The 57,671-nt window shown below is 42.0% G+C and carries 56 protein-coding genes, 2 riboswitches and 1 other annotated feature (2 of these 59 cut by a window edge); of the genes, 49 read left to right on the forward strand and 7 right to left on the reverse strand.

Going from position 1 to position 57,671, the window contains the following annotated elements:
* Nucleotides 1-422 carry the 5' portion of a biotin transporter BioY gene (locus Ga0466249_RS14230; protein ID WP_215830132.1) on the reverse strand. Its footprint begins 130 nt before the window's first position, so 422 of the gene's 552 nt are visible here — the first part of the coding sequence; its start codon is at nt 420-422; the stop codon falls past the left edge of the window.
* A gap of 234 nt (nt 423-656) precedes the next feature.
* Between Ga0466249_RS14230 and Ga0466249_RS14235 the strand changes: the two genes are divergently transcribed.
* Nucleotides 657-2,378, forward strand: a complete 1,722-nt coding sequence (locus Ga0466249_RS14235) for an ABC transporter ATP-binding protein/permease (RefSeq protein ID WP_215830133.1) — start codon at nt 657-659, stop codon at nt 2,376-2,378.
* Between the two features lie 187 nt (nt 2,379-2,565).
* Nucleotides 2,566-2,649, forward strand: a riboswitch (cyclic di-GMP riboswitch).
* Between the two features lie 126 nt (nt 2,650-2,775).
* On the forward strand, nt 2,776-4,323 hold the full coding sequence (locus tag Ga0466249_RS14240) for a diguanylate cyclase (RefSeq protein ID WP_215830134.1): 1,548 nt from the start codon (nt 2,776-2,778) through the stop codon (nt 4,321-4,323).
* Nucleotides 4,324-4,396: 73 nt separating this feature from the next.
* On the opposite strand, the gene Ga0466249_RS14245 is transcribed toward Ga0466249_RS14240, so the two are convergent.
* Nucleotides 4,397-4,603 carry a hypothetical protein gene (locus Ga0466249_RS14245; RefSeq protein ID WP_215830135.1) on the reverse strand — a complete coding sequence of 69 codons (207 nt, stop codon included), beginning with the start codon at nt 4,601-4,603 and terminating at the stop codon, nt 4,397-4,399.
* 159 nt (nt 4,604-4,762) lie between these two features.
* Between Ga0466249_RS14245 and Ga0466249_RS14250 the strand changes: the two genes are divergently transcribed.
* From Ga0466249_RS14250 to Ga0466249_RS14425, 36 genes are all read left to right on the forward strand, one after another.
* On the forward strand, nt 4,763-6,643 hold the full coding sequence (locus Ga0466249_RS14250; RefSeq protein ID WP_246588737.1) for an ATP-binding protein: 1,881 nt from the start codon (nt 4,763-4,765) through the stop codon (nt 6,641-6,643).
* Between the two features lie 20 nt (nt 6,644-6,663).
* Nucleotides 6,664-7,353: a response regulator gene (locus Ga0466249_RS14255; RefSeq protein ID WP_215830136.1), complete on the forward strand. Its 690-nt coding sequence runs from the start codon at nt 6,664-6,666 to the stop codon at nt 7,351-7,353.
* A 174-nt stretch (nt 7,354-7,527) separates the two neighbouring features.
* Nucleotides 7,528-9,639, forward strand: a complete 2,112-nt coding sequence (locus Ga0466249_RS14260; protein ID WP_215830137.1) for a CDC48 family AAA ATPase — start codon at nt 7,528-7,530, stop codon at nt 9,637-9,639.
* A 104-nt stretch (nt 9,640-9,743) separates the two neighbouring features.
* Complete coding sequence (locus Ga0466249_RS14265; protein ID WP_215830138.1) at nt 9,744-10,379, forward strand: oxalate oxidoreductase subunit delta; 636 nt, start codon at nt 9,744-9,746, stop codon at nt 10,377-10,379.
* A 90-nt stretch (nt 10,380-10,469) separates the two neighbouring features.
* Nucleotides 10,470-10,760 carry a 4Fe-4S binding protein gene (locus Ga0466249_RS14270; protein ID WP_215830139.1) on the forward strand — a complete coding sequence of 97 codons (291 nt, stop codon included), beginning with the start codon at nt 10,470-10,472 and terminating at the stop codon, nt 10,758-10,760.
* 11 nt (nt 10,761-10,771) lie between these two features.
* Nucleotides 10,772-12,019 (forward strand): oxalate oxidoreductase subunit alpha, encoded by a 1,248-nt coding sequence (locus tag Ga0466249_RS14275; RefSeq protein ID WP_215830140.1) that lies wholly within the window; start codon nt 10,772-10,774, stop codon nt 12,017-12,019.
* Nucleotides 12,020-12,032: 13 nt separating this feature from the next.
* Nucleotides 12,033-12,983: an oxalate oxidoreductase subunit beta gene (locus Ga0466249_RS14280; protein ID WP_215830141.1), complete on the forward strand. Its 951-nt coding sequence runs from the start codon at nt 12,033-12,035 to the stop codon at nt 12,981-12,983.
* Nucleotides 12,984-13,093: 110 nt separating this feature from the next.
* Nucleotides 13,094-14,662 carry an L-lactate permease gene (locus tag Ga0466249_RS14285; RefSeq protein WP_215830142.1) on the forward strand — a complete coding sequence of 523 codons (1,569 nt, stop codon included), beginning with the start codon at nt 13,094-13,096 and terminating at the stop codon, nt 14,660-14,662.
* A gap of 29 nt (nt 14,663-14,691) precedes the next feature.
* The gene (locus Ga0466249_RS14290; protein WP_215830143.1) at nt 14,692-14,919 is read left to right on the forward strand and encodes a hypothetical protein; all 228 of its coding nucleotides are present in this window, start codon (nt 14,692-14,694) and stop codon (nt 14,917-14,919) included.
* A gap of 774 nt (nt 14,920-15,693) precedes the next feature.
* A complete protein-coding gene (locus tag Ga0466249_RS14295; protein WP_215830144.1) occupies nt 15,694-16,995 on the forward strand; it encodes an MFS transporter in 1,302 nt (433 codons plus the stop codon).
* Between the two features lie 137 nt (nt 16,996-17,132).
* Nucleotides 17,133-17,339 (forward strand) — a binding site (T-box leader).
* 73 nt (nt 17,340-17,412) lie between these two features.
* Complete coding sequence (gene serA, locus Ga0466249_RS14300) at nt 17,413-18,993, forward strand: phosphoglycerate dehydrogenase (RefSeq protein WP_215830145.1); 1,581 nt, start codon at nt 17,413-17,415, stop codon at nt 18,991-18,993.
* Between the two features lie 292 nt (nt 18,994-19,285).
* Entirely contained in the window at nt 19,286-20,041 is a 756-nt protein-coding gene (cobS, locus tag Ga0466249_RS14305) for an adenosylcobinamide-GDP ribazoletransferase (protein ID WP_246588738.1), read from the forward strand.
* 110 nt (nt 20,042-20,151) lie between these two features.
* Nucleotides 20,152-20,348, forward strand: a riboswitch (cobalamin riboswitch).
* 107 nt (nt 20,349-20,455) lie between these two features.
* Nucleotides 20,456-21,490: a nicotinate-nucleotide--dimethylbenzimidazole phosphoribosyltransferase gene (locus Ga0466249_RS14310; protein WP_215830147.1), complete on the forward strand. Its 1,035-nt coding sequence runs from the start codon at nt 20,456-20,458 to the stop codon at nt 21,488-21,490.
* 120 nt (nt 21,491-21,610) lie between these two features.
* Nucleotides 21,611-22,822 (forward strand): sensor histidine kinase, encoded by a 1,212-nt coding sequence (locus Ga0466249_RS14315; RefSeq protein ID WP_215830148.1) that lies wholly within the window; start codon nt 21,611-21,613, stop codon nt 22,820-22,822.
* Between the two features lie 23 nt (nt 22,823-22,845).
* Nucleotides 22,846-24,462 (forward strand): response regulator transcription factor, encoded by a 1,617-nt coding sequence (locus Ga0466249_RS14320; RefSeq protein WP_215830149.1) that lies wholly within the window; start codon nt 22,846-22,848, stop codon nt 24,460-24,462.
* Between the two features lie 281 nt (nt 24,463-24,743).
* Nucleotides 24,744-25,085 carry an ethanolamine utilization microcompartment protein EutS gene (gene eutS / locus Ga0466249_RS14325; RefSeq protein ID WP_215830150.1) on the forward strand — a complete coding sequence of 114 codons (342 nt, stop codon included), beginning with the start codon at nt 24,744-24,746 and terminating at the stop codon, nt 25,083-25,085.
* Between the two features lie 13 nt (nt 25,086-25,098).
* Nucleotides 25,099-25,533, forward strand: coding sequence for a EutP/PduV family microcompartment system protein (locus tag Ga0466249_RS14330; protein WP_246588739.1), 435 nt, complete (start codon nt 25,099-25,101; stop codon nt 25,531-25,533).
* The gene (gene eutM / locus Ga0466249_RS14335; RefSeq protein ID WP_312889778.1) at nt 25,523-25,801 is read left to right on the forward strand and encodes an ethanolamine utilization microcompartment protein EutM; all 279 of its coding nucleotides are present in this window, start codon (nt 25,523-25,525) and stop codon (nt 25,799-25,801) included. Before Ga0466249_RS14330 ends, eutM begins: the two co-directional genes overlap by 11 nt.
* A 26-nt stretch (nt 25,802-25,827) precedes the next feature.
* On the forward strand, nt 25,828-26,631 hold the full coding sequence (pduB, locus tag Ga0466249_RS14340) for a propanediol utilization microcompartment protein PduB (RefSeq protein WP_215830153.1): 804 nt from the start codon (nt 25,828-25,830) through the stop codon (nt 26,629-26,631).
* 21 nt (nt 26,632-26,652) lie between these two features.
* The gene (locus Ga0466249_RS14345; RefSeq protein ID WP_215830154.1) at nt 26,653-28,323 is read left to right on the forward strand and encodes a propanediol/glycerol family dehydratase large subunit; all 1,671 of its coding nucleotides are present in this window, start codon (nt 26,653-26,655) and stop codon (nt 28,321-28,323) included.
* Nucleotides 28,324-28,347: 24 nt separating this feature from the next.
* Nucleotides 28,348-28,992, forward strand: coding sequence for a propanediol/glycerol family dehydratase medium subunit (locus Ga0466249_RS14350; protein ID WP_215830155.1), 645 nt, complete (start codon nt 28,348-28,350; stop codon nt 28,990-28,992).
* A 20-nt stretch (nt 28,993-29,012) separates the two neighbouring features.
* Nucleotides 29,013-29,540, forward strand: a complete 528-nt coding sequence (locus tag Ga0466249_RS14355; RefSeq protein WP_215830156.1) for a diol dehydratase small subunit — start codon at nt 29,013-29,015, stop codon at nt 29,538-29,540.
* A gap of 12 nt (nt 29,541-29,552) precedes the next feature.
* Nucleotides 29,553-31,376 carry a diol dehydratase reactivase subunit alpha gene (locus tag Ga0466249_RS14360; RefSeq protein WP_215830157.1) on the forward strand — a complete coding sequence of 608 codons (1,824 nt, stop codon included), beginning with the start codon at nt 29,553-29,555 and terminating at the stop codon, nt 31,374-31,376.
* 5 nt (nt 31,377-31,381) lie between these two features.
* On the forward strand, nt 31,382-31,849 hold the full coding sequence (locus Ga0466249_RS14365) for a glycerol dehydratase reactivase beta/small subunit family protein (RefSeq protein ID WP_246588740.1): 468 nt from the start codon (nt 31,382-31,384) through the stop codon (nt 31,847-31,849).
* 4 nt (nt 31,850-31,853) lie between these two features.
* Nucleotides 31,854-32,372, forward strand: a complete 519-nt coding sequence (locus tag Ga0466249_RS27225; protein WP_215830158.1) for a BMC domain-containing protein — start codon at nt 31,854-31,856, stop codon at nt 32,370-32,372.
* Nucleotides 32,372-32,662 carry a propanediol utilization microcompartment protein PduA gene (gene pduA, locus Ga0466249_RS14375; RefSeq protein ID WP_215830159.1) on the forward strand — a complete coding sequence of 97 codons (291 nt, stop codon included), beginning with the start codon at nt 32,372-32,374 and terminating at the stop codon, nt 32,660-32,662. The genes Ga0466249_RS27225 and pduA overlap by 1 nt, the downstream gene beginning before the upstream one ends.
* A 26-nt stretch (nt 32,663-32,688) precedes the next feature.
* On the forward strand, nt 32,689-33,351 hold the full coding sequence (locus tag Ga0466249_RS14380; RefSeq protein WP_281422650.1) for a phosphate propanoyltransferase: 663 nt from the start codon (nt 32,689-32,691) through the stop codon (nt 33,349-33,351).
* Nucleotide 33,352: 1 nt separating this feature from the next.
* Nucleotides 33,353-34,144, forward strand: coding sequence for a flavoprotein (locus Ga0466249_RS14385; protein WP_215830160.1), 792 nt, complete (start codon nt 33,353-33,355; stop codon nt 34,142-34,144).
* A 24-nt stretch (nt 34,145-34,168) separates the two neighbouring features.
* Nucleotides 34,169-34,456, forward strand: a complete 288-nt coding sequence (locus Ga0466249_RS14390; protein ID WP_215830161.1) for a EutN/CcmL family microcompartment protein — start codon at nt 34,169-34,171, stop codon at nt 34,454-34,456.
* A gap of 3 nt (nt 34,457-34,459) precedes the next feature.
* Nucleotides 34,460-35,446 carry a cob(I)yrinic acid a,c-diamide adenosyltransferase gene (locus tag Ga0466249_RS14395; RefSeq protein ID WP_215830162.1) on the forward strand — a complete coding sequence of 329 codons (987 nt, stop codon included), beginning with the start codon at nt 34,460-34,462 and terminating at the stop codon, nt 35,444-35,446.
* 32 nt (nt 35,447-35,478) lie between these two features.
* The gene (locus Ga0466249_RS14400; protein WP_215830163.1) at nt 35,479-36,915 is read left to right on the forward strand and encodes an aldehyde dehydrogenase family protein; all 1,437 of its coding nucleotides are present in this window, start codon (nt 35,479-35,481) and stop codon (nt 36,913-36,915) included.
* 33 nt (nt 36,916-36,948) lie between these two features.
* Nucleotides 36,949-38,280 carry an SLBB domain-containing protein gene (locus Ga0466249_RS14405; protein WP_215830164.1) on the forward strand — a complete coding sequence of 444 codons (1,332 nt, stop codon included), beginning with the start codon at nt 36,949-36,951 and terminating at the stop codon, nt 38,278-38,280.
* 41 nt (nt 38,281-38,321) lie between these two features.
* On the forward strand, nt 38,322-39,047 hold the full coding sequence (locus Ga0466249_RS14410) for an MIP/aquaporin family protein (protein WP_215830165.1): 726 nt from the start codon (nt 38,322-38,324) through the stop codon (nt 39,045-39,047).
* A gap of 117 nt (nt 39,048-39,164) precedes the next feature.
* A complete protein-coding gene (locus Ga0466249_RS14415; protein WP_215830166.1) occupies nt 39,165-39,716 on the forward strand; it encodes a BMC domain-containing protein in 552 nt (183 codons plus the stop codon).
* 105 nt (nt 39,717-39,821) lie between these two features.
* The gene (locus tag Ga0466249_RS14420; protein WP_215830167.1) at nt 39,822-40,379 is read left to right on the forward strand and encodes a manganese efflux pump; all 558 of its coding nucleotides are present in this window, start codon (nt 39,822-39,824) and stop codon (nt 40,377-40,379) included.
* A gap of 177 nt (nt 40,380-40,556) precedes the next feature.
* On the forward strand, nt 40,557-42,527 hold the full coding sequence (locus Ga0466249_RS14425; RefSeq protein ID WP_215830168.1) for an LTA synthase family protein: 1,971 nt from the start codon (nt 40,557-40,559) through the stop codon (nt 42,525-42,527).
* A 123-nt stretch (nt 42,528-42,650) separates the two neighbouring features.
* Here Ga0466249_RS14425 and Ga0466249_RS14430 read toward each other — a convergent pair whose 3' ends face one another.
* From Ga0466249_RS14430 to Ga0466249_RS14450, 5 genes are all read right to left on the reverse strand, one after another.
* A complete protein-coding gene (locus tag Ga0466249_RS14430) occupies nt 42,651-43,595 on the reverse strand; it encodes a tripartite tricarboxylate transporter substrate binding protein (RefSeq protein WP_215830169.1) in 945 nt (314 codons plus the stop codon).
* Between the two features lie 103 nt (nt 43,596-43,698).
* Complete coding sequence (locus tag Ga0466249_RS14435; RefSeq protein ID WP_215830170.1) at nt 43,699-45,210, reverse strand: tripartite tricarboxylate transporter permease; 1,512 nt, start codon at nt 45,208-45,210, stop codon at nt 43,699-43,701.
* A gap of 18 nt (nt 45,211-45,228) precedes the next feature.
* Nucleotides 45,229-45,648 (reverse strand): tripartite tricarboxylate transporter TctB family protein, encoded by a 420-nt coding sequence (locus Ga0466249_RS14440; RefSeq protein WP_215830171.1) that lies wholly within the window; start codon nt 45,646-45,648, stop codon nt 45,229-45,231.
* A 49-nt stretch (nt 45,649-45,697) separates the two neighbouring features.
* Nucleotides 45,698-47,128, reverse strand: a complete 1,431-nt coding sequence (locus tag Ga0466249_RS14445; protein ID WP_215830172.1) for an ATP-binding protein — start codon at nt 47,126-47,128, stop codon at nt 45,698-45,700.
* A gap of 179 nt (nt 47,129-47,307) precedes the next feature.
* Nucleotides 47,308-48,402 (reverse strand): HD-GYP domain-containing protein, encoded by a 1,095-nt coding sequence (locus tag Ga0466249_RS14450; RefSeq protein ID WP_215830173.1) that lies wholly within the window; start codon nt 48,400-48,402, stop codon nt 47,308-47,310.
* Between the two features lie 398 nt (nt 48,403-48,800).
* Here Ga0466249_RS14450 and Ga0466249_RS14455 point away from each other — a divergent pair, with 398 nt between their 5' ends.
* The 11 genes from Ga0466249_RS14455 to recQ form a co-directional block, all read left to right on the forward strand.
* Complete coding sequence (locus Ga0466249_RS14455) at nt 48,801-49,229, forward strand: SoxR reducing system RseC family protein (protein WP_215830174.1); 429 nt, start codon at nt 48,801-48,803, stop codon at nt 49,227-49,229.
* 35 nt (nt 49,230-49,264) lie between these two features.
* Nucleotides 49,265-50,581, forward strand: a complete 1,317-nt coding sequence (gene rsxC, locus Ga0466249_RS14460) for an electron transport complex subunit RsxC (protein ID WP_215830175.1) — start codon at nt 49,265-49,267, stop codon at nt 50,579-50,581.
* Nucleotides 50,582-50,591: 10 nt separating this feature from the next.
* Nucleotides 50,592-51,566, forward strand: a complete 975-nt coding sequence (locus Ga0466249_RS14465; RefSeq protein ID WP_215830176.1) for an RnfABCDGE type electron transport complex subunit D — start codon at nt 50,592-50,594, stop codon at nt 51,564-51,566.
* Between the two features lie 5 nt (nt 51,567-51,571).
* Complete coding sequence (locus Ga0466249_RS14470) at nt 51,572-52,120, forward strand: RnfABCDGE type electron transport complex subunit G (protein WP_215830177.1); 549 nt, start codon at nt 51,572-51,574, stop codon at nt 52,118-52,120.
* A gap of 13 nt (nt 52,121-52,133) precedes the next feature.
* Nucleotides 52,134-52,796 (forward strand): electron transport complex subunit RsxE, encoded by a 663-nt coding sequence (gene rsxE / locus Ga0466249_RS14475; RefSeq protein ID WP_215830178.1) that lies wholly within the window; start codon nt 52,134-52,136, stop codon nt 52,794-52,796.
* Complete coding sequence (locus Ga0466249_RS14480) at nt 52,793-53,383, forward strand: electron transport complex protein RnfA (protein ID WP_215830179.1); 591 nt, start codon at nt 52,793-52,795, stop codon at nt 53,381-53,383. Before rsxE ends, Ga0466249_RS14480 begins: the two co-directional genes overlap by 4 nt.
* Before the next feature lie 21 nt (nt 53,384-53,404).
* Nucleotides 53,405-54,262, forward strand: a complete 858-nt coding sequence (rnfB, locus tag Ga0466249_RS14485; protein ID WP_215830180.1) for an RnfABCDGE type electron transport complex subunit B — start codon at nt 53,405-53,407, stop codon at nt 54,260-54,262.
* A 110-nt stretch (nt 54,263-54,372) separates the two neighbouring features.
* Nucleotides 54,373-55,374, forward strand: coding sequence for an FAD:protein FMN transferase (locus Ga0466249_RS14490; protein WP_215830181.1), 1,002 nt, complete (start codon nt 54,373-54,375; stop codon nt 55,372-55,374).
* 6 nt (nt 55,375-55,380) lie between these two features.
* A complete protein-coding gene (locus Ga0466249_RS14495; protein WP_215830182.1) occupies nt 55,381-55,755 on the forward strand; it encodes a NusG domain II-containing protein in 375 nt (124 codons plus the stop codon).
* 13 nt (nt 55,756-55,768) lie between these two features.
* Complete coding sequence (locus tag Ga0466249_RS14500; protein WP_215830183.1) at nt 55,769-56,296, forward strand: Gx transporter family protein; 528 nt, start codon at nt 55,769-55,771, stop codon at nt 56,294-56,296.
* 23 nt (nt 56,297-56,319) lie between these two features.
* A protein-coding gene (recQ, locus tag Ga0466249_RS14505) for a DNA helicase RecQ (RefSeq protein WP_215830184.1) crosses the window boundary here: on the forward strand, nt 56,320-57,671 show its 5' portion. Its footprint extends 793 nt past the window's final position; only the first 1,352 of its 2,145 coding nucleotides appear in the window; its start codon is at nt 56,320-56,322; its stop codon lies beyond the right edge, outside the window.

The following is a 57,671-nucleotide window of genomic DNA, read 5'->3' on the forward strand; positions in this document are numbered from 1 at the left end:
ATGGCTGTTACGAAATTTAACCAGGCTACACCGAGTATATAAACAACGAAAATTCCACCGATTAAATTGGCCATAGCGAGACGACCTGTATTATTATTTGTTCCTTTTAATTTGGCAGTCACAATAGCGCCGATTAAAAAACCGATGAGATATCCGCCGCGGGGTCCGAACAGGACGCCAATCCCGCCTGTTCCACCTGTAAAGACCGGTAAGCCAATGGCTCCCAACAGTAGAAAGGTCATAACACTGAGCGCAGCTTGTCGCATCGTTAAAATACTTGCTGCTAGCATAATGGCTAAATTTTGACCTGTAATGGGGACAGGACTGAAAGGCAGCGGAATGATAATAAATCCCATTGCTGCTGTTGCGGCAGCAAAAATAGCAGCATAAATGAAATCAATTAATTTGTTTTTTGTTGGCATAATGCTCCTCCAAACATCCTGTAAAACTTTGAATAGTTTTGTCTACAATGAATAAGGTTTAACTGAAAAAAGTATAAATCAATGCAAAACGATTGTCAACTTATTTGTATTTTATAGTTAACTAAAGTTGCAATAAAATTATCATCAAAGTCCTACAAGCTTTATCTGGTTTGTAGGACTTTGTTTTGTCATGGATATTGGAGGGGCAAAATATAGAATAAGGAGGTGAATCGGATGAGACGTGGTGTGGTGCTGCGAAAGGGTTGGAAAATGGCCAGTACATATTGGTTCTCTAATGAAAGAGGATCAGCATGGTTACTATTATTAAGTGCTATCGGGCTTAACATGGTATTGGTTTATATAACGGTTGAACTTAATTTATGGCAGGGAAATTTTTATCTTGTTATACAGAATGTTAATCAGGGGGGGTTTAGTGATGCCATCGTCAGGTATGGATTATGGGTATTGTTGCTCATTGTCGTGAAAGGATACCAGATTTATTTTCGCATGCTTCTTCATATTCATTGGCGTCGTTGGCTGACTGATCGTTACTTATCTCAATGGTTGCAGAATAAGACTTATTATCAGCTTCAGTTAACAAGTTCGAATTTTGCGGATAATCCTGATCAGCGCATTAGCGAAGATGTTGATTTATTTGTATCGATTACTCTCAGGCTCACCTTGGATTTATTCAACGATATGATTACGATTTGTTCTTTTCTGGTTATATTATGGAATCTATCCAGTGTTGTTTCATTATCATTCGGTACCTTCAACTTTACTATTTATGGTTATCTCGTATGGACAGCATTGGCTTATGCCATTATAGGTACTTATTGTACCTTTAGATTGGGTCGTCCCCTTGTCAGATTGGATTATGATCAGCAACGTTATGAGGCGGATTTTCGATTTAGTTTGATGCGGATTCGAGAGAACGCAGAAAGTATTGCTTTGTACGATGGTGAATATCAAGAAAAAGAAAATTGTTTGCAACGTTTTAAATATATTTTTGATAATTTTACAAAAATCATCGCAATACGAAAACAATTGATGTGGCTGACGACGGGTTATTCACATATTTCGGTAATTTTCGCTATTGCTATGGCATCGCCTCGATATTTTCGCGGACAGATTCATTTAGGGCAAATGTTTCAGATTATTGATGCCTATAATCATGTTCAAACGGGCTTTTCATTTATTATCGATAGTTTTACCCGGTTGGCACAGTGGCGGGCTGTTATTAATCGGTTGAATAGCTTTCTACTATATATCGACACTGCGCAAATGGAAAAGATGGCTCAAGAAAGGCAGATGTATAACAAGCATAAAGGAAAATTTTCTATTAGGGATGTCAGTATTTCTCAACCTGACGGTCACAACTTAGTTAGCGGGTTAAACTTTCACATAACCTCAGGTGAAAGAATGATCATTACGGGACCATCAGGGTGTGGCAAAAGTACATTATTACGGACTTTTGCTGGTCTGTGGCCTTTTGCAACAGGACGTATCGACATACCTTATGAAGGAAGAATCATGTTTGTTCCCCAAAAACCTTATATGCCTATTGATAAATTGCGCAAAATCTTACTTTATTCTGGCAGCAATCGGCAATTCGAGGATCGAGAGCTTATAGATGCTTTAAAAGACTGTAGGTTAGCACATTTTGCTGATAAATTAGATGAAATCTGTGATTGGGGACAGATTCTTTCACTGGGTGAACAGCAACGAATTGCATTTGCTCGCATACTATTATTAAAACCAGAGTGGCTTTTTTTAGATGAAGCTACGTCGGCATTAGATGAAGCTACTGAAAAGACTGTATATGAAAGAATATCTGAATTTTTGCCTCATACTTCAATTGTGAGTGTAGGACATCGGAAAACAATTTTTCATTATCATAAAAATTGTTTAGTCTTAGATGGGAGAGGGGGGTGGTGTATAAGAATGCTGGAATAAGAGTAGTCTTTAGAAGAGTTTCTATAGGCTGGTAATTGTTGCTATGACCTTGAGTGTTATTTTTGCTATGTGCTTATTAGTGAAAGGTGAGTCGAATTTTCTATATAGGGTATTGTCGATAACGGAAAAAACTTGACTAAATTTGGCATAAGTAATATTATGTAAAAGGAATGTTACAATTTCTAAAATTTTATATTGGCAAACTTACTGAAAAGTAGGGACGCAAAACTATGGGTCTAAAGACGGAGTCTATGATTGCCAAGTTGCTTATTTCGTAATAAATACATTTAGCACCCGCCTATTAGGGGCTATTTTTTTTACATCCCATTTTACTGTATGGATTATGACGATAATTGTACTCCCTTGGCGACCCAGTTGAGGAAGGTATCTATAATGTATGTTTAGAAACGGCACGAGAATTTATTGTGTTTATGTCATTGTTCTTGGTATTTTTATTGGGGCGTTGTTTGCTGTAGTGTCACCTGGTATTTATAAACTGAGTGCAATATTATTGTTTGTGCTATTATTCTTTGGTTATAAGAATAGAAAGAATTCAATTTCTTACGCCTTTGTGGCTGCTGCACTGTTTCTTCATCATTGTTTGTTGGCTAAAATTGTTTTTGATAAAAGTGTTGACGCTGATAGCCTGACTCCTTTTATTATTAATGCTGGATTTTTTTACGCACCGGTGCTTCCTGATCCCATTACACCCGTGCTGGCTGTGCTCACACTTGCATATTATTTCATCAGTTATAATGGTGGCACGATTTCATTGCTTGTAGGGGGGAAAATATTTACGACTTTTCTTATTACCTCACTTGTGAGCGGCGGTGTGTATTTTTTTCGTCAATTGTCTATAGAACGGGAACGATTTTATCAGGCCAATCTTACTGATCCACTTACGGGGTTATATACCTTTACTTATGCTGTCAAAATCGGCCAAGACTTACTTGATCATGGCAATAAGCTGATTGTCATGATTATGAATATCGATAATTTTAAAAATATCAATGATACATATGGCTATTTTATTGGGAATAAAGTATTGATTCAATTTGCCGGATATTTGCGAGACGCAGTGTGTCACGAGGCGGTTGTTGCACGTCTGGGTGGCGATGATTTCATTGTCATGATCAAGCAAGATGATGCTACTACTTTATCTGTTGATGGATTGATTGATAAGTTAAATAAACGAGAATACATTACAGATTCTGATCTGGATTCAGTGCATTTGGCCTTTTCCTATGGCGTAGCCATACAAGATAAAGGGACAGTTGTTGATATTCAAGAACTGATTAATGTGGCGGAAAAAGACATTTATTGCAATAAAACGTCTCAGGGGATTGGGGTAGCTATTTATAATGGAAATGAAATTCTTGATGCGTCTTTTTATGATCTCGTTCATGTACTTGCCCAAAAGGATATGTATACTTATGTCCATTCGTTACATGTTGCTTGCTATGGTGCATCACTTGCTAAATGTTGGGGCCTTAATAAGAAACAAGTGGCGGAAGTCTTTTTGGCAGGATGGCTGCATGATGTGGGAAAAATCGCTATTCCCAATGAAATATTGCGCAAACCAGGTAAATTAACGGAAAAAGAGTACGATTTAATTAAGCGGCATGTTGAATATGGGATGAATATTCTTTTGTCATTTGATGTCAGTGAAGTGGTTCGTCAAGCCGTTATTACTCATCATGAGCGCTATGACGGTTTGGGCTATCCCTACGGGCGGTCTCAACAGGATATTCCATTGGCCGGACGTATTTTGGCTATTGCTGATACCTATTCAGCCATGACAGTGAAGCGGGTTTATCGCAGGAAGCTTTCACAGGCTGAGGGATTAACGGAGTTGAAGCGTCAGGAAGGGCGGCAGTTTGATCCGGAATTAGTGGAAACGTTTATTGATATGTTGACTGAAAAACATTTTCAAGTTCAGACTTAAAAAATCAGCTCATTCGTTTATTAACATTTTTCGTAACCAAGGCTCATCAATATTGGTGAGCCTTGGTTATTTTTTATTCGTACATTAAATAGAGTTGGTAGGCACTGGATAAGAGGGTATAAACAATGGCTAATACAACGCCGATGGTGCCGATGATCGTTCCTTTATGATAAAAACGAGCGTCTTTTTTTGATTTCCCAATTAAGTCAAGGATGATGATGGTGAAAATTAACAGCGCCGATATGATTGTGATGGGTAATCCATAGACCATTTCTATCACGATCCCTTCTTATTCATCACTAATAAACAAAAAAGTATTGAAATGAAACGATGATTCTGAATATTTCATGGAAAAAAAATCTTTCTAGTTCTATAATAATAAATAGATAAAATAAGGTCAACCATATTTTACCATTGAATAGATGGCGAGGTCGGATTTATGTCATATTTGGTGGATATTCTTGAAGCAATTCAAGACGTTGTAAAATCAGGTATTATTCGTGAATTAGATCAACAAGATAGCCAAGAAGGCAATCCGTTAATTTTAAGACAGCTCGTGGAAGAAACAGTAAGCATTACGGAAGCTGTTGTAGAAACAGTAAAATTGAATACTTTTACTTCTTTAAAGGTTTATTTAAGCTCTCTTTGTAAGGTCTATATTGAACGAGGCGTTGTCTTGTCGGAAATCATGAATTTTTTCGATCTTTATGAAAAGTCCATTAAAGATGCCATGTCTATTTATTTACAGCATGATTTGGTTAGTTTAAATCGATATCGTCGCGAACTGGACACATTACTTGATAAGGCGCGGGTATTTTTATCTGATGCGTTTTTTATTCTGTATGAAGAGACAGTGTTAAAACAATTTGAACAATTGCGGATCATTAATGAAATTACGGCACAGCTTACTTCGTCGCTCAAGCTCAATGATGTGCTGAGCTTTATCGTGACTCATGCGCTGGCTTTGTTTAAGGCTGATTGTGGCAGTATTTTATTGAATGATCTGCAGGATGTTTATTCTGTTCAAATTGCCCAAGGCTGGCAAGCAGTAAATTCACCGCTTGCTATTGTTATGAGTATAAGTTCCAGTTCCGGCGTTATTATTATTCATCAAGACGATGTGGATGATTCGTTACGGAAAACGTTGCGGAAAGAAAATTTACAGACCATCATTGCTATAAAATTGTCCATACAAGAGCGTACTATTGGCGTACTTGTCGTTGGCTTTCAATCGGTGCACAGGATGACCATTATGGATAAAAGAGTACTGGAAACTTTCGCTAATCAGGCTGCCATTGCTGTCAATAATGCCCAACTTTATGGCGATACAGATCATAAACTGCAGGAACGGATTCATGAAGTGACAGTACTCCTTGAACAGGATCGTGCGCTTTTACATTCGATTAGGGAAGGTGTGATTGCCATTAATGCATCAGGGGCGATTACTTTGTTGAATAATGAAGCGAAGCGTTTGTTGAATTTGTATGAAGATCCTATTCATTCCGATATTTTAGATGTTCTTCCAAATTCTCGTTTGCCTATTGTGATTCAGACACAACAAGCCGAATATGATCAGGAGCAAAAAATGGGTGTAAGTACGGTGATTACGAATCGTGTCCCTGTGATTGTTAATGGCGAAGTCATTGGTGCCATTGCCACATTTCGGGATCGACAAGATGTGAAACAACTGGCAGAAGAGCTAGTTGGCGTGAGATCGCTACTTGATTCTATGCGTGCTCAATCGCATGAATTTACCAATAAACTGCATGCTTTGTCCGGACTTATTCAAATGGGACAATATGATAAAGTAGTTGAACTGATTACGGATATTTATCATAACCGCCAGGAATGTGTTAGCTTTGTTGTCAAAAGAATTAAAGAACAATCTACAGCCGGTTTATTGCTTGGGAAGATTAGTCAGTCCAAAGAGCGGGCCATCTTATTGCGTTTAAGTCCACGAAGTAAGTTGCTGTTCCTTCCGCCCCGGCTCACAAACATATCGATGGTCACTATCTTGGGCAATTTGATTAGCAATGCCATGGAGGCCGTGGCGCATCTCGCGAAAGAGCGGAGAGTTATTGATGTACATATTTTTCAGGGACAGAAATTTCTAACCATTTCAGTAAAGGATCAGGGGTGCGGTATTCCTGAAAAGTCGATAAAAACTATTTTTATGCGGGGGTTTTCTACCAAGCCCGGGAGTCGGGGCATCGGACTTGCACTAGTAAAGCAGGAAGTTAATATGTGTGATGGGAAGGTCCGGGTTCGTTCAGTCATGGATCAAGGCAGTCAGTTTATTGTAAAAATTCCGGTCGAATAAATATTGGCGGGGGTAATGAAATGAAGACACGAATATCTGTGGTGATTGTGGAGGATGATCCTATGGTCCTTGAACTTCATCGTCAGTTTGTTAGCAAAATCAAAGAATTTCAATTGATTGGCGCTGCCAAAGATGGCAAAGAAGGCATTGAGACTATTTCACTGTTAAAACCGCAATTAGTAATTTTAGATGTTTATATGCCTGAAGTCGATGGCATTGAAGTGCTGAAAGAGGTTCGAAGGTTGGGTGTCAATACGGATATTATGCTTGTTACAGCTGCTCATAACTCTGAAATGATTCAGCTTGGTATGCAGTATGGGGCGGTAGATTATATTATCAAACCATTTACATTTCAGCGATTTAAAAAAGCTTTGTTAGACTATCGGAAATATATCAATAAAATTAAAGACAGTAACAATTTGACGCAAGAGGAGATTGATCATCTCAGAGGAGGTCCTGTTAGCAGTGGCGTTGAACGCAATTTACCCAAGGGATTGGATCATCTTACATTGAGTCAAGTGGTGGATACCATCAAAAAGCAACAGGGGCAGTTTACCGTTCAAGACATCGCTCATATGATGGGCATATCTTGTGTAACGGCCCGACGTTATTTAAACTTTCTGCAACAAGATGGTTGGCTGCAGTCTATGCTGTCTTACGGCCCAGTGGGCCGACCATTACATAAATATCATGTTACAAATGGACGATAGTGAGACTAGCAACAGAAATAAACGGGGTAAATCCAAGTAGTTACAGACTATTTTGGGCTTACCCCGTTTATTTTATTTACTTTATTCTCTTTATTTGCGAAATGGATCAATTTTCCACTTCCTATTGTATAATGACTTTGTAAGCAAGAAATAACCGAAAGGAGGAACTTGGCGATGGCCAATACCCTATCACTGCGGGTGACAAATGCAATGCCGGAAGATGTGGGTCAAGGCCATATCCGGCTTGATAACGAGGATATGGATAAAATAAGGGTTGCATTTGGCGATGTCATTGAAATTCAAGGTCGTAAGACAACTGTTGCCAAGGTAATTCCTTGTTTCGCACAATTTAAAAAGCAAGATAGAATTTTAATGGATTCCATTACAAGAGAAAATGCGGGTGTAGGAATTGATGAGCGCGTTATCGTGCGAAAAGTTGTGTCACAGCCGGCCCGGACAATCATTCTCAGTCCTCTTGATGTGACGATGAATTTTAAGGAAGCCGATGATTTAAAGCATCTCGAACGCCTACTGTGTGGGATGGTTAAGGTTATAGGCGATTGTATTCAGTTGAATTTTGCTGCAGCCAGAGGCCAGTATTTTACAGTGATTGGTACAGTGCCAGAGGGACCGGTCGTGATTAATACAGCCACGCAAATTAAAATAACGGAGCCAGATGTATCTGAAGATCGCAGTTTTGAGGCTTGTTATGAAGATGTGGGCGGATTAGATAAAGAATTGCAGCGTGTTCGGGAAATGGTCGAACTTCCGCTCAAGTATCCTGAATTATTTCGAAGATTAGGCACGGATGCACCCAAAGGGGTGCTATTATATGGTCCACCAGGCACAGGCAAAACCTTAATGGCCAGGGCCGTTGCAAGTGAGACGGCGGCGACTTTTCTTCATATTAATGGCCCGGAAATTATCAATAAATTTTATGGGGAAAGTGAAGCGAGGTTGCGTGAAATATTTGAAACGGCGCAGCGTCAAGCCCCGGCAATCATTTTTATTGATGAAATTGATGCGATTGCACCCAAACGGGCCGAGGTGATTGGCGATGTGGAAAAGCGCATTGTTGCCCAGTTACTGGCTTTAATGGATGGACTGAAAAATCGGGGACAAGTCATTGTGATTGGAGCAACGAATATGCCGGATCAAGTGGATTTGGCATTGCGCAGGGCAGGAAGGTTTGACCGTGAGTTATCGATTGGTCCTCCTGATCAAAACGGTAGACTGACTATCTTAAAGATTCACACGAGAAACATGAGCATCGATAACTCTGTTGATTTAGCGGGACTAGCTCAGTTGACTGCTGGATTTGTGGGAGCGGATCTCGCTGTTCTTTGCAAAGAAGCTGGAATGAATGCTGTGCGACGGCTGCTGCCTGAAATTGATTTAAACTGTCTTGAAAAACCGGAAAATTCGTATAAATTAAAAATTACAATGGACGATTTTTATCAAGCTTTGCGGGAAGTAGAACCCTCAGCGACACGTGAATGTTTTTCCGAACGACCCGATACGACGTGGGAGCAAGTGGGGGGATTAACAAGCATCAAAGAAAGACTGCGTTGCATTTTGGAACTTCCTTTAAGACATGCCGATTTATTAAAACAAATCGGGTTCTGTATGCCTAAGGGCATTTTACTCACCGGTCCACCAGGCACAGGAAAAACATTACTTGTGCGGGCTTTGGCAGGATCAAGTGGAGTACATTTTATATCGATAGATTCGGCTACACTCAACTCTCGATGGTTGGGTGAGGCTGAAAAGGGACTCAGACAAATATTTAAGCGGGCCAAACAAATTGCTCCTTGTATTTTATTTTTTGATGAAATTGATGCCATGGCTCCTATTCGTATGAATCGGGATGTATTAGGTAGTGATCGACTTGTGAGCCAATTGTTGCTTGAGATCGATCATATTAGTCATGCTGCTGGCGTGATTGTTATTGCTGCCACCAATCGTCCTGATAAAGTAGACCCCGCTTTTATGAGAGCAGGCAGATTTGATTTTATATTGGAATTGCCCTTACCGGATGTCAAGGAACGGTTGGAGATATTTAAACTATATACAGCCAAAGTTCCATTAGCGACAGAAGTGGACCTTGGTGATTTAGCTGAAAAGACAACTGGAAAAACAGGATCTGATATTGAAGCAATCTGCAAGCAGGCTACTTTTGTTGCTTTAAAACGACTTACAAGTCAATCAAATAGTACGGGGTATGATGATCAACATTTATCTGTATTAGAACAAGATTTTGTTGAGAGTTTACATGGATTGCAATGAATTAAAACATAAATGAAAAATATTGCAATAAGGAGGTGACGATCAAAACAAGTTCATTTGCGAAGGTTCTTCAATTTTAATCCAAATTAAAAGGAGGAGAAAAAATGACACTGTCTGTTGCTGTCGATGCCAAAATGCAGGAAATCACTGTCTGGACGAGAGGCGTTACCTTGGCAAAAGAAGCTCGTGACACGGCAACCTTGCTTGCGAAGGCAGGTGGATTGGAAGGAAAATATGTGCAGTCCTTTGATAATTATGTAGATCTTCCTGACCGTATTAATGTTGCTTGTAAGAGTTATGCTCGCATTAGTTCGGAACCGATTGAGACTTATTATGAGTATGAGAATTACAAACCTGATATTGTTGTGTTAGCTGAAGAAACACTTGTGAAGGGACATGACATTCTAGGGGGGGCTAAGGAAGGTTGTGTAGTAGTTATTAATACGGCACGTGATCCTCAGTCTCTTTTAAAGTGGATATCGCCGAAAGAAAACTTGAAAAAGGTAAAAGCAGTGGCTACGGTTGATGCCAATGCCCTTGGCCACAGTGTGATGCTTACTTTTGATGGTACTGAAGGTTGTTTTGATGATACGAAGATTGGCGCAGGCGTTGGTGCTGCTATCGCCGGTGCAACTGCTAAGGCGAGTGGTTGCGTTAAACTTGATTCTTTGAAGAGTTTAGCCGAAAATCCACAAGCAGTTCAGCAAGGTTTTGACGCAGTCAAAGTATTGACTTTATAGAGCATTTGTTCAGGCTGTTTAGCCCAGACAGCGAACAAGAGAAATGCTAAACAAGGAATAAAGTGGGTAATTTTTGAGGGAGGTGCACCTATGTCTAAAGCTTATAAACAAGTGCCTTTCGCGGCGATTGTTCCTTCACCTAAGACGGAAAACGAAGGAATGGTCACAGGTAACTGGCGTTATCTCCGTCCGGTGGTCGATAAGAGTCTGTGCACAAAGTGTAAGACCTGCTGGATATTCTGCCCAGATGCCTGTGTAAACTACTCGAAAGATGATGGAATTAGTTTTAATTTGAAATATTGTAAAGGCTGCGGTCTATGCAGCAACGTTTGCCCAGTAGGGGCCATTAGTCGTCAACCTGAATTAGACTTTGAGGAATAGGAGTGAAGAAGATGCCAATTAAAAAGAAGGGTACAGGTTTAACTGCAGTTGCAGATGCTTGGCAACTGGCTGATATTGATGTCTCCGCTTCCTATCCAATCAGGCCGTATACAGCAATTATGGCCGAATTAGCCAAGCGGATTGCCAATGGTCAGATGAAATGCGAAATGGTCCATGGCGAAGGCGAACATGCGCAGTTTAGTATTGCTCATGGCGCATCCATGGCGGGGGCCAGAGCTACTACAGGTACTTCTGGTGTAGGTGTTACATATGCGTTTGAACTCTATTCACCTATAGCAGGTGCGCGGTGTCCAATCCAGGCACTTGTCGGAGATCGTACACTCGATCCTCCGGGAGATTTTGGTTCGGAGCATACAGATTGTTTGACGCTGCGTGATAATGGCTGGATCTATGGCTGGGCACAAGATGCCCAAGAATCACTGGATAACAGCCTTATGATGTTTCGGATTGGCGAAGATCCTGAAATTATGCTGCCGCAAATCGTGGCCATGGATGGTTACTTTGTCACGCATATTAACCAGGAATATGAAATGCCTGATCAAGAGCAGGTAGATAAATTCTTGCCACCCTTTAAACCGCAGTTTCGACTTGATGTGAATCATCCAGTCATTATGGGACCGCAAATTGAGCCTGAAATGGGACCACCTCTGGAATGGGATCGCAATGTTGTTATGCAGCGCGTTTCAGAGAAAATTGTTACAGTAACGAAAGAGTTTAATGAAATTTTCGGACGCAATTATGCGCCGTTTGTTGAAGAATATGAGACAGAAGATGCTGATATGGTATTTTTACTGCAAGGCGCTCATGCCGTGACTTGTCGTAGTGCCATTGATTATCTTCGTAAGGCAGGCTATAAAGTGGGCATGTGCCGCTTGCGCTGGGTACGTCCATTTCCTGATCAGGCCCTTAAGGAAATTCTTCCTAAATTTAAGGTTGTTGGCGTAATTGACACGAACACTTCCTACGGCGCAGCAGGGGGTGGCGGTGTTCTGTTAGTCGAGACGAGAGCCTCTGTTTCGGAAGTTGCCAATAAGCCTATGATTCAAGGCTTTACTTCTGGATTAGGCGGCGAAACTATTACACATGAACAATTCTTCAAGATGGCTGAAATGATGAAGATGACACTTGAAGCTGGAAAAATTATTCAAGATTCTACGTGGGTAAACTTTAATGATTATCATGAAGGTGCGACAGAAGTGAAATATGCTAATCAACAAGTGGCTTACGCAAAAGAATAAGGAGGAATAAACGATGGCTGTTGCTGAAAAGATTAAGTCTATTGCACAGGCTCCGGAGAAAGAGTATTACCTTCCGGGACATCGTACTTGTGCTGGCTGTGGACCGGCTCTCGCTTATAAGTTGATAGCGAAGGCAGCTGGTAAAAATACGATTTTTATCGGTCCAACAGGTTGTATGTATGTTGCAAATACGAGTTATGCTTGTGGTCCGTGGGCCGTGCCGTGGACTCATGCGCAAATTACCAATGGCGGTGCCGTTGCGTCAGGGATTGCTGAAGCATTTAAGATGATGATTAAAAAGGGTAAAATTCAAGACGAATACCCCAATATTATTGTGATGGCTGGTGATGGTGCTGCCGTTGATATTGGTCTCCAGGCTGCTTCGGCTATGATGTATCGCGGTCATGACGTGCTGTTTGTCATGTATGATAATGAATCTTATGCCAATACTGGTGTTCAAGTTTCCCCTATGACACCGTATGGCGGAGCGACCATGTTTACGCCTCCTGGACCGGTTATTCCGGAAGGAAAAAAATTCTTTCCGAAAGATCCGATGGCATTGTTCTGTGGCGGCGGTCATCCAGCGGTGAAATATGGTGCTACTGCCTCTGTGGCTTATCCCATTGATTTGATGAATAAAGTGCGCAAGGCATTGGCATATGAAGGGCCCGCATTCCTGCATGTTCAATGTCCTTGCCCGAAAGGCTGGATGTTCCCGTCGGATCGGACTGTTGAACTGGGGAAACTTGCGGTAGAAACAGGCATGTGGCATATGTATGAAATCGAAAATGGCGTAAAAACCTTTAACATTACACCGAAAAAGCTCAAACCCGTTGATGAATTTGTTCAAACGCAGGGCAGATTCAGTCACTTAAAACCGGAACATGTTGCCAGACTCCAGGCGTGGGTCAATGAGCGCGCCCAACACTTGGGAGTGGAAGCGGTTTTACCATCCGTTAAATAATTGTCCGTTCGTTCGGAAAGTCCTTGGTTTCTGTGATAAAAAGGGACCAAGGACTTTCTCATCTCCTTGAACTTTGATTAAGCAGGTTTATGGAAGGAGTCTTGTTTTGTATGGATAAGGGAGTTGCCTTAGTCGCTACGAACTGGATATTAGCTTTCCTACCTATCCTAGTATTACTTTGTACTATTCTTTTCTTCAAATGGGGAGCACCAAAATCAGGTGCTATTTCTTGGTTCACGGCGATTATCATTGGAATATTTTTTTTCGGAGCAGACGGTCGTTTACTAACATTGGCAAATAGTAAAGGGTTGAGTTTATCACTTTATGTATTGCTTATTATTTGGTGTGCTGTATTTCTGTATAATATTGTAAATCGAATCGGCGCAATTAAAGTAATTGGCGATACAATGACCAAAATAACAGAAGATCGGTTGTTGCAATGTTTGATCATGGCTTGGTGTTTTGCATCTTTCATGCAAGGTATTGCTGGTTTTGGCGTACCTATTGCGGTTGTTGCGCCTATTATGGTTGTCATGGGATTTTCACCTGTCGTTGCAACGGCAACCTGTCTTGTCGGATATTGCTGGTCCATTAGTTTTGGATCTATGGGTTCTTCTTATTATACGATTCAACTGGTTACGAAGATACCAGGCGACGTGATTGGGCCGTGGATGGCCATCTTATTTATCGTTCCTGTTATTACAACTGGATTTGCCGTCGCCTTTATTTACGGCAAAATGGCGGCTGTAAAACGAAGCATTCCAGCTGTACTTGTGACGAGCATTGTGATTAGTTTTACATGCTGGCTCATGAATGTATTAGGCGCAGCTCAATTGGCAACGCTTATTCCAGCTGTTATGGGCTGTTGTTCTCTTGCAATCATGTCACATACCTCATTTTACCGAACGAATGCGGTTCATGAAGTTGCTACAGAGTCACAAGAAAGGCCCATGGGATTTCACTTGGCTTTTGCCCCGTATTACATTTTGATTTTTCTTTCTGTTTTATCGCAGATTAAGTCGGCTGTCTTTTCATCCTATTCCTGGGGGCTTAATTATCCGGCAGTGCAAACGGCCGCGGGTTTCGCCGTTAAAGCGGAAAAAATGTATTCTAAAATTAATGCTTTTTCCCATCCGGCACCTTTTTTGCTTATGGCAGCACTATTGGGTTATGTGATATTTAAGTCAACTGGCAAATGGAGAGTAGGAGTAGCCAGGGAAGCCTTTCAGGCAACATTTAAACAATGTGTTCCAACAAGTCTCGGTATTGCTACGATGGTTATGATGGCATTGGTAATGAACGATACGGGTATGACTAGTTTGCTAGCGCAGGGGATGGCACATGCCACAGGAAGTTTATTTCCTATAGTCTCGCCTTTTATTGGTGTATTAGGCGCATTTCTTACTGGCAGTAATACGAACTCAAACATCATGTTTGGTGGGTTACAAGTTGAAACAGCCAACGCGTTGGGAGACAGTACCGTCATTATGGCTGCCGCTCAGTCTGTAGGAGGATCGGTTGGCTGTTCTGTTGCTCCAAACACGGTTCTCTTGGGTACGACGACGGTTGGCCTTGTAGGGCGCGAAGGAGAAGTAATGAAACTAACGTTACCTTATTGTCTTGGCATTACTTTTTTAGTAGGTATCAGTGCCTGGGCCTATTCACATTTTCTGTTTTAGATTTTATTGTAAGTTAAGGGGGGAATTTGATGAGTACAAGTGTAGTAACGAACCCCAATCATACTAAGAATCCAACAGAGTCTACATCTTGGAGAAAGAAGTATCGTCCACAGTTAATGAATGCAGCTTTTTTTTGCTTCTGTGTTGCTTTTCCTTTTACCTATTTCGGGGGGATACAGAATAATGGTACTTTAATAGAAATTTCTTTTGTCATACTTTCTGTGGCTTGTTTTATTCCGTTGATTACTAAAAAATAATTTGTATTTTAGTGCTGTTAGGATCTTCATTCATCATATTGCTGTACATCGTTAGTATCCAAGCTAATTGGCTGTAAATAAAATATTAGATTATTGTTTAGCTGTTCTTCTTCTTGAAGGACAGTTTTTTGTTTACCAAATTGCTAGATGGGCAAAAACATGTATGTGGTGGTCATTAGGATCAGTAGCATTCGCATGGAGGTTGCTGCGGTATTGGTTTTTGCTTGCAGGAAATGTATAAGCTTCAATTGAAGATAAAAATGGTTTCTTGACGAGTAAGAAAACACTCTGTATAATGAACACTAAAGTTACAATTTATTTATAAGTTTTTAATAAAATAACAGCATAGTGTAACAATAAAAGTTATGATGGAAATAATTGTATGAAGTATGTTTCAGAGAGCCGGTGGTTGGTGCGAATCGGTAGCAGAACAATACAATCGTCACTCCTGAACTGCAAGGCTGAAGGATAAGTAGGCTACGCCGGCATCGGCTCTTTATGAGCGCAACCGTTATATTGCTAGGGTTGTTAGACCTGATGAGATATATCTATCATGTATAGGTATAATAAGAGTGGTATCGCGAGAGTAACCTCTTGCCTCTTAATATTGAGGCAAGAGGTTTTTTGAGTTTCAAAAGATCCCCTCCTTGCCAGCAGATCAGACCAACCTTTGGTAACGATGTTCTTATCTGTGTGAGGAGGGGTTTTCTATGTCTTAGTTGATGAACAGGAGATGGGTAGAATGAATCATATTAATTTTTTGGAGGTTTTTTGATGAATAGAAAGTCATCTAATTTTCGCTGGGTTTTGGCAGCTATTATGTTTGCTATTAGTTTTATTTCCTATATGGACCGTGTCAATTTGTCTGTAGCTACGCCCGCTATTATGCAAGAATTTGGCTTTAACAAAATGCATATGGGAGCGTTACAAACAGCTTTTTTTGTTGGCTATGCTGTCATGCAGATTCCTGGGGGCATTATGGCAGAATTGTTTGGTTATCGGCGTGTCGTCACTGTGGCAGTTGGATTCTGGTCTATTTTTACATCACTTACAGCTATGTGTAATAGTTTTACCATGTTTGCAGTTATTCGAGCTTTATTTGGTATCGGAGAAGGTCCGCTTGCACCTTGTTTTGGCCAGTTTATTTATCGTTGGTTTACAGCCAACGAGAAAGCACGTGGCTCGGCGTGCTTTTTAGGCGGCATGTTTGTGGGGCCTGTTGTGGGACCGGCTGTTACAGTTGCCTTGATGCTGGCTTTTGGATGGCGCTCCGTGTTCATTTTATTTGGAATCATTGGCATAGGACTTGCTATAGCTTGGTATTATTTTGTTACGGAATCCCCGCGGGACAATCAATTTGTTACAGAGAAAGAGGCCGATTATATTGAAGCCAATTTACAGCTTACTCAAATAAAATCAATGGCTCCCTGGCGAAATTTTATTACATCCTCGCAATTTTGGGCCATTGGTATTCAGTTTTTTGTTACTGATTACATTATGTATGTATTCTTAGCCTGGCTTCCTTTATATCTCATGGAAGCGCGAAATTTTTCATTGACAAGTATGGGGTTTGCAGCTTCCTTGCCTTGGCTTGCTTTGTCGATTATCACCTTTTCTACTGGATTTATGAGTGATAAACTCGTTAGCTCCGGTCTCTCTAAAACGAAAGCGCGCACTGTATTTGGAACTATGGGGCTCACAATTTGTTGTGGTGCTCTTTATTTGGGGGCAGTGGCCCAAGATTCCTGGTGGAATATTTTTTGGCTTACCCTTTCTCTTGGCGCCCTTGGTTTTACTTTTAATGCATCTTGGGCAGCCTGTATGGATATTGGCGGAGAATTTTCTGGCTCTGTTTCAGGCTGGATGAATTTTTGGGGAAATCTCGGTGGTGCTACAGCACCGCTTTTAACGGCGTGGATTGCTACTACTTATGGTTGGCAATTTGCTATTTTAGCTACATCAGCCTTGGCTATTATTGGTGTTGGTGCTTGGCTGGCTGTCAAGCCGGATGTATCGCTGATTTGTCAGAAAGGCAAGGATAAAAAATCTCTTTGTTTAGCGCATAAAGCGATTTAGAAAAATCATCGATGTTAGCAGATTGCGAAAAGTATTGTACGAATAAAGGAATGTTATTTCGAACACAAAAATCTCATTGACAAAGACATAAAACAGTAGTATATTACAAATTACGAACTAAAAAAAATAATAATTAGATAAATGTAATGATGAAGAATAGTAAACAGTGCAAAGTTGCAGTGAGCCAATGGTCGGTGAAAATTGGTACTTCAGCCTGTTGAATCCACTTCGTAGCAGGTAGGGACATAACCTATACCGGTTTGATGCCGTTATTATCTATGAGGTCATAGAAATTTTTATGATGAAAAAGGTGGCACCACGTGAGAATTACTCCCGTCCTTGACATATCGTCAAGGATGGGAGTTCTTTATTTTACTGGCAAAAAACAATTTAAATAAGCCTGTGGAGGGGAATATCATGAAGATTTTGATTTCCGAAAAGATAGCTGATAAGGGAATTGAGAAGCTCATTCAAGAAGGAGCGACTGTAGACGTTTTGCCAAAACTTACGCGACAAGAGTTGCTTGATGTTATTGGAAAGTACGATGGCCTGATTGTACGGAGTGTCACCAAGGTGAATGAAGAACTTTACCAGCATGCTACAAATCTAAAAGTTGTTGGACGAGCGGGTAATGGAGTAGATAACATTGAAATGGAAGGGGCAACCAAACGGGGTATTATTGTTGTGAATACACCGGAGTCTAATGTTGTTTCAGCAGCAGAACTGACGATTGGATTATTACTTGCTTCTTGCCGTAATATACCGGGTGGCAATGAGCGTGTTCGTTCAGGCAGCTATGATCGTGCTAATTTGAAAGGTGTGGAACTACAGGGCAAGACAGTGGGAATTGTGGGTTTTGGACGGATTGGATCACTTGTTGCCACGCGTTTAAAATCTTTTGACATGCAGGTTATTGCCTATGATCCCTATATTAATGATGCCAGGTTTAAAAAATTCGGTGTAGAGAAAAAAGAAAAACTTGAAGATTTAGTGAAGGAAGCCGATTTCATTACGGTTCATACGCCGAAAACGAAAGAAACGATTGGTATCATTGGCAAAGAACAGTTTAAAGTAGCGAAGAAAGGTGTAAGAGTCATCAATTGCGCGAGAGGCGGTATTATTGATGAAGAAGCCTTGAATGATGCGTTGAATAAAAAAATTGTTGCCAGTGCAGCAATTGACGTTTTGGTCAGTGAGCCTCATCCGAATACGCCGCTTATTGATTTTCCCAATGTCGTGTTTACGCCCCACGCTGGTGCCGATACAGTAGAAGCGCAAGATAATGTTGGTCTTACTGTGGCTCAAGAGGTTATCAGTGCACTCCGAGGCGAAATTGTCCCCAATGCTGTGAATTTGCCGACGATTCCTAAACAGGAATTTGAATCTTTTTCAGCTTATTTGAAATTAGGCGAGACACTCGGTAAGATGTACTATCAATTAGAAAAAGATGCTGTGGAAAAAGTGGAGATTGTCTATAGCGGTGATGTGGCTACCATTGATACATCCGTGATTAGTTTGGCTATCTTAAAGGGGCTTTTTGAGCCAGTTTTGCAAGAAAAGGTGAATTATGTAAATGCCAGCCTTATTGCGAAAAATCGGGGCGTTACTGTAACGGAAAGTAAAAAATCTACTGTTGAAAGTTATTTGACATTGATTCAAATGAAGGTTATTTCGAAGAATAAAACCTTTACTATTAGCGGTACCATCTTTGGCAAGGGTGAAATGAGAATTGTAGAGATCAATGGTTTTACTTTCGATTTAACGCCCCGTCCTTATATGCTTGTGGCTGAAAATATTGATAAGCCAGGCATTGTGGGTCAAATTGGTACGATCCTTGGTGTGAGTAAGGTAAACATTGCGACGATGCAGCTGGGGATTAATGATCAGGAAAAACGGGCCATGATGGTTTTGGCAATTGATTCTGATGTGTCAGTTGATGTTCTGCAATTTATCAGCGGTGTAGAAGGTGTGTTGAAAGTTCACTTGGTGAAAATTTAAGAAATTACAATTAAAAAATAAATAAAATAAAAGAGGAAAAACGTTATTTGTCTGATGACAGGCAAGTCGCGTTTTTTTTCTTCTGTAAGCGCGTTCTAGTCATATTACAGGTACAACCCTTAGTATTAATGGTGGTTACGAAACGCAATTAATGCAAGATTTTTTTGTAAGACCTATGACTATTTTGGCTGTGTGTGGTAAAAACTTGCTTGTTTAAAATAACAAGCAGGAGTGTTTGGTTTCTTTCATGAATCTATCTAGTAATGAGAGTCTGTCAAGGAGGCGAAAGCAATTGTTCCAGCAGTTGTTCAACGATTTTATTACAGGGTTGCAGTTTTTAACACGTATTCGTCTCGTTACGCAAGTCGATTGTTCTCAAGATAGTTTTCGCCGTAGTGTTAAATTTTTTCCTATTATTGGCTGTCTCATTGGGCTGCTATTATCAGGAATAATCTATGGATTACAGTTGCTTGGGAGTGGCAAAATTCCTTCACATGTTATGGCATGCAGCCTGATTTTGATTGAAATACTGTTAACAGGCGCTTTGCATTGCGATGGCTTTATGGATACGATGGATGGAATTTTTTCTGGACGTTCCCGCGAACGGATACTGGAGATTATGAAAGATAGCCGTGTTGGTTCTTTCGGTGTTATTGCTTTTTGTTTGTTCGCGCTTATGAAATATTCCTTTATCTTGGATATGGATTCTTCTTTATTAGCCTTGGCTTTTTTAGTTATGCCCATTGTCGGGCGGTTGGCAATTGTTATGGCTGTTACCTTGTTTCCCTATGCACGGCGTGAAGGGTTGGGCAAGAGCTTTTCTTATCATGCTGATCGCAGAACCTTGTATATTGCTGGATTATGTGCTGGAGTCATACTCGCTTTATTAGGCAGATTAGCTCTTCTTAGTAGTCTATTTGGTCTTATTTTTGCGTATATTTTTGCCGAATATGTGAATAAGCGGCTGGAAGGATTAACAGGGGACATTTATGGTGCTGTCAATGAACTAACAGAGCTTGCTGTTTTGTTCGTATTTACTTGTTCATGATATGAGGAGTATGGGATTTTTTTTACTATGTTCTTTAATATTTTGCTAAGCTAGCTAAAACAGGTAGGAGAATGGTTACGTATGTAGAAAAAGTGTGATAATTGAATTGAATAAAGTGCCACTGTATGGGTGCCTCTCGACTTGAGAGGAGAATAGGGAAGTCGGACAAGATATTATATCTTGAAACGACGCGGTCGCGCCACTGTAATCGGGGAGAAACTTCTTTTTATGCCACCGGGAGAACGGGAAGGCTAAGAAGGTTTGATGATCCGTAAGCCAGGAGACCTGCCTGTACAGCTGCCATGTACTCCCGCGTAAGGAGTAGTGCCAGAAGGAGAGGGTCTTAAAAATACCTAGCCTTTTTGGTTTGGTATTTTTTTATTGCTTCCTAAAACACATTGAGGAGGAATTCAGATGGATTTCGAAAAAACAGTCAATGATTTTATTGATGGGGCGGCAAAGCCGCCCAGTAGCTTAGGAACTTTGGAAAAACAGATAAAAAAAGTGCTGTTAGCCTGGGGAAAAATTGATTTGGAAATTCGGCCCTTTCATATTATTTTTGCTGCAGATAATGGTGTTGTAGAAGAAGGCGTAGGCAATACTACAGCGGAAATTACTTATTTACAAGCAAAGAATATGGCCGAGGGTCGGGCGACGATTAGTTGCTTTTGCCAGGCTAACCAGATTCCCTATGAAGTAGTGGATGTGGGGATTCATACCGACCGAAAGTCAGGTCTGGATCGGAAGGTAGCCTTAGGCACTAAAAATTTTATGAAAGAAGAGGCCATGACAGAGACGGAGTTTCAACGAGCTTGGGAGATCGGTCAGGAACGAGTGCGTCATGCTGTTTTAGAAAAAAAGTCGAATTTGCTTTCTTTTGGTGAAATGGGGATTGGTAATACAACAACATCTTCTGCCGTGCTTCATGCTCTCACCGGGATGCCGCCGGAATTTATTGTGGGTTATGGAGCGGGCTTAAATAATAATGAGATTTTAAAACGCAAACGCCTTGTTGTTGCCAAGGGGGTGGAACTTCATAAAGAAAAATTGCACACAGTACAAGATATTTTACGTTGTGTCGGTGGATTTGACATTGTTGCCATGTGTTCTGGTATGCTGGAATGTGCAAAATTACATATTCCATTTGTAATAGATGGCTTTATTGCAGCTGTTGCTTATACCTGCGCGTTTCGCCTTAATCATGAGCTTGATGGTTATGCTATCCCTTCCCATATTTCAAGAGAACCAGGTATGGCCTATTGTTTAATGCTTGGCAATATATTAGCGGAAGATGTTGTCTTGCATGCCAATTTGGCACTAGGCGAAGGGACAGGGGCCGTGCTTATGGTTTCGATTTTAAAAACTATGTTATATACTTTGCATAACATGGCAAGATATTCTGATTTTGTTTATAGTGAGCCCTTGCCTGCACAAGATGTGGCCATGTAAAAAAATTGCTACCGTTTGGTAGAATATTGCTATTAGCAGGGAAAAAATTGCATTCTAGCTAATATCTCTATAAGAAATAGTAAGACTTTTCTGTATTGCTTTTTCAAGGGAGGGCGACGAATGCAAACAAGTCATCCATTTGTTTTAGGTGAAATTGTCAACACTCAGGTCTTGCAGGAGATACAGGATAAATTTTCCGAAGCAACGGGTTTTGGCGCAGTCATTGTGGATCGCGAGGGCAATCCAGTTACACGTCCGAGTAATTTTACCTGTTTTTGTTCTTATATACGATCTGAACCACAGGGATTGGCCCGCTGTGTTAATTGTGACGACTGGGGCGGCAGGCAAAATCAAAAGCCTTGTGTTTATCTCTGCCATAGCGGATTAACGGATTTGGCAGCTCCTATTATTGTGCAAAATGAGTATATTGGGGCATTTCTTGCTGGCCAAGTGGTTTTGGATAACAAGAATGCTGATGCCAAAGCGGAAATGTTTCGTCGTACGGAAAATTTAGAGCTTGACAGACAGCTATTATCAAAATTTTATGATATTGTACCGATTGTGCCGGAAAACCGGATAAAGGCGGCTGCCGATCTTATTTATATTATGTCTAATTATATTGTTGAAATAGGTGTTGCCAATATTGTCGGTAAGCAGTTAGTGGATGAATTGCAATCGAAGGCGAACTTAGAGGCCCTATTGCGCGCAACAGAGTTAAAAGCTTTGCAGTCACAAATCAATCCGCATTTTTTATTTAATACACTCAACACCATTGCACGGTTAGCTTTATTGGAAGGTGCAGGACGGACGCAAGAAGTGGTATTTGCTTTAGCTGATTTACTCCGCAATAATTTGCGGGACATCGATGTACTGCGTCCTTTAGAACAAGAATTAAAGTCCATTACAGACTATTTGACGATTCAAAAAATGCGTTTTGGTGAACGGATTCAAACAGTTATCCATGTAGATTCACAGCTGATGAAGGCAGAGATTCCAGCTCTTACTCTTCAACCGCTTATTGAAAATGCCATTATTCATGGATTGGAAGCTAAGTTAGATGGAGGGACAGTTGAAATTACCGGCGAGATTGTCGGTAATTCTATGATGCTTTATGTAATCGATTCAGGAGTGGGGATGTCGGAAGATATGATTCATGCCATTTTTCAATCTGAAAAACGTACGAAAACGCATGGTCAAACAACAGGTCTTGGTGTTATCAATGTTCATAAACGTATTCAACATTATTTTGGTAATGATTATGGTCTTACACTGGACAGTAAGTTAGGAGAAGGCACTCGTATTGCGATTCGGCTTCCCTACTGTTCGGATTAGGCGGATATTTTGGGAGAAACGTTATGGTTACACTATTTATAGCAGATGATGAACAACTAGAAAGACAGGCATTACGGCTAATTATTGAAAAAAATTGTCCTAACATTCAAATTATCGGTGAAGCGGGTGATGGAATCAGCACGGTTCATATGGTAATTGATGAAAAGCCGGATATTGTGTTAATGGATATTCGTATGCCTGGAATGAATGGTTTAGAAGCTGCCAAGCGCATTCGAACGGTTTTGCCTGATTCGCATATTGTTATGCTTACGGCTTTTGATGAGTTTACTTATGCCAGGGAGGCCCTTACGATTGGCGCTGTGGAGTATCTGTTAAAGCCTGTTAGACCCGCTGGTATTGTGAGCGCCATGGCGGTAATCGAAAAAAGAATTGCTGGAATTCGAGTCAAACAAGCTGAAGAAGAGGAATTGCGCAAAAGTGTAGAATCGGCTCTCCCTTTTATCCAAATGTCTTTTGTCTATGATCTGATTTCTGGTTCTATTACAGAGCTTGATCACTTACAGCAACGTTCGCGTTTTTTAGGTCTTACTTTTGATCCTGGTGTAGCTCTTATCGTGGATATTGACAATTTTAAGCAACTTACTTGTCAGGACACGGAGCTTGAAAAGCAATTAATGAAACAAAAAGTTTATCAGCATATTTGTCAAGTTACTGGCAAGAATGCGTTAGTTACACCTTTTGGCAGTGATAATGTCATTGTTTTGCTAGGGTTCGCCAACGAAGATAGGTCCGAAGAAATTGAAAATTCCGTTCAGGAGATAGCTGTTACCATTAAAGAAAGTATTCGGCTTGAGATGAATATTGGCGTTACCATTGGCATTGGCAATTATTATGAGGACCCACGCGAGCTTCATAAGTCTTATTTGGAAGCTCGGCGTGCCGAACGGCAAAGGTTTTATCTTGGAGACGGTCAAATTATTCATATTAAGGATGTGCCTTATGTTAATGCCAGTCCCTTTAATTATCCCTTCCGGTATGAGAGGGCTGTTCTTGATAAGGTGCGGTGCGGTGACCGAGAACAAGCGAAGGAGACCCTCCATGAATTGCTCAATGGTATTTTTGCTAGTAAGGCTAGTATTGAGACAGTAAAGGCTTGCGTATTGGAACTTCTCATTGTATTATCCCGCTCCGCTGTAGAGGGAGGCGCAAATTTAGATCAGCTTACGTTGCTTAATTTTACTTGTATTGATCAATTGACTGCTTGTAACACGAAAGGGCAAGTGGAACATTGGTTATTTGAGGCGCTCGATCATTTTATGGATAATATGTTGGATAATCGTGTGAGTACGAATCTTAGGGTGATTAATCAAGCTTGTGATTATATTGTTCATCATTGTCATAAGAATATTTCTTTGGAAGACGTGGCTCAGACTGTCCATTTAAGTCCCTTTTATTTTAGTCGTTTATTTAAACAGGAAAAAGGCTATAATTTTGTTGATTTTCTTACACAAGTACGTATGGATAAAGCAAAAAAGTTGTTGCAGAATCCTGATTTTACAGCAGTACGCATTGCTTCGGAAGTGGGCTATCAAGATGCTAGTTATTTTAGCCGCGTTTTTCGCCAGACAACAGGGTTGACACCCAATCAGTATCGACAGGGAATAAATAAGCCTAAGTAAAAGCGAGATTATCTCATTGATAGGATGTTATCTATTATAAAAATGACCAAACGGAGATTGTAACACTACAATCTTTGTCTGGTCATTTTTATTTGTAAAAAAAATTACATAGATGAACAAAAAAATCCTGTTAGCTTGTTTTTTTATTATTCGTGGATGAATAGATCGTCAAAATAGCAGCAAATATCTTTGATGCCTCAGCAATATTTAAGCAAGGTAGAAGAGATGAAAAGAGTAAATATACTTTTGTAAAACTATTTTGAAGATTGCGAGGAAAGATCATGGCAACAGAAAAACCACGCGTCGTTCAAGAATATGTACCAGGTAAACAGTTGACGCTAGCCCATCTTATTGCCAATCCAAAACGGGATTTGTGTGAAAAACTTGGACTTGTGACAAGTTCAGCCATTGGCATTCTAACGATTACACCCTGTGAGGCAGCCATTATTGCGGCAGATATTGCGACGAAAACGGCCGATGTTCAAATTGGTTTTATGGATCGTTTTACAGGTTCCCTCGTTATTACAGGGAATGTAGCTGCTGTTGAGGCAGCCCTCAGTCAGATTATTCATGTTCTTCGTGATGGCTTGGGGTTTACAGGTCCAAAGTTGACGAAATCCTGATATGGAGAAGGTTATGTTTGTTGGTGCCGTAGGGGCCGGGAAAACGTCGCTGATTCATGTATTACAGAATGATTGCCAAAAGGTACAGAAAACACAAAGTATTATTTTCACAGATGGTGCCATTGATACGCCAGGTGAATATGCGCAAATTCCACGATTTTATTCGGCACTACTGATTACTGCTGTGGAATCTTCGATTGTCGTTATTGTGCAAGATGCAACAGATTTAAAAACTACTCTTCCGCCTGGTTTTGCTGGGATATTTACGCGAAAGGTTGTTGGAGTAGTAACAAAAATTGATGCACTTGGCGCAGAAAGGGAGAAGGCTCGCAATCGGTTATTTCAAGTGGGGGTCAAAGATCCGATTTTTTTTGTTTCAGCCCATACAAGGGAAGGTATTGATGTATTCATGGATTACTTGATGAAAGGAGGTGTACATAATGAGTGAAGCGCTAGGAATGGTTGAAACGCGTGGGTTAGTGGGGGCCATTGAAGCAGCTGATGCCATGGTTAAGGCAGCAAATGTCATTTTAATTGGCTATGAGAAAATTGGCTCAGGTTTGGTGACAGTCATGGTACGCGGTGATGTTGGCGCAATTAAAGCAGCCACAGAAGCGGGTGCTGCCGCCGCCCAAAGGGTGGGTGAAATTGTATCTGTTCATGTGATTCCACGTCCGCATACGGATGTAGAAAAAATTCTTCCCAAGGTAAAGTAGGCATTAATATGGAGGTGACAGGATAAATGCAAGAACAATTAATTGACAAAGTGATGGATGAAATTAAGAAACGGATGGAAAGTCAGGAACCTGCCAAGGTGGAACAAGAGCAAGCGATAACGTCAGGAGCAAGTTTTGCGAATCCTGGACTAACTGAATTTGTGGGAACTGCTATTGGCGATACGATTGGTCTAGTTATTGCCAATGTGGATCCTATGCTGCATGACATCATGAAAATTGATCCAAAATTCCGTTCGATCGGCATATTAGGTGGCCGTACTGGTGCCGGCCCTCATATTCTGGCTGCTGACGAGGCCGTCAAGGCTACGAATACAGAAATTATTACGATTGAATTAGCCCGTGATACGAAAGGCGGCGCCGGACATGGTTGCTTGATCTTGTTTGGTGCTGAAGAAGTATCAGATGCCCGGAGAGCTATTGAAGTGGCACTAAAAGAACTAGATCGGACGATGGGCGATGTTTATGGTAATGATGCCGGTCATATTGAACTGCAATATACCGCTCGTGCCAGTTATGCAGTGAATAAAGCTTTTAATGGTCCGATTGGCAAGGCATTTGGTTTAGTTGTTGGTGCTCCAGCAGCTATTGGCGTACTCATGGCGGATGTGGCAGTGAAGACAGCTAATGTCGAATTAGTTGGCTATGCGAGCCCTGGTGGCGGAACAAGTTATTCTAACGAAGTTATTATTATGGTTACAGGTGATTCCGGTGCCGTGCGTCAAGCCGTACTTGCTGCGAAAGATACAGGGAAAAAACTACTGGAAGCACTAGGCGGGCCTGCTCCGTCGACAACAACACCTTATATTTAAGTAGCAAGGAGGGGAGACAACATGAAAAAATCGAAACGTTTTGAAGCTTTGGCAGCGCGTCCTGTTAATCAGGATGGTTTTGTAGTGGAATGGCCGGAAGTAGGCCTTATGGCGATGGGGAGCCCGAATGATCCGAAACCGAGCATCAAAGTGGTCAATGGTAAGATTGCCGAAATGGATGGGATTCCCCGCGAAAAATTTGACTTTATTGACCAATTTATTGCCGATTACGCAATTGATGTGTCTATTACTGAACAAGCCATGGCGATGGATGATTTGGCTATTGCCAAAATGCTTGTGGATGTCAATGTTTCACGCGATGAAATTGTCAAGGTAGTTCGTGGACTGACAGCAGCCAAGATTGTTGCTGTATTCAATAAAATGAATGTCGTTGAAATGATGATGGCGTTACAAAAGATGCGGGCGCGTAAGATTCCTTCTAATCAGTGTCATATTACGAATATCAACGATAATCCTGTCTTAATTGCAGCAGATGGTGCTGAAGCTGCACTACGTGGTTTCGATGAAATGGAAACAACCGTTGCGGTCGTTCGTTATGCGCCATTTAATGCCTTGTCGCTTTTAATTGGCGGTCAGACCGGACGAGGTGGTACGCTTATTCAATGTTCCTTAGAAGAAGCGACGGAACTGGAATTGGGTATGCGCGGTATTACTGCTTATGCTGAGACGATCTCTGTCTATGGTACGGAAAATGTTTTTGTTGATGGTGATGATACGCCATGGTCTAAGGCTTTTTTGGCTTCGGCTTATGCGTCACGAGGTCTTAAAATGCGCTTTACTTCTGGAACTGGTTCCGAGGTGCAAATGGGGTATGCCGAAGGCAAATCGATGCTCTATCTCGAAGTTCGCTGCATCATGATTACCAAGGGTGCTGGGGCACAGGGACTTCAGAATGGTTCTGTTAGCTGTATTGGTGTGCCTGCCGCTGTTCCATCAGGAATTCGAGCCGTACTTGCTGAGAATCTTTGTACTTCTATGATGGATTTGGAAGTAGCCTCAAGTAATGACCAGACCTTTACTCATTCCGATATTCGGCGCACAGCACGGACATTGATGCAAATGTTACCTGGAACGGACTTTATTTGTTCAGGCTATGGCGGGATTCCTAACTATGATAATATGTTTGCTGGTTCCAATTGGGATGTAGATGACTATGATGATTGGAACATTATTCAACGTGATCTTAAAGTAGATGGTGGATTGCGGCCGATTTTGGAAGAAGAAGCCATTGCTGTTCGAAACAAAGCAGCGCGAGCCTTGCAAGCTGTTTTTAAAGAATTGGGCTTCCCGGCTATTACGGATGAAGAAGTGGAAGCAGCTACTTATGCCCATGGCAGTAAGGATATGCCGCAGCGGAATGTTGTAGAAGATTTAAAAGCGGCACAGGAATTAATGAGTCGCGGCATTACGGGTTTGGATATTATTAAAGCCTTGTCAAAGGCCGGGTTTGATGATTTGGCTACCAATGTACTGAATCTGTTGAAACAACGTATTTCCGGCGATTATCTTCATGCCGCAGCTATTCTTGATAAAGACTTTAATGTCATTAGTGCCGTCAATAATCGTAATGATTATATGGGACCTGGCACAGGGTATCGGATGAGTGACGAACGTTGGGATGAAATTAAAAATATCAGTCAGGCCATTAATCCGTCTGATTTTGATGTTTGAGTAAGGAAAAGAGGTGCATGGAAAATGCAAATGAACGAGCAAATGATTCGTGAAATTGTAGTGCAAGTCCTGCAAGGCATGGAAAGTGAGATACCACAGGCTGCGAAACCCGTCACAACGGGTCATCCGATGAAACTTGTTGAAAAAGGCGTTGCTACTGCGGCCAGTCGGGCCGATGAAGTAGTTATTGCCTTGGCACCGGCTTTTGGTAAGTTCCAGAATAAAACCATTGTGAATGTTCCTCATAGTGATGTACTGCGGGAAATGATTGCAGGTATTGAGGAAGAAGGTCTTCATGCCCGGGTTGTTCGTATATTGCGTACTTCTGATGTTGGTTTTGCTGCCCATGATGCAACGAAGTTCAGCGGGTCGGGGATTGCCATTGGAATTCAATCACGCGGCACGACGGTTATTCACCAGAAAGACTTGCCGCCTTTAAGTAATTTGGAACTCTTTCCTCAGTCACCGTTATTAGATTTAGCTGCCTATCGGGCGATTGGACGTAATGCAGCCAAATATGCCAAGGGAGAGTCTCCTACACCGGTTCCTACCCGAAATGATCAAATGGCACGGCCGAAATATCAGGCTAAAGCAGCTATCTTGCATATTAAGGAAACGGAACATGTTGTGCCAGGCGCGAAGCCAATCGAGATTGAAGTGCAATTTTAAGTCGTTGGAGGTGAAGATAAATGGCCACAGAAAAGATGGTGGAAGATATTGTTCGTGAGGTTTTAAAATCCATGTATCAAGGAAAAGACACGTCGGGAAATCAGACATCTCAAAGCGCGGCAGGAAAGGCTCAGGGCCTGAATGCTGACAAAGATTATCCCTTGTCAACGAAGCGCCCAGAACTTTTAAAAACGCCGACAGGTAAGAAATTATCGGATATTACCATTGAAAAAGTATTAAATGGCGAGGTGACGGCAAAGGACGTCAGTATTGCTCCCGAGACGTTAAGAATGCAGGCTGAAATTGCTGATAGTGTCAATCGTAAACAGTTTGGTGATAATTTGCGGCGGGCTGCTGAACTGACAATTGTTCCAGATAAGCGTATCCTGGAAATTTATAATGCTCTTCGTCCGAATCGTTCAACTAAGCAAGAGTTGCTTGCGATTGCAGATGAATTAGAACAGCAGTACCATGCCAAAATTAACGCAGATCTGATCCGTGAAGCGGCGGATGTGTATGAACGCCGAAATCGTCTGCGCGTACAGTAAGGTGGGGTTGTCATGACGATCATTGCAGGTGTGGATGTTGGCAATTCGACAACTGAAATTTGTTTAGCAAAAATTGAGGACGGAAAACCGACGCAATTTCTTGCTAGCAGTATTGTAAAAACAACGGGTATCAAAGGAACGGTAGCCAATGTTCCGGGCATTGTCATTGCCCTTAAAGATGCATTGCAAAAATCCGGGCTCCTGATAGCTGATTTGAAGGAAATTAGGATCAATGAGGCAACACCTGTAATTGGTGATTTGGCAATGGAGACCATTACGGAAACGATTATTACTGAATCAACCATGATTGGACATAATCCTTCTACACCTGGTGGCGTAGGCTTAGGTGTTGGTCTTACTGTAGCCTATAGTCAGCTTGATCATGTTGCAGCAGGGGATCAGGTTATTTGTATTGTTCCGCAAGATGTCGACTTTGAAGAGGCAGCACGAAAGATTAATGCGGTTTTGACACGCGGCGTCGATGTTCAAGGCATTATTGTACGGCAAGATGATGCAGTATTGATTGCCAATCGACTGCAAAAGGTGTTACCGATTATTGATGAAGTCACGCTTATTGAGAAGGTTCCTTTTGACATGTTGGCTGCAGTAGAAGTCGCTGCGGCAGGGCAAACGATTCAAACCCTATCCAATCCCTATGGTATTGCTACGGTGTTTAATTTGTCCGCTGAGGATACGAAGCTTGTTGTACCCATTGCTCGGGCGCTTATTGGCAATCGTTCAGCTGTTGTTGTACGGACTCCGCAGGGGGATGTGAAGGCCCGTACCATTCCTGCCGGATTCATTACGATTATCGGGGAAAAAGGGAAGAGTGATCTTGATATTGAATCAGGTGCTCCTAAAATTATGGAGACAGTGGAACGCGTACAGCCTGTCCTGGATATTCAGGGAGAAGCAGGAACAAATGTTAACGGCATGCTGGAAAGGGTGCGTCAGGTTATGAGTGACTTGACGGCTCAGCCACTAGGTGAAATGAAAATACAGGATATTTTAGCTGTTGATACCTTTGTGCCCCAAAAAGTACAAGGTGGTTTAGCGGGAGAATTTGCTCTGGAAAATGCTGTCGCCTTGGCGGCGATGGTGAAAACGACACGTCTTCCCATGCAACAAATTGCCAATGAATTGACGAATCAGTTGGGCGTTAAGGTTATTATTGCCGGAGTAGAAGCCAACATGGCTATTCGCGGTGCCCTTACAACACCAGGAACGGATAAACCTTTAGCTATTCTTGATATGGGCGGTGGCTCGACAGATGCGGCGGTAATTAGCAAGAGTGAGCAAGTCGATGCCATTCATTTGGCTGGTGCAGGCGATATGGTAACCATGCTGATCAATTCGGAATTAGGACTGAATGATTTCGATTTAGCGGAAGATATTAAAAAATATCCTTTAGCTAAAGTGGAAAGCTTATTTCATATTCGGTTGGAAGATGGGACAGTGAAGTTTTTTAATGAGCATCTTTCACCGCAGGTCTTTTCACGCGTTGTCATTTTAAAAGAGGATGGGATGGTACCCATTCCTTCTCACCATCCGCTTGATAAAATTCGACATGTCCGGCGCGAGGCCAAGAAACGGGTTTTTGTTACAAATGCTTTGCGTTCTCTGGCACGTGTAGCACCCACAGGCAATATTCGTCATATGGAATTTGTTGTTTTAGTCGGAGGATCGGCGTTAGATTTTGAAGTGGCCGATATGGTGACAGATGCGCTAGGCGAGTATGGCATTGTTTGCGGACGCGGTAATATTCGCGGTTCAGAAGGACCTCGTAATGCTGTAGCGACAGGTCTGGTACTATCCTATTTTGACGGAGAGGCATGATAGTTATGACAACAGAAGAAAATTTTATGAAACCTTGTATCGCTATTCAAGTCTTTCCTCATGTAGGTTGTGAACAAAAGCTGCGGGAAATCACAGCAGGGATGGAAGAAGAAGGGATTCCCTGCGCCATTGTGACAAGTAGCGAACAAGATGCTGTAAAGCTGGCCTTTCAAGGTGCCTGTGATTCCAGGCTTGGCGTGGGATTAGGTGTTGGAGAACAAAGTGTGTCTATCCATTACGCGAAATTGCCGCCTGAGCAACCACTCTTTGTGCTGAATGGTTATGGCAGCGTACAGGAATGGCGCTGTTATGGCTATAATGCAGCACGACTGGTAAAAGGTATTCCTTTTAAAAAAACATCAAAGGACTCTGGCGTTACCCAGTCGTCGGATTCAGCTGATTTGTACCGCACAATTAGCAGCATGGTTGCTAAAATATTGCAAGAATTTGCACAAGGCCATGGAAAGGTGTGAGAGCATGGTCAAAAATGCTTTAGGCTTGATAGAAACCGTTGGCTTAGTTGCTGCCGTCGAAGCCGCTGATGCGGCAATTAAGGCGGCTAATATTGAGCTGGTTGGCTATGAATTAACGCGTGGCAGTGGTTTAGTTGTTATTAAGTTATTTGGTGATGTGGGTGCGGTAAAGGCTGCCGTAGAGGCAGGAAAGAACGCTGCAAGCAAAATAGGAAAAGTATGGACGACTCATGTTATTCCGCGTCCTCATGCTGAACTTGAAGGTATTTTGCTGACAAAGGACACGGTTGGACTAAATAAAAAAAAGCCTGCATTGAGCGCAGAAACTGAAAGGTCAGCAGTAGAAGTAAGTAGTGAAGTGCCTTCTATTAAGAACAGTGATGAAATAGAACGCGCTGAAATGGACCAATTAACTGCTGTTCCTACGTGTAATCTTTGCTTAGATCCTGCTTGCAGTCGTAAAAAAGGTGAGCCACGGATCAACTGTATTCACTACGATCAGAATAATAAGGGGGAATTGTAATGCGCGGAGAGGCATTAGGTATGGTAGAAACAAGAGGATTAGTAGGTGCCATTGAAGCTGCTGATGCCATGGTTAAGGCAGCAAATGTGATACTCGTTGGGTATGAAAAAATTGGTTCAGGACTTGTCACTGTCATGGTTCGCGGTGATGTCGGTGCTGTCAAAGCAGCTACAGACAGTGGTGCCGCTGCAGCGGAAAAAGTCGGAGAAGTCGTATCGATTCATGTTATTCCACGTCCTCATACAGATATTGAAAAGATTTTGCCGAAAGTAGACGTTCAAGGCGAATAAGGTTCTAAAAGGTTATTGGAGGTGAGATGATGGAACGAATGATCATGGATAAAATTGTTGAGCAAGTCGTTACAGCCTTGTCGCATGTAAACGAGGCCGATTTATTAGTGAAGCCCATCCCTGTAGGAGTGTCAAATCGCCACATCCACCTCTCTGCTGAACATATGGAAAAATTGTTTGGTTGCGGTAAGAAATTAACGAGGCAAAAGGAGCTCATTCAAGCGGGTCAATTTGCGGCCGCCGAAAAGGTGATCCTTGTGGGCCCCAAAGGAGTTTTGCAGGGAGTCAGAGTGCTCGGCCCCTTAAGAGAAACGACACAAATTGAAATTTCTCGTACAGACGGTTTTGGTCTGGGAGTCGTACCACCCTTTCGGGATTCCGGTGATATCAAGGGATCGCCAGGAATTGTTGTTGTGGGTCCTTCTGGCGCCGTTACGTTACAAGAAGGCGTAATTTGTGCAGCGAGACATGTTCATATGTACAATGATGATGCGAGATACTTTGGCGTTTCAGACGGAGATCACGTGACAATTGTCATTGACGGGGAGAGAGGACTTTCGTTCAACAATGTTTTTGTGCGTGTAGGCCCTAAGTGTCGGTTGGAATTTCATATTGACACGGATGAAGCCAATGCTGCTGGTTTAAAAACAGGTGATAAAGTGATTTTGCCGCAGCATATGGAGGTGTAATATGGATCAGGAAGAATTGGTGAAACGCGTGACGAGTGAAGTTTTGCGCCAATTGCAGCAACGGAATGTAGCTGAATGTGTACAATCTCATGAGGCTGCTATACACGCGTTAGCTATTTTTACAGGGGGGACCATGGGTTGTACCGAAGGGTTGGAAGAATTAAAAAAGCTCAAATCCCATGGCTTTGATATTACGGTTGTTTTATCTCCTGCGGCTGAAAAAATAATAGGCATGGATGCAATTCAAGCCGAGCTTGGCAAGCGAAACGAGATCATTACCAGCCAGTCTAGTTATCCCAAGCAGCTTTTACAGCAAGCTCAGCTTGTTCTTGTTCCCGTACTTACACAAAATACGGCAGCGAAATTAGCCTTTACTATTGCGGATACGCAAGTGACTACGCTGATTATGCAGGCGCTCATGATGGGAAAGCCCGTCATAGCGGCTGTAGATGCAGCTGATCCGGAGACCAAGGGACGTGTGCAGGCTCATATGGGCAAGGCTTCTGTGGGGTTACTTAGGACGTTGCGCGGCAATCTTGAAAAACTAAAAGCCCATGGCATGCGGCTTGTAACTGTGGAGTCTTTGGCTGAGGAAAGTCAAAAAATGATGGAAGGTCTTATGAGTCCACTGCCGAGAACGGAAAAGACTAAAAAAAGTATTCTTGATGCAAAAACTGTTAAAAATGCCGCTATGCAGCATAACAAGGTCCTTACGGTTTCGTTAACAACGCTTGTGACGCCTTTGGCTTATGATGTTGCCCGTGATTTTGGTATAGAGATTATCAAGCAGTAGCACAAAAAACAGGGAGCGATATGTATGTGGGTGGGAAAAGTGATTGGTACGCTCGTAGCCACACCAAAGGATGATACATTGACAGGTAGCAAATTGCTTATTGTTCAGCCGACTCAGTTGGGCCTGAATCAAGGGAGACGAGCTCCGGTTGTTGCTGTCGATGCCATTGGTGCAGGTACAGGGGAGTCGGTCTTGGTTGTTGAAGGAAGCTCCGCTCGTCATGTCACAGGAAATGCTTCCGCAGCTGTTGATGCTGCTATTATTGGAATTATTGACAATATCGAGTTAGATAACAGTTTACTCGAGGAGTAATGTATGATGAAAGTTTATACAAAAACAGGCGATCAAGGGCAAACGAGTTTATTGAGTAAACAGCGGGTTTTTAAAGATCATATCAGAGTAGAGGCCTATGGTACGGTAGATGAAGCCAATACTATGATGGGGCTAGCGAAATCCCTCTCAAATAGAGGCTGGGTTCAAGAATTACTTCAGCCCATTCAAGAAGAACTGATTTTATTAAATGCCGATTTAGCTACTGAGCAGCGGGCAGCAGGAGAACCTGCTCGTATTGCCCAGAAGCAGGTGGATCATTTAGAATCCATTATTGATTTTTTGGAAAATAAACGGATACCGCAAAAATACTTTGTTACGCCAGGCAATTGTCCAACAAGTGCAGCTCTTGATTTAGCGCGGACTGTTGTACGGCGGGCTGAACGTGCCGTGGTAAAACTGAGTCGAACCGAACCTGAGACAGTACCAGTACCTGTCTGTCTTTATTTAAATCGACTTTCTGATTTATTATTTGTTTTGGCTCGGTGTGTTGAACAAGAGGAAATTGTTTCACTAGTTACTCAAAACGTACTTGAGATTTTAGATCAAGAGGGTGTTCAGCTTCAGAAACAAGGAAACACAATGCTTGAGAAGGCAAAAAAAATGCTTGAGGCAGCTGAACGAAAAGCATGTGAAATTCATATTCCCATGGTCATTGCTGTTGTTGACGAAGGGGGAAATTTAGTTGCTCAAGAGCGGATGGATGGCGCATTATTAGCGAGTCTTTCCCTTGCACTCGATAAAGCTTATACAGCCGTTGCGCTCAAAATGTCTACAGATAAACTGGCTGAGCAAGTTACTCCAGGCCAGCCTTTGTTTGGCGTTAACTCTGCTGGGAGCGGCAGATACATCGTTTTTGGCGGTGGATATCCATTAATGACAGCAGGTCTTGTTGTCGGTGGTTTGGGAGTGAGCGGAGGAACAGTAGCTGAAGATATGATGGTTGCTCAAGCTGGGTTAAAGGCTTGGTAACTGGCACGATTGAAACAAGGAGGAATACAGAGATGATTGCTGATCAAACGTTAATTGCTCAAATTACTACTGAAGTTTTAGCAAAATTACAAGGTTCGACTTGCTCAACTGAAAATATCAGCGGGGTTTATGATACAGTCGATGAAGCCGTAACAGCAGCAAGAAAAGCTTATGAGGAACTCAGAAAATGTTCGATAGCCAAACGTGAAGAGCTTGTTCAGGCCATGCGCAAGGTTGCTTATGACAATGCTGCTATGTTGGCTAAGATGGCTGTGGACGAATCCGGTATGGGACGAGTCGAAGATAAAACGCTTAAAAATCAAATGGCTTCACAGAAGACGCCTGGTACGGAAAATCTGTGCACTGAGGCGTGGAGCGGTGATCGGGGACTGTCTCTCATTGAAATGGGTCCTTATGGTGTCATTGGTGCGATTACACCTACGACGAATCCTTCGGAAACGATTATTTGCAACGGCATTGGCATGATTGCCGCTGGCAATGCCGTTTTTTTTAGCCCTCATCCTACAGCGAAGAAAACATCACTTGAGACGATCCGTCTATTTAACGAGGCCATTATTCAGGCGGGTGGTCCAGCTAATCTACTGACAGCCATTTCTCAGCCGTCGATCGAAGCGACAACAACGATGATGCATCATCCACTCATTAATATGCTTGTTGCCACAGGCGGGCCGGGGGTAGTCAAAGCGGTCTTATCGTCGGGTAAGAAGGCTATTGGCGCAGGAGCTGGCAATCCACCGGCTGTTGTTGATGAAACCGCCGATATTCAAAAAGCAGCGAAGGATATTATTGCTGGCTGTTCTTTTGATAATAATTTGCCCTGCATTGCTGAAAAAGAGGTAATTGCTGTAGGCTGTATTGCTGATGAGCTCGTTTCTTATATGCAAAAATACGGGGCTTATCTTATATCCGGTGATGCTATTGAGCGTCTTCTTCATGTTGTGATGACTGAAAAAGAATCTAAAAAGAGCCAAGGCTGTACGGAAAAGCCGAAAAAATCTTATGGTATTAATAAAGATTATGTTGGAAGAGACGCCAAATTTATTTTGAGTAAAATTGGTATTGATGTACCTGACAGTGTACGCGTGATTTTGTGCGAAACAGAGGCGGATCATCCCTTTGTTGTAGAAGAGCTCATGATGCCGATTTTGGCAGTTGTTCAAGTCAAAGATATTGATGCTGCCATTGATTTGGCTGTGAAGGTGGAACATGGCAATCGTCACACAGCCATTATGCATTCGAAAAATGTCGATCATTTAACTCGCTTGGCCAAGGCGATTGAAACAACGATTTTTGTGAAAAATGCTCCTTCTTATGCAGGGATTGGTGTTGGCGGCGAAGGTTATATAACCTTTACAATCGCTGGACCTACGGGTGAAGGCTTGACTGCACCGCGCAGTTTTACCCGCCAAAGGCGGTGTGTTCTTGTTGATGCATTTTCCATCGTTTAGGCAAAATTTGGATAGGTAGGGAGTCGGTTCAAAATGCGTGACGAAATTGTTGCTGCTGTCAAGGCGGCTGGTGTAGTAGGGGCAGGCGGAGCAGGTTTTCCTACGCATGTAAAAATCAACGCTACTGTGCACCTCGTTATTGCCAATGGTGCGGAATGCGAGCCTTTGCTGAGAGCCAATGATCATCTGATGATTACGGAAAGTAAAAAACTCATTGTGGGACTTAAGGCGGTCATGCTTGCTACGGGTGCCCATGAAGGAATGATTGCACTCAAGAAAAAGCATGTTGAAGCGATTCGTTGTTTGCAGCAGACTCTTGATGAAATGAAGGACCGGGAAGTCACACTGTCTTTTTTGCCTGATATTTATCCAGCTGGAGATGAGCAGGTTCTTGTTCATGAAGTAACAGGTAAAATTGTGCCTGAAGGCGGCATTCCTTTACAAGTCGGTGTCGTTGTAGCCAATGTCGAAACATTATTTAATGTAGCCAATGCTCTTGAAGGGCAGCCTGTGACAGAAAAATTTGTAACTGTTGCTGGGGCTGTACGCACACCACTGACAGTAAAAGTTCCGCTCGGTATGAAGGTAGAGGAGCTCATCGCTTTAGCTGGTGGAGCTACTTCTTATCCGTTTGCAGTGATTGACGGGGGTCCCATGATGGGAAAGCTCATTGATAACGATGCAGCTGTAACCAAAACAACAGGTGGTATTCTTGTTTTGCCTGCTGACCATACCATTGTAGTGAATAAAAATGTATCATGGGAGGCTACGCTTCATCGGGCCAAAGCCGTTTGTTGTAATTGTTTGGGTTGTACCGAAGCTTGTCCCAGGCATTTACTTGGACATCATATAGCACCTCATCGCATTATGCAGGCTATCGGCAGAGGTCAGCTAAGTGAGGTAGATGTTTTTTCGGAAGCATTCTTATGCTCTGAATGTGGTGTATGCGATACTTATGGCTGTACTATGGGGTTATCGCCGCGTAAGGTCAATGGTTATCTCAAAAAACAATTTGCCAAGGCGGGTATTAAAAATTCTCATCATCATAAACCGGAACATGTGCAAGCTAATCGTTCCTACCGTTTGGTTCCGACACAACGTCTTATTGCGCGGTTAGGCATTTTGAAATACGATGTGCCAGCGCCGCTTATTATTCAGAATGCTGTTCCTCGTGAAGTGTGCTTAACTTTGTCAGGGCATATCGGGGCACCTGCTAAACCGATTGTTGCTGTAGGGGAGCAGGTAGCAAAAGGCGATCTTATTGCAACCATTCCTGATGGAGCAGCCGTAGGCGCGAATGTGCATGCAAGCATTACAGGAACTATTTTTAAGAGCGATTCTTGTATCTGTATACGGGCTGTTTAATAATTCCTTTTATTCTTATTCCAAAAAATTAAGGGGGAATCATGATGAGTTATTTTGCAGGCGAATTATTTGGTACAGCCATTTTAATTATTTTTGGTGCCGGAGTTGTGGCAGGAGCTGTTCTTAAAAATTCTAAGTCACAAAGTCAAGGATGGCTGGCAATAACAACAGGTTGGGCTTTTGGCGTAATGATGGGGGCCTTTTGTGCAAATGCCTTGGGAGCGCAGGGTGACTTAAATCCAGCAGTTACTTTTGCGAAATTGCTCATTGGTACTTATACCGTATCTGATGCAATATTAATTGTTATTGCTGAATTTATTGGTGCATTTATTGGTGCCACCGTTGCCTGGTTGGCTTATTTTCCTCACTGGGAAGCTACGGACGATAAACCTGGAAAACTAGGTGTTTTCTGTACTGGACCAGCCATTCGTAACTATATAGCAAATTTACTTTGCGAAATTATTGGCACGACTGTGTTAGTTCTTGGTATCTATGCTATTTTCTCGAAAAATGTCGGTGGCATTGTTCCTGGAATGGGTAATTTCTTAGTTGCTGTCCTTATCTGGGGAATTGGTCTAAGTTTAGGTGGCCCTACTGGATATGCCATCAACCCGGCTCGTGACCTCGGTCCTCGGATTGCCCATGCCATTCTTCCTATTGCAGGCAAAGGGGATTCAGATTGGGCTTATTCCTGGGTTCCTGTTGTAGGTCCGATGATTGGCGGCGGATTGGCTTTTGTTATTGGCAGAGGCCTTGGTTTCCTATGATTTTTAAGGTGCATAATTGGAGTTCGCCCAAATACGGCTTCTATGGGAGTTTTTAGCAATATTGGCAGCGGCAAGCTCATGTATGTCCGTGTTTTGTAATGATGGGGGGAATAGAATATGAAGCGTGCTATGGGATTGTTGGAATTAAAGAATATTACGCAGGGAATTTTGGCCGCTGATGCCATGCTCAAAGCAGCGAATGTAGAAATTATTTTAGCGCAAGCCATGTGTCCGGGAAAATATGTTGTCATGGTAGCAGGCGATGTGGGGGCTGTTCAAAGTGCTGTGCGCAGTGGCAAAGTTGTGGGTGGAACAGAAAATGTTGTCGATGAATTTGTATTGCCTAATTTACATGATAGTGTGTTGCCTGCTATCAGTGGCTGTACCGAAGTAAAAAAGCTCAGCGCACTTGGCGTTATCGAAAGCTATTCCATCGCATCAGCTATTGTTGCTGCTGATACGGCAGCGAAAGCTGCAGCTATTGAACTTCTTGAAGTTCGTTTGGCTAGAGGTATGGGCGGAAAGGCTGTTGTTACGTTAACAGGTGATGTGGGAGCTGTCAAGGCGGCTGTTCGGGCTGGTAGCAATGCCATTAAAGAAAGCGGTTTTTTGGTGGATCAACTTGTACTCGCAGCACCTCATCAACAACTGAGTACGCTCGTATTTTGACGTGGTACAGGATTAGTATGACAAAGAGTATTGGAAAAAATCATTTCTAATACTCTTTGTTATCAATAGATATAAACGATAAGTTTTTTTAAAGGAGATTCATCTATGGATTGGTTGTTTTCGCTTCTTATCGCTTTAGCTGCGAATATTGACAATCTTGGCGTAGGCATTGCGTACGGGTCACGAAAAATGGACATTTCAATTCGAGCTAACTTGATTATTGCATTCTTATCGTTTCTGGCTACCTTGTTTGCAGCTAACATAGGAGCATTCCTGAATGAAACAATTCAGTTGAAATATGCGGGTGATTTAGGGGCGGTGATTCTCATTTGTGCAGGGCTATGGATTATTCTGGGGCCAGCTGAACTGATCCATCAGCCAGAAAAGGCAGATCGGGATTGTTCGAACCATCTTGATGATGCAGAAGCCGTATTGCTCGGCATAGCCTTATCGGCGAATGCTGTTGCCGGTGGGCTTGATGCGGGGTTAGTTGCCCTACCTATTCTGGTAATTTCTTTATTTGTGGGACTATTTAGTTTCCTGACCATTGCTTTTGGCTGTTCTATCGGCAGAGTCTATCTGGCCAAACGCTTAGGAAATGCGGCAACCAATGTGTCAGGACTATTGATGTTGGCTATTGGGCTATATCAACTAAGGTGCTGAATAAGTAACGAGAAGGTTGCGTTAAAAATAAATTGAAATTTAAAGGATTTTATCTAAAAAAGTCGAAACATTCTAAAGTTCTTAGTCATTTAGGAACTTTAGAATGTTTTTTGATTATTGAAGAGCTTATGCCTGGATGTTTTGCAAGGATTTTAGGAGAGAAGGAATTTATGCACCGTGTTGAGTTGGGAAAAAATCTATGAACAGTTACAGCAAGATTTGAAATTATTCCTATTTATTCTTAGTGTGATTTGTTTATTTCGTATTGGCTTTATTATTGATTTGCATGCCTATATGAGTGATATGACGACAGTTTCAGATATTATGGCCGCTTTGTATTATGGTTTGCGGATTAGTTTGAAGAGTGCGGGATTCCTCGGGGGAATATCTGTTATTTTATGTGCAGCAACCTATTTTGTTAGTAAAAATAAAGTGCAGCATTTTCGCTTTCTTTTAGGTTCTAGCTATATCGGCTTATTGAGTGCTCTTTTTTATGCCCGCATACCTTACTATGAGCAGTTCCATATGGGGTTTAATCAATTATTATTTAATACCTTTCAAGACGATACATCGGCTCTGTTTTATACTTTAATCCAGCAATATCAGTTACCTTTTCGCCTGTTGTTGGCAGTCTTAACGACAGCGATTTTTTCCCGTTTGCTCAAGAAATGGCTTGATACAGGGACGCTTCGAATGCCGCGGTTTTCTTCTTGGCATTATACTGTCGCTATTCGCATCGCCTTTTTAATTGTTTTGTATTTTATCGCCGTTTTTATTCGATTTGGCGGCAGCATGACTTATGCCCAGAATATTGACTGGGAAAATTCCGGCATTACGAAAGATCAATTGCTTAATGAAGCCATTTTAGATGATGTACAGGCTCTTTATCGAGCTTATGAACTTCACGAGCGGTTAATAAGTTCGACAGGGATTGATATTGATTCCGCTCAAATGCATGTATACGGATCTTCTTTGGCAGGTCATTCGATTGAATCGAATAATCTTGATGATTATTTGAAAAAGACTGCTCAAGGATCGGCAGTAAAGCCGCAACACATTTTCCTGATTATTGGTGAAAGTTATGCTAACTGGCCGCTGCTACCGGAATATGGTTCTTTAAATATTGCCAACGGAGTAAAAAATATTATTCGGCAAGACAACGCGGCTTATGTACCAACCTTTTTGCCTAATGGCATGAGCACGATTTCTGGTGTACTTGGCGTTATTACAGGATTTACGGATGTCAATCTCTATCTTAATTATCTGCCAGAAGCTTATAAGGAACCCTTTTCAACAGCTGTTGCACCACAAATGAAGCGCTTGGGCTATCAACCGCGCTTTTGGTATGCTGGGCCGAGTTCATGGGAAAAGATCAAAGATTTTACCTTAGCGCAAGGATTTGAAGATTTTCATGGGTCAGGGGATTTTGAAAATGGAGCAGGCAATGTATGGGGCTGTGACGACAAATATCTATTTAATGCCGTTTTGTCGCAGATCAATCAGGACAAGCCGAGTTTCAATGTCATTTTAACTGTGTCCAATCATGCTCCCTTTACAGTGGATCTTGAGAAGGAAGGCTTTGATCGGGACAGCGTCATTGCCGGATTGCCTGAACATCGTAAGAATGATGAGGAATTGATTAAGCAATTAGGCCATTTCTGGTATGCAGATAAAGTGATGACTCAGTTTATTGCTAAGGTACGTCAGCAGTATCCAGATAGTTTGTTTATGATCATGGGCGACCATGCCGATCGATTAAATATTGAAGCAAATCCAGGACTTTATAAGCGCTATGGCATTCCGCTTATCGTTTATGGCCCGGGGATTACGAAAAATGTTTTTCCGAAAAATGCTGCTGGGAGCCATATTAATGTGACACCTACTTTGATTGAACTTGTTGCACCCAGGGGGTTTCATTATTACTCCGTCGGCGAAAGTTTAACGAAAGGCAATGATTTTGGCATGAATTATGGTTTTTGGATTACGCGTAACAACATCGGCAAGGCGGATAGTGATGTGCGCGAATCCATTACAGGAGAACATTCGGCTGAGCTGTCCTGGGATCAGATAGAACAGGTGATTAGTCAGTTGCGATCTGTTTCGTGGTGGCGGATTAAACATGGTACGCAATTAAATATGGGTGAATAAGAAGAGTTGATAATAGCTGCTTTTATATTGCTTATCGAATCATCCAGCTATATTCAGTATGCATAGCAATAGCCATCATGAAGGTTTTTTGTCTTCATGATGGCTATTTTAATAAGAAAAAGTCTATTTTTTTTGAGCACTAATCTGCTCTAAAACTCCCGTTTCTTGGATGGCTGTTGATAATTCCTGGCTGTCAGTCAGCCATTTTTGTTGGGATTCAGTTGGGCCTAAATATTTGATTCGCATTCCCATATTTTTCATGCTTGTTTTGAATTCCGGATCCGCAAAAAGTGTTTTAAATCCTGCAGCTAAGTTTGCTTTTACATCAGCAGGCAGTTCCTTTGGGGCTGCGATTCCATACCAATGATCTAATTGAATATTGAGCCCGTGTTCTTTAAAAGTCGGTATTTGTGCAAATAGGGGGTCAGTCAGTCGCTGTTCACCTGTTACTGCCAGAGCTTTTAACATGCCGTCTTTTACATATTCTTGGATAACAGCGGAAGTTGTAAAAACAATTTGAACATGTCCGCCAAGTAAGGCAGTAGTTGATTCACTTGCGCCACGGAAGGGAACCGATTCGAGTGTAATACCAGCATCATGGGCAAACATTTCACCTACAACATGGGTAATTGCCCCTACACCACCATGACCAAATTTTAATTGTCCAGGGTGCGTTTTTGCATAAGCAATCACATCATCTAGTGTTTGCCAAGGCTGATCGGCTTGGACAACCATTATAAATGGTTGGGACGTAATTTGTGCCAGGGGTTGGATTGCCGTTTGATAATCATATTTCGTTGGTCCGTACAACGATGGCAAGAGAATATCTGTTGCAGTTATAGCCAGCGTATACCCGTCAGGGTTTGATGCGGCCAGTTCATTCCAGCCAATCGTGCCTGCTCCACCTGGTTTGTTTATAATGGTGATTGGCTGGCCTAAATATTTAGGGGCGAATTTTTCCATTGCTCTGGCGATTAAATCTAAGCCTCCGCCGGCACTAAAAGGGACAATCATGGTAATGGGTTTTTCGGGATATTTTTTTGTTGTCACTGTTGCCTTATTTGGCATGCTTGTACAACCTCCTAATAGGATAGACAGCGTGAATAGACAAATGATTAATTTCACAAGTACTTTTCTTTGCATGGCATGATCTCCTTTGCTGTAAAGCGGATTATTGTCTTGTCTCCTTTTTTCTGATATGGATGAATGGTTTTAGCCAGTGAACGAGTGTGTACAGAATGACACTCGCCCCCACGACTAAAATGGTACTCGTGATAGGCCGGGTAATGAAGGTCCAAATGCTGCCGTTACTGATGATGAGTCCCTGTATCAATCCCCGTTCAAGTTCGGGGCCGATGACAAGACCGATTAATAGCGGTCCAGGTTCAAAGCCTGTGCGGCGCAAGAAAAAACCAATGATCCCAAAAATAATGATCCATACTAAGTCTAATATGCTATTGTTGATGGAATAGGCGCCGGTTAGAGTGAGAACGGCTACAAGCGGCATAAGAATGTTGAGGGGCGTTCTTAGCAGCTGAACGAATACGCCAATAAGCGGCAAATTAATAATGAGTAGCATTACGTTGCCAAGATACATACTGGCAATAAGCCCCCAAAATAGATCGGGCTGCTGTGTAATGAGTGTCGGTCCGGGAGTAATGCCGTGAATCATAAAGCCACTGAGTAAAATGGCCGTTCCCCCGCAAAATGGCAGTCCCAGTGACAATAGCGGAATCATGGTAGCAGCTATTGCCGCATTATTAGCTGATTCCGGTCCAGCTACGCCTTCAATGGCACCGTGACCAAATTCAGCTGGGGTTTTGCTACAATGTTTTTCTAGCCCATAAGATACAAAACTGGAAATGGTTGCTGCTGGGCCAGGCAGTAAACCCACTAGAAACCCGGCGATGCTGCCGCGAAACATAGGCACAACGGACCGTCGGAATTCTTCTTTTGTCGGGTATAGGTCCTTGATTCGTATAGTAGGTATTTCGGGGGGGCTGTTTGTCTGGGTCATGACGGTGAAAATCTCCCCAAGACCAAAGATGCCCATGGCTAAAATGGATAAATCAAAGCCGCGATCAAGTTCATCAATGCCGAATGTAAAACGGCTAATACCTGATAAGCTATCGAGTCCAAACGTTCCTAACATGATGCCGACGGCAGCCATTAATGCGGATTTAAGGGATGAAGTACCTGTAAGTTTGGTTAAGATGATCAGCCCCACGAGAGCCAGGGAAAAATATTCTGGCGGGCCAAAGGCGAGTGCAGCTTGAGCTAGGGGAGGAGCAAAAAGGGTGAGGCCAATGATGCCAATAGTTCCGGCAATAAATGAACCAATGGCTGCTATAGCAAGAGCGGCCCCGGCTCGCCCCTTTTGTGCGAGTGGGTATCCATCCATGCAGGTCACGATGGAGGCAGCTTCCCCTGGTACATTCATTAAAATGGATGTCGTTGAGCCGCCGTATTTTGATCCGTAATAGATGCCTGCAAAAAGGATGAGTGCCGTTGTGCCATTCATGTGATAACTGAAGGGTAACAACAAGGCAATGGTGCTGACTGTATCAATCCCAGGCAGTACTCCGATAAGCGTACCAATGAGTACGCCACTTGTGCAGGCCAGTAAATTGGTTGGAGCAATGCTTACATAAAATCCTTGTAACAGCATATTTATGACATCCATTTTTCATCTCTCCTAAAGCTATGGCAATGTGACAGCTAAAAAACGGTCAAATAAGAAATAGAAAGTAAGGGCAGTACTTGCTGCGATGGCAAGAGGCAGCAGCCACTGCGGTGTATCGGATATCTTGAATAAATAGAGTAAAAATATAAAGGTAGCAGCTAGATAGCCAATCATATTGAGCATAGTCACATAAAATATCAAACCAATGATAATGAAAATAAACTTTGTCCAATCCATTTCAGGTTGTTGAGTAGTCTTTTCTGTTCGCCATTGGCTGCCCAGAAGTAGTAGTGTGAGTATCAGTCCCAATGTTCCTGCCAGTATGGGTAAAAAGCCTGATTTAGGGGATATAAAGGTGCCAAACGCCAGTTGGTTTGCAAAAAATAAATAACTAAGAATTCCGCTGAATAAGAACAAGGATATTGTTTTTTCAGACATTATCTTCTTCCCATTTCTGCTACAGGCGTTTATTAGCTGTTCAATGAGGTTACTCGATGATGTTGAACGCAATGGTAAAGATCGACCCCTTTCCAAGTTCACTATCAATCATTAATATTGCTGAATGACGTTGAACAATGCGAAAACAAATTGCGAGTCCCAGACCCGTTCCTTTTTCCTTCGTGGTGAAAAACGGTGTTCCAAGCTGATCCTTAATTTCAGGTGGAATACCTATCCCTGAGTCTTTGATGGATAGGTAAACTTTTCTACTGTCTGTTTTGGTGTGAATCTCAATGAGCCCACTTTCTTGTATCGCGTCTATTCCGTTTCTTACCAGATTTAAAATAAGTTGTCGAATACTATTTGGATCAACGGATACATTTGGGATATTGTCTAAGGCCAGATGAATGTCACAATTGTTGCGCAAGGCATCGGCCTGCAATAAAGGATAGATGTCATGAATAATATTATTGAGATTGTTTTCGCTAAATTCCATGGCGCGATTTTTGGCTAGCGATAAAAATTCGGTAATAATACTATTGGCACGATCAATTTCGTTGATCATGAGTTCGAAATTTTCTTTTTGATTCACGAATTCGTGCTTATTTCCGATAAACTGCAACAGGCCCCGGACTGTTGTCATGGGATTTCGTATCTCGTGGGCAATTCCTGCTGCCATTTCCCCAATAATATTTAATCGGTCCAGGCGGGTCATTTTTTCTGTTTGTTCGCTAATATAATTTAGGATGGGTGTGAATTCGGCTATTTCACTATGAAAATGACTCGTATTTCCGTCAAGAATGGCTTCAGCAAATGCTTCGAGGTCGGTTTTTAGTTTGACGAAGAGCTCACGAAAAATAACAACACAGATTAATAGCATCAGAAAAGCACCTAAAAGGGTGTTAATCGTGCGCTTCCAAATGATCGCGGAAACAGCATCCTGATTGATCGAAGCAAAGGCATGACCAATAATGACGCCATTTTCTTTGATGGGCTGGACGTGAATCATTGAATTTGCGCCATGCCATAATAGGAAACTTTTCTTTTCAATTAGCTGATCCGAATCCGTACTGTAAATTTCTTGTAGACGTTTAGTATTTATGTTGCTAAGTAACGACGCATCGTACTGGGGTCCAATGGCGACGATACTTTCTTGCTGACGCGAATAGAAGCCAAATTTTATAATATTTGGTGGTACAAATAGATTATTTAACAAGGGTTGAAGTTCTTGATTAGTCAATAAAATTTGTTCATGAATTTCTTCTTTTGTCATATCGTGTGTTATCATTCCTCGTGAAAAGGAACCGTCGGGTATTTTTTTGACAAGAAAATCAGTAATGGCTATCAATAATTTACTGTTTTTATCATTTTCTTCTTGAAGTGATAGCCAATGCGTATAGGCTGTAACCATCATCATTGACAATAAAACAATACTAACTATTTTAAAATTTAATTTTGTTGTAAAAGTAAACTTTTTCACTACGTTTGGCACCTCTGATAAGACCGATTGACTGAGCCAGTTTTCTTGATTTGGTAATCAGCGTTATAATTACAAAAAAATTGAATATAATTATATTTCGTTAATAAAAAACAAAAACCTTCCATATTATACAAAATAAAGCTTCTTTTGTATAATGGAAGGTTTTTATTTTTTATAGCTTAGGCTTGATTTTCATTTTCCTGGGACTTGGTGGGAAAGGCTGTTACTTCTTTTATGGATTGCCAATCTGAAATTGGCAAACACTCATTATTTTCCATCCGAATCATGAGATTAAAATTCAAAAAATGTCCGGTGTAGATAATTTCGCCTTCTCGGCCATCTTTTAACTGTACCTTATTGCCAATAATACAGTTGCAAAAGGCTGTAAGAAATGTGGTACATAGCGTAGCATCTAATTTTGAGTACATATCTTTTGTTAAAACCTGAACAGCCGTAAAAGGATTATTTTTATGTGAGTAATTCCGTTCTGAAGTCATGGCATCATAAATATCGGCAATAGCCACAACACGGGCATAAGGATGAATTTTTTCTTGCTTAAAATGACCAGGATAACCACTGCCATCGAGCCGTTCATGATGCTGAAGAACAGCAAATTTTACATTTTGCGGAATAGCGGCTACTTCTTTAATCAGACTGAAACTGTATGTTGCATGCAATTGCATGACTTTGAGTTCGTCTTTTGTTAAATTTTCGGGTTTGTTCAAAATTTCCGGTGGAATTTGGGTTTTACCAATATCGTGGAGCAATCCCGTGAGAATTAATTCTGAAATTTGATTTTTATTGTAACCTGACCAGAGTCCAAGTAAGCCACTTAATAGGGCAACATTTACTGAGTGATCATATAAATAATCCTTTTTCGAATGCTCAAGGTTAGTATAGTTAATGGATAAATGTTTACTGACAAGGGGCCATAGTTCATTATCAGTGATATCTTGCAAAATATTTATGGGTATTTTTTTATATTTTTCAATAATACGAAAAGATTCTTTGATTTTTTGGACGGCATTCGACAAGTGTTGCATTTTTATTTCTTCTAATGTAACTTCTGGAGTTTGTGCTTGTTCTTGTTCTGAAGTAGTAGTTTCAATTTGAACATCTTTCACACCGAGTCGGAGTAAGTGGGCTAACAAGGATTTGTCTAAAATAGTCCCTTCAGCAATTAGAACGTTTCCACGCTGATTAATAATGTCTTCAGCGAGTTTCATACCGGGTTCCACTTGTTCTAGGTTATAATGCTGGTTGTTATCTGCCACAGTCATTCTCTCCTTTCTTACGATACTAATATTTCCATTATTCTATCGTGAAAATCAATTAAAAACAATCAGACTTTTGTACAATTTATTTTCTTATCGGTTATTTGGTAATGTTTTTTAGGGGATTGAATGAATAAATTTGTGTCGCCGAAGCAGTCGTAGTGTAAGAGGGATTTCAATTGACATTTTTATATGAAGTGGTACAATTTGAGTGTAAATAGTAATATTATCATAACACGTGAAACTATTCACAGTTCATGCTTCGACAGGGGGCTAGTAATAGATTATCGCAAAAAAAACTGTTATGAATTGATAAGGAACTCGCGGTAATACATTACTGTCGAGGGCTAGCCAACCCTCATCTGACCACTTAACTTATGCAGTTTGGAGGTGAAAACATGCTTGAGGAACATGAAGGAATTGTCATTGCCGTTACAGATAAGATGGCGCGCGTCAAAGCCAGCCGTCATAGCGACTGTGAAAATTGTGGTGCTTGTCCTGGTGATAATGCTATGGTAATGGATGCTCAAAATCCGCTAGGTGCTGTTGTTGGGCAAAAAGTTTTAGTGAAAATAGCAGAAACGAATATGTTAAAGGCCGCTTTTATTGTGTATATGATGCCGCTTATTGCCATTGCCCTTGGTGTTATTATCGGAGCAGAGGTTGCTGCTTCTTTTGATGTCAGTGATGTCATGACAGGGAAAATTGCAGGTGGCATTATTACTTTCTTGGCTTCTATTTATTTTGTACTACGTTACGATCGGCATGCCAAAGGAAGTTCTTCAATGCAGCCAGTGGTCATCAAAATTTTTGAATCAAAGCATTAATTTTAACGACCATTTTTAAAAGAAGGAGTGGAATTATGCGAAATCTTTTCCGAGGTGGTATCCATCCGGATGATAACAAATTGGCAACAGCCAAAAAGCCTATTTTCGAAGCTTCAATACCAGCTAAATTAATTCTTCCAGTAAGACAGCACATTGGAGCTCCTTGTTCACCTGTAGTCAAAGTGGGTGACTTGGTGAAAAAAGGGCAGGTTATTGCAGATACGCAAGCTTTTGTTTCTGCACCGATTCATGCTTCTTCGTCAGGTAAGGTGACGGAAATAGCCAATTATCCTCATCCTGTCTTTGGTACGTGTCAGGCTATTGTCATTGAGACGGATGGACAAGATGAATGGCTGGAAGGCTTGCCTGTTGAACGTGATTGGAAATCGCTAGAAAACAAGGAAATTGTCGGCATGATTCGGTCTGCCGGTATTGTAGGAATGGGCGGCGCAACTTTTCCAGCCCATGTAAAATTGTCTCCACCGCCTGATAAACCTATTGACACGCTTATTTTAAATGGTTCAGAGTGTGAGCCTTATCTTACGGCTGATCATCGTGTCATGTTGGAAATGGCAGAAAAAATTATTGATGGCATGCATATTAGCATGAAAGTGCTTAACGTAACGAAAGGTGTTATTGGTATTGAAGCAAATAAGCCTGATGCCATTGAACATTTTCAAAAACTGTTAGTTGGCAGTGATATTGAAGTTGTTGGACTTCCCACTAAGTATCCACAGGGAGCTGAAAAAAATCTCATTGTTGCTCTTACGGGCCGTGAAGTACCTTCAGGCGGATTGCCTATGGAAGTGGGCGTTGTCGTGGAAAATGCCGGGACTGCCGTGGCGATAGCTGATGCAGTCATTCGTGGATTGCCTTTAATTGAACGGGTTACGACGGTTACGGGCAGCTGTATTGCTAGTCCCCAGAATTTGCTGCTTCGTGTGGGAACCACTTTTGCTGAAGCTGTGAACATTTGCGGCGGATTTAAAGAAGAGCCGGCCAAGGTAATTATGGGTGGACCGATGATGGGAATGGCTCAACAAACTTTGGATGCGCCGATCATTAAAGGTACATCAGGTATTGTTGCTTTGAGCGCGAAAGAAATACATGATGGAGAAGAACGTCCTTGTATTCGCTGTGGTCGCTGTGTTAGCGCCTGTCCGATGGGACTTATTCCACGTGATTTCAGTATATTAGGCGAACGCAAGCTTTATGAACAAGCCAAGACGGAATGTAATCTGCTGGACTGTGTTGAATGTGGTTCCTGTGTATTCGTCTGTCCGGCTAAACGAAAGATCGTACAATATGTAAAATTGTCCAAGGCACAGCTTGCTGCCGCGGCAAAGAAATAGGAGGCCGCTAATGAGTTCTGAGACAAAATTGGCTAGTCCCAGTTTTTTAGTATCAACTTCACCGCATATTAGAGACAATGAGTCGATTGCCCATATTATGTGGCACGTGAATTTAGCTTTAGCACCTGCGGCATTATTTTCTGTTTATGTTTTTGGTTTACCCGCTTTGATGACCATGGTCCTTTGTATTGCCGCTGCAGTAGTAACGGAATTTTTGATTCAGAAATGGCAAGGAAAGTTGGTTACAGTCAGTGATGGCAGTGCTTTTCTTACGGGCTTGCTCTTAGCCATGAATATCCCGGCGACATTACCTTGGTATATGGCCATTATCGGTTCTGTAGTAGCCATTGGAATTGCGAAGCATACCATGGGTGGGTTAGGCTATAATATTTTTAATCCTGCTCTTATTGGACGTGCGTTTTTATTGGCCTCTTGGCCAATTGCCATGACAAAATGGCCTGCTGTTGGTGCGGCTGTGGATGGTGTTTCTTCTGCTACGCCACTCGGAATTTTAAAAATGCAAGGTTATGGGCAGTTAGTTGAATCTTATGGCAGCCAGGGGGATTTATATCAATCATTGTTCTTTGGCTTTCGCGGTGGTAGCGCTGGTGAAACGTCCGTTATTTTGCTGCTCTTAGGTGGCATCTATCTGATATATCGTGGTTATATCAATTGGCAAGTTCCTGTTACCATGATTGGTACTGTTGCCATTGTTAGCTGGGTTACGGGTGGAGATCCGTTGCTCAATATGATGGCAGGCGGTTTGATGTTAGGTGCTTTCTTTATGGCAACGGATATGGTAACCATTCCACTGACAGTCAAGGGTCAAGTGATTTTTGCTTTAGGAGCCGGTCTTTTAGTTGTTTTGATCCGTCGCGTTGGCGGTTATCCCGAAGGGGTTTGTTATGCAATTTTGTTAATGAATGCTGTAACACCTCTTATTGACCGGGTAGTTAAGCCTATAAAATTTGGAGCCGGGAGGTAACAGCTATGGCACACGGTAACGATAGTATATTGAAAAGTGGCGGAAATCTGGCTATGGCCTGTATTCTGTCAGGCGCCGTTATTGCTGGTACTTACGCTATAACAGCTCCTGTTGCGGCTGAACAGGCTGTGAATCAAAAGGCTAAAGCCATGCGGGAACTTGTTCCCGATGGACAAAAGTTTGAGCCTATCGCTGGAAAAACGGATTGGTATTCTGTGCTTAAAGACGGTAAAACCATTGCTTATGTTGTTCCTGCCGAAGGAAAGGGTTATGGCGGTTCTATTAAAATGGTAGCTGCGGTTACACCTGATGGTAAAGCCATTGACTATAAGATCTTATCTCATAATGAAACACCAGGGCTTGGCGATAATGCGACGAAAGATCAATTTCGTAAGCAGTTTAAGGGAAAAGCAGCTGCTGATTTGACAGTAGTCAAAACGCCAACAGATAAAAATATCCAAGCGCTTACGGGTGCTACAATTACTTCCAAGGCAGTTACGTTAAGTATTCAAAAAGCCGTGGAAGAGGTTATGCAATATACATCTAATAAGTAAGGGGGGGCTAAAGGTGAGTCTCTGGCAAATCTTTTACAAAGGCTTATTTGACCAAAACCCGATTTTTCGGCTAGCGCTCAGTTTATGTCCGGCGCTTGCTGTGACAAGTACGGCTTTAAATGGCTTGGCAATGGGGCTTTCAGTATTATTCGTTATTACGGCCAATAATACGGTAGTTTCGATTTTTCGCCATCACATTAATCCGACTGTGCGGGTACCAGTATTTATTACCATCATTGCTACACTAGTAACGGTAGTGCAACTTTCACTTGCTGCCTATTTTCCTGATTTATATAAAGCCTTAGGCATTTATTTGGCATTGATTGTTGTTTTTGCTATTATCTTAGCACGTGCTGAAGTTTTTGCCATGAAAAATGGTGTGATTCCGTCTTTCTTTGATGGACTTGGCATGGGAACCGGATTCGCAGGTGCCATGGTTTTAATTGGCGTTATTCGTGAGTTATTTGGCACGGGTTCAGTTTTTGGCATGCAAGTATTTGGTGCATGGTACAATCCGGCATTAATTGTTATTTTGCCACCTGGAGGATTTCTTGTTATTGGTCTTTTAATCGGTATTTTTAATCTGATGGAAGAATCTCAGAATCGTCGCCGTGAACAAAAGGCCAAAGAACAATCATCAATCGGCACAGCCGCATTGCGAGGTGATGCATCATGACGGAAGTAGCTGAATATTTTACACTCTTTATGGGTGCTGTTATTGTGAATAACTTTGTTTTAACTCGTTTCTTGGGACTCTGTATTTTCTTTGGTGTATCCAAGAATCTCAATGCCTCTATTGGTATGGGCATGGCTGTTACTTCAGTTATGACGCTCAGTTCCATGCTTGCCTGGGCTATTTATAATTTTGTTTTGGCTCCTTATCATTTGACTTTTTTAACAACCGTTGTATTTGTTGTATTGATTGCCAGCTTTGTTCAATTGCTGGAAATCATTATTAAAAAATTTGTTCCTACTTTATACAACCTGTGGGGCATTTATCTTGTGTTAATTGCCACGAATTGCATTGTACTTGCAGTGCCACTGATCATTTCTGAGTCCGCTTATAGCTTTTCTAAATCTGTTGTATTTGCCATTGGTTCAGGTGCCGGTTTTGCCTTGGCGATTATCTTAATGGCGAGTCTCAGGGAAAAACTCCAATACGCGGATGTACCGAAATCAATTGATGGTCTGGGCATTGCCTTTATTTTAGCTGGCTTACTGGCTCTCTCATTTTTTGGATTTTCCGGTATGATTCCATTATAAAACGGCAAGGAGTAGATCATCATGAATACGTCCATCCTAATTTTGCTGGTTATGGCGGCGTTAGGGATTACTTTTGGTTTGATCCTCGCTTTTGCCAATAAAAAATTTGCAATCGAGGTCAACCCGTTGATTCACATTGTCGAAGATGTTTTGCCAAAGGGACAATGTGGTGCTTGCGGTTATGCTGGTTGTATGGCTTATGCCGAAGCAGTTGTCACGAATCCTGACGTTCCGCCGAATATGTGTGTACCTGGTAAAGCAGTTGTAGCTGCACGTGTTGCCGAACTGACTGGAAAAAAAGCGGAAGAAGTTGAACCGCGTGTAGCAAGAATCATGTGCAGTGGCGGTCTTGAACAGGCCAAACGCAGTTATGAATATAAAGGGGTCCAAACGTGTGCGGCTGCCAATGTGTTATTTGGCGGGCCGAAAAGTTGTGCCTATGGCTGTTTGGGTTTTGGTGATTGCGTAGCCACTTGTCCTTTTGGTGCTATGACACTTGGGGAGAATCATTTGCCTCAAATTGATAAAGAAAAATGCACAGGCTGCGGCGCTTGCCAAAAAGTTTGTCCGAAACAGGTTATTGATCTGACACCACTTACAGCGAATGTTCATGTCAGCTGTAAATCGTTAGCCAAAGGTGCCGAGGTACGTAAGATCTGTACTGTTGGTTGCTTAAGCTGTACCTTATGTATGCGTCAATGTACACATGACGCCATTAAGATGGTGAATAATTTACCTGTTGTTGATCATAGTAAGTGTGTTGAATGTACGGAAGCAAAATGTGTTGAAAAGTGTCCAACGAAAGCCATTCATCTGATTCGTCAAGCTGCCGGGGAGCCTCCTGTTGTGAAAGCACCCGCTCAGGCACAGCCAATGTGACGAATGCTGGCTGAACAGCAATGAATAAAACAAGAATCTAGGTCAAAAAAGGGCTGTTGACGCCATGTCAGCGGCCCTTTTAAACGATAGAAATAGAGAGTGTGCGATAAATGAATGTTCGAGTGATACTAAAAAGCTTAGGGGTGCTATGTTTTGCCCTTTTTTTTTCCGGCTGTATGACAGCACCTAAGCCATATGAGCAGACAGCTTTTGCCTTAGATACAGTCATTGATATTACAGCTTATGGGCCGAATGCCGAAGAAGCAGTGCAAAAATCGCTGAATGAAATGACACGCTTAGAGTCCTTGTTAAGTAATTATCAGGAAAATAGTGAGATTACAGCTATTAATAAACAAGCGGGTGGCCCTGCCGTTTCGATTAGTCTTGAAACTGAGCAGGTTTTACAGCAAGCTTTACGTTATGCAACGGTGACAAACGGGGCTTTTGATCCAACCATTGGACCCATTGTGGAATTATGGGGGATTGGTAAAAAGGATGATTTTGTTCCCAGTGATGCCGAAATTTCCGCTGCTTTAAAGCACGTGAATTATCATCGTTTAGAACTTGATACAACAAAACATACGGCTCGTTTGCTTGATAAAGGCATGTCCATTGATGTAGGCGGTGTCGCCAAGGGCTATATTTTAGACCATATGGAAGCTATTTTAAAAGCAGAAGGTATTCAATCGGCTTTGCTCAATGGCGGCGGTGATATCCGGGTCATTGGCAATAAACCCGATGGAACTCCCTGGCGGATTGGCCTGCAAAACCCTCGGGATACGGAAGGTATTTCCGCTAAGATTTCCCTTGATAAATGGAATGATATTGAAACATCAGGAGATTATCAGCGTTTTTTTGATCGTGATGGCGTGCGGTATCATCATATTTTTGATCCAAAAACAGGCAAACCCACGCATACCTTGTCTTCGGCAAGTACAGTTTTGCGTGAAGGGATGGAAGATTTTCCATCGAATGCCCTTCTTGTGCTGGGTAAAGAACAATCATTGGAGTTACTCAAGCAATTTCCAGGAATTGAGGCCATTTTTGTCGATCTTGATGGCAATGTGTCCTATACCCCCGGACTTGCTGGTAGTATTGAGACAGATAGGTGATGCGTTGTGTTGACCTGGGGTGATAGAATATTAATTGCTCTCTTAGTTATTTGCTCATTGGCAGGGATTGCCTTGCCATTTTTTTCTCAGTCTGCTGCGGCCCAGTCGGAAGCCGTGATTTCCGTAGCCGGAAAAGTTGTTAAAACGGTGAAACTTGATGGACATCAAGAACAGCTTACTATTGACGGTGACAGCGGTTATAATATTGTGCAGATTGAAGGCAAGCAAGTTCGTGTGATTGAGTCGAATTGTCCAGATCAACTCTGTGTAAAGCAAGGTTGGATTAGCCGGTCGCCGCAGCAGATTGTTTGTTTGCCCAATCGGATTGTTGTAAAAATAATCCATGGGAAGTCCAGCGATGTAGATACCATTATGCGCTAAGGGGAGAACAATTATGACCAATCGAAAAATCATTCATTTAGCCCTTCTGGTCTCCATGGCTGGCGTGTTGCATTTTATTGAAACGATTTTGCCCATTCCGCTACCTATTCCCGGTTTTAAATTGGGGTTAGCCAACATCATTACCTTGTTTGTCATTGTTGTGTACGGATTGCGTGAAGCTCTTATCGTGTCTTTCTTACGTACAACCTTAGGAACCCTTATGGCGGGTTCTTTGTTTAGCCTGCCCTTTCTTATGGGATTAGCTGGCGCTGTTGCTGCCTGCTTGATAATGTACGTAGTTTTTCATCGCTTTACGCCGCTTTTTTCACTTATTGGCGTGAGCGTTCTTGGGGCCGTCGGACATAATGCTATGCAATTATTGATTGCTATGGCTGTTTTAAATTTGACTGATCTAATTTTTTATTTTCCTTACTTGGTGCTTTTTGCTGTTGGGACGGGAACGATTACTGGACTGATCATCGCAGGTGTACTTCGAAAACTGCCTCTGGCCTTATGGGGAGTGCCGCTGCCCAAGATTTAGTCGATTTTATGGGAGAGTACAAAATGTTAGAAAAAGCACGAAAAATTTTACAAAAATATTATGGTTACCGCGATTTTCGGCCTGGTCAGGCGGATATTATTCAAAGTCTATTGACAGGCCAGGATACAGTGGCCATTATGCCGACGGGTGCTGGAAAATCCTTGTGTTTTCAGCTGCCTGCCTTGCTGCTGCCTGGCATAACGATTGTCATTTCACCGCTCATTTCGTTGATGAAGGATCAAGTGGACATGCTGGAAAGTCTAGGAATTCCGGCGACTTTTATTAATAGTTCTTTAACAGCGAATGAAGTAAATGAACGCATTGAAAGTGCTAAGTTAGGGCGCTACAAATTGTTATATGTTGCACCGGAGCGTTTAGAATCAGAGGCTTTTCAGTTTCTCATGAAAACCTTGGATATATCTCTTCTTGCCATTGATGAAGCTCACTGTATTTCACAGTGGGGCCATGATTTCAGGCCCAGCTATCGGGCGGTAGGTCCCTTTGTTGCCCGTCTTGCGAAGCGGCCTGTTGTGGGTGCTTTTACAGCTACAGCCACAGAAAAGGTTAAGCAAGATATGATTGAACTCTTAGTGCTAAGAAAACCAGCTATTTATTTTACTGGTTTTGACCGGCCCAATTTATTGTTTACGGTCATGCGTGGCGAAAATAAGCAGGATTTTGTTTTACATTATCTAGCTGCTCATAAGAATGAATCAGGGATTATTTATGCATCAACGCGTAAAGAAGTGGATCACTTATATACACTTTTGCATAAGAAAGGCTACGTTGTTGGTAAATATCATGCCGGTCTTAGCGATGAGGAGCGCCGAAAAAATCAGGAAGTCTTTATTCGTGATGACATGAACATTATGGTGGCTACCAATGCTTTCGGCATGGGGATTGATAAATCAGATGTGCGGTATGTCATTCATTACAATATGCCAAAGAATATGGAATCTTACTATCAAGAGGCTGGCAGGGCCGGCCGTGACGGCGAGCCGAGTGAATGTATTTTGCTATTCGGTGCGCAAGACGTTTTGCTGCAAAAATTTCTCATTGAACAAACTGTCGGGGACTCTGAGCGCAAAGCCAATGAATTTGGCAAACTGCAAGCCATGGTGGACTATTGCCATACACCCAATTGTTTGCGTCAGTATATTTTAGCCTACTTTGGCGAGAAAATGGCAAACGCTGAATGTGGCAACTGTAGCAATTGCCAGGATGACGCGGAACTCACGGATATTACCATTGATGCGCAAAAGGTATTTTCCTGTGTGCTTCGTATGAAAGAGCGCTATGGTGTGAACTTAATTGCCGATGTGCTCAAGGGATCAAAAAATAAAAAAGTTTTGCAGCAAAATTTTGATGAATTAAC

The sequence above is a fragment of the Pelorhabdus rhamnosifermentans genome (genome assembly GCF_018835585.1).
GTDB lineage: Bacteria > Bacillota > Negativicutes > UMGS1260 > UMGS1260 > Pelorhabdus > Pelorhabdus rhamnosifermentans.

Coding starts and splice junctions, on each gene's coding strand:
- Ga0466249_RS14490 (WP_215830181.1), top strand. CDS start 54,373: ATGAATGTTCGAGTGATACTAAAAAGCTTAGGGGTGCTATGTTTTGCC.
- Ga0466249_RS14415 (WP_215830166.1), top strand. CDS start 39,165: ATGAAGCGTGCTATGGGATTGTTGGAATTAAAGAATATTACGCAGGGA.
- pduB (WP_215830153.1), top strand. CDS start 25,828: ATGCAAGAACAATTAATTGACAAAGTGATGGATGAAATTAAGAAACGG.
- Ga0466249_RS14320 (WP_215830149.1), top strand. CDS start 22,846: ATGGTTACACTATTTATAGCAGATGATGAACAACTAGAAAGACAGGCA.
- Ga0466249_RS14345 (WP_215830154.1), top strand. CDS start 26,653: ATGAAAAAATCGAAACGTTTTGAAGCTTTGGCAGCGCGTCCTGTTAAT.
- Ga0466249_RS14310 (WP_215830147.1), top strand. CDS start 20,456: ATGGATTTCGAAAAAACAGTCAATGATTTTATTGATGGGGCGGCAAAG.
- Ga0466249_RS14270 (WP_215830139.1), top strand. CDS start 10,470: ATGTCTAAAGCTTATAAACAAGTGCCTTTCGCGGCGATTGTTCCTTCA.
- Ga0466249_RS14330 (WP_246588739.1), top strand. CDS start 25,099: ATGTTTGTTGGTGCCGTAGGGGCCGGGAAAACGTCGCTGATTCATGTA.
- Ga0466249_RS14290 (WP_215830143.1), top strand. CDS start 14,692: ATGAGTACAAGTGTAGTAACGAACCCCAATCATACTAAGAATCCAACA.
- Ga0466249_RS14420 (WP_215830167.1), top strand. CDS start 39,822: ATGGATTGGTTGTTTTCGCTTCTTATCGCTTTAGCTGCGAATATTGAC.
- pduA (WP_215830159.1), top strand. CDS start 32,372: ATGCGCGGAGAGGCATTAGGTATGGTAGAAACAAGAGGATTAGTAGGT.
- serA (WP_215830145.1), top strand. CDS start 17,413: ATGAAGATTTTGATTTCCGAAAAGATAGCTGATAAGGGAATTGAGAAG.
- Ga0466249_RS14260 (WP_215830137.1), top strand. CDS start 7,528: ATGGCCAATACCCTATCACTGCGGGTGACAAATGCAATGCCGGAAGAT.
- Ga0466249_RS14360 (WP_215830157.1), top strand. CDS start 29,553: ATGACGATCATTGCAGGTGTGGATGTTGGCAATTCGACAACTGAAATT.
- Ga0466249_RS14350 (WP_215830155.1), top strand. CDS start 28,348: ATGCAAATGAACGAGCAAATGATTCGTGAAATTGTAGTGCAAGTCCTG.
- Ga0466249_RS14235 (WP_215830133.1), top strand. CDS start 657: ATGAGACGTGGTGTGGTGCTGCGAAAGGGTTGGAAAATGGCCAGTACA.
- rnfB (WP_215830180.1), top strand. CDS start 53,405: ATGAATACGTCCATCCTAATTTTGCTGGTTATGGCGGCGTTAGGGATT.
- Ga0466249_RS14435 (WP_215830170.1), bottom strand. CDS start 45,210: ATGGATGTCATAAATATGCTGTTACAAGGATTTTATGTAAGCATTGCT.
- Ga0466249_RS14250 (WP_246588737.1), top strand. CDS start 4,763: ATGTCATATTTGGTGGATATTCTTGAAGCAATTCAAGACGTTGTAAAA.
- Ga0466249_RS14395 (WP_215830162.1), top strand. CDS start 34,460: ATGATGAAAGTTTATACAAAAACAGGCGATCAAGGGCAAACGAGTTTA.
- Ga0466249_RS14285 (WP_215830142.1), top strand. CDS start 13,094: ATGGATAAGGGAGTTGCCTTAGTCGCTACGAACTGGATATTAGCTTTC.
- Ga0466249_RS14255 (WP_215830136.1), top strand. CDS start 6,664: ATGAAGACACGAATATCTGTGGTGATTGTGGAGGATGATCCTATGGTC.
- Ga0466249_RS14295 (WP_215830144.1), top strand. CDS start 15,694: ATGAATAGAAAGTCATCTAATTTTCGCTGGGTTTTGGCAGCTATTATG.
- eutS (WP_215830150.1), top strand. CDS start 24,744: ATGGCAACAGAAAAACCACGCGTCGTTCAAGAATATGTACCAGGTAAA.
- Ga0466249_RS14480 (WP_215830179.1), top strand. CDS start 52,793: ATGACGGAAGTAGCTGAATATTTTACACTCTTTATGGGTGCTGTTATT.
- Ga0466249_RS14280 (WP_215830141.1), top strand. CDS start 12,033: ATGGCTGTTGCTGAAAAGATTAAGTCTATTGCACAGGCTCCGGAGAAA.
- Ga0466249_RS14405 (WP_215830164.1), top strand. CDS start 36,949: ATGCGTGACGAAATTGTTGCTGCTGTCAAGGCGGCTGGTGTAGTAGGG.
- Ga0466249_RS14455 (WP_215830174.1), top strand. CDS start 48,801: ATGCTTGAGGAACATGAAGGAATTGTCATTGCCGTTACAGATAAGATG.
- Ga0466249_RS14355 (WP_215830156.1), top strand. CDS start 29,013: ATGGCCACAGAAAAGATGGTGGAAGATATTGTTCGTGAGGTTTTAAAA.
- Ga0466249_RS14440 (WP_215830171.1), bottom strand. CDS start 45,648: ATGTCTGAAAAAACAATATCCTTGTTCTTATTCAGCGGAATTCTTAGT.
- Ga0466249_RS14470 (WP_215830177.1), top strand. CDS start 51,572: ATGGCACACGGTAACGATAGTATATTGAAAAGTGGCGGAAATCTGGCT.
- Ga0466249_RS27225 (WP_215830158.1), top strand. CDS start 31,854: ATGGTCAAAAATGCTTTAGGCTTGATAGAAACCGTTGGCTTAGTTGCT.
- Ga0466249_RS14265 (WP_215830138.1), top strand. CDS start 9,744: ATGACACTGTCTGTTGCTGTCGATGCCAAAATGCAGGAAATCACTGTC.
- Ga0466249_RS14500 (WP_215830183.1), top strand. CDS start 55,769: ATGACCAATCGAAAAATCATTCATTTAGCCCTTCTGGTCTCCATGGCT.
- Ga0466249_RS14315 (WP_215830148.1), top strand. CDS start 21,611: ATGCAAACAAGTCATCCATTTGTTTTAGGTGAAATTGTCAACACTCAG.
- Ga0466249_RS14465 (WP_215830176.1), top strand. CDS start 50,592: ATGAGTTCTGAGACAAAATTGGCTAGTCCCAGTTTTTTAGTATCAACT.
- Ga0466249_RS14410 (WP_215830165.1), top strand. CDS start 38,322: ATGATGAGTTATTTTGCAGGCGAATTATTTGGTACAGCCATTTTAATT.
- Ga0466249_RS14385 (WP_215830160.1), top strand. CDS start 33,353: ATGGATCAGGAAGAATTGGTGAAACGCGTGACGAGTGAAGTTTTGCGC.
- Ga0466249_RS14400 (WP_215830163.1), top strand. CDS start 35,479: ATGATTGCTGATCAAACGTTAATTGCTCAAATTACTACTGAAGTTTTA.
- rsxC (WP_215830175.1), top strand. CDS start 49,265: ATGCGAAATCTTTTCCGAGGTGGTATCCATCCGGATGATAACAAATTG.
- Ga0466249_RS14275 (WP_215830140.1), top strand. CDS start 10,772: ATGCCAATTAAAAAGAAGGGTACAGGTTTAACTGCAGTTGCAGATGCT.
- Ga0466249_RS14380 (WP_281422650.1), top strand. CDS start 32,689: ATGATGGAACGAATGATCATGGATAAAATTGTTGAGCAAGTCGTTACA.
- Ga0466249_RS14390 (WP_215830161.1), top strand. CDS start 34,169: ATGTGGGTGGGAAAAGTGATTGGTACGCTCGTAGCCACACCAAAGGAT.
- Ga0466249_RS14240 (WP_215830134.1), top strand. CDS start 2,776: ATGTTTAGAAACGGCACGAGAATTTATTGTGTTTATGTCATTGTTCTT.
- Ga0466249_RS14430 (WP_215830169.1), bottom strand. CDS start 43,595: ATGCCAAATAAGGCAACAGTGACAACAAAAAAATATCCCGAAAAACCC.
- Ga0466249_RS14365 (WP_246588740.1), top strand. CDS start 31,382: ATGACAACAGAAGAAAATTTTATGAAACCTTGTATCGCTATTCAAGTC.